This window comes from Paenibacillus wenxiniae (assembly GCF_039822605.1).
GTDB lineage: Bacteria > Bacillota > Bacilli > Paenibacillales > Paenibacillaceae > Saccharibacillus > Saccharibacillus wenxiniae.
In genome coordinates this window covers 1-57,671 of the sequence record NZ_JBCGUH010000006.1, presented here as the reverse complement: position 1 = coordinate 57,671, position 57,671 = coordinate 1, and the positions used below count along the sequence as shown (strand labels likewise).

Genomic DNA, 57,671 nt, shown 5'->3' with positions numbered 1-57,671 from the left:
CGCCTGCTATCGCCAGATACACCTCTGCCCATTTGATATGTCCATCCTGATCGCGATCGAGCAGCGTCTTGATAAATGACCGAATACGCCCTTTCTTCTTTTCCATCGTACACCTCAATCTTATGGCAGCCTGCCCTTATCCATGTTATCGCTCACGATAGGCAGGCATTGCGTTCTAAAATGGTTCACCTTCTCTATAGATTACCCACAGCTCACCTGTACTTTATCTATGCAGTGGCGTATGATGTAAAGTAATTTTATGGCCTTTGCTACATAAGAAGCAAATTCATACGGAAAGGAACGATAACGATGCATATTTTCGATCTTCATTGTGATGCACTATACAAAATCGCGGACGCCAAAGGAACGCTCAGCTATACGGATGCACCAGAGCTGGATACGAACTATACTCGTCTGCAAGAAGGCGACGTTCGGATGCAAGGCTTTGCCATTTTCGTCGACCCGGAGCTACCTGATCCACTGCGCTTCCAAAATGCACTTGATCAGGTTCATTATTTCTATGACGAAGTGCTGGGCAAACACCCGAATATGATACATATTACCGATTGGTCAGACATTGCCGCACTACAGCCCGGACAGATTGGAGCACTGCTAACATTAGAAGGCGTTGATCCGATCGGTAACGATCTGAAAAAGATGAATATTTTGTATCGGCTCGGTGTACGTTCGGTCGGGCTAACGTGGAACTTCGCCAATCTAGCAGCAGATGGCGCACTGGAAGAACGTGGAGCGGGGCTGACTGCGTTCGGACGTGAGCTGGTAGCGATGTTTAACCGCAATCGGATATTGACCGATGTGAGCCATCTGTGCGAGCGCTCGTTCTGGGATGTGCTGGAAGTAGCACAGTATCCATTCGCTTCGCATTCCAATGCACGCGCAATTTTCGATCATCCGCGTAACCTGACAGACGAACAGGCAAAAGCGATGTTTCAGCGAGATGCGATGATTCATGTCGTATACTGTCCGTATTTTATTAGTGAATCCGAACCGGTAAGTATTGCTGATCTGTTGCGGCATATCGATCACTTCTGCTCACTCGGCGGTGTGCAGCATATTGGACTTGGCTCTGATTTTGACGGAATTGCCTATCATGTGCAGGGTCTGGAGCATGCCGGACAATCGCAACATGTAATCAATGAGCTGCTCAAGCATTATAGCGAGGAACAGGTGCGTGGATTTGCGCATGGTAATTTTTTGCGGCATTTGCCACGGTAGGAATGAACTTATTGCGGTAAAAATAATTTCATATCGATGTTACTGTCGTCTATAAAAAGTTCATATAAAAAGTTCATATAAAAACTCATGTAAACGTCCATATAAAAGCCCTACATCCGCCTTTTAACTCAACTGGTGTAGGGCTTTGGCATTTCATGGTATGCCACACTAAATTTTCAAAACATCGTTCTTATTGCTGTACACCTTCCCAATGTTTAAACTTCCCTCCTTTTTGGATCACATCTTCATTGGGGAAAATTTGAACCCACTGCCCTACACCACGATCGGTATACGTATATGTTCGATCAGGCTCATCTTGAAACGTGACATACATCGGAAATGTCGGTAATTTTCCTATGTGCGTATCTATATTTAAAATGTCTGAAGCAGCCACTTTTTGCTGATGAACCAGATAATCTCTTAAACCTTCTTTTAAATGGTGTATCTTAAACTGTACACCCGCAAACAAAATGACCATGATACCTACACATATCATAAGTGCCCACCAGCGTTTTTTCACACCGATTCTCCTCAAAAAGCAAATTGTATTTTTAAATAGATTGACGTTGTAGATCCATGTCAACTTCCAATGATATGTAGCCTAAAAATTAAAACGAACCTTACTAACTCCTATCGAATTAGCAAGGTTCGTTTGGACGATCTACTGTTCTATCCTAACGATTTAAAACTCAAGCGCCAAACTGTGCTGCATGTAAGCGTGCATAAGCACCACCTGCTCCAATCAACTCATCATGTGCGCCCTGCTCGGCAATGCCTTCCGGTGTAACGACGATAATACGGTCGGCATTTTTGATCGTCGCCAAACGGTGGGCAATGATCAGCGTCGTGCGTCCGACCGCCAACTCGTTAAGCGATTGCTGAATCGCTGCTTCTGTTTCGGTATCGAGCGCAGATGTCGCTTCATCCAAAATGAGAATCGGCGGATTTTTCAAAAACATACGTGCAATCGATAGACGCTGCTTCTGCCCACCGGACAGTTTCACTCCGCGTTCGCCGATAATCGTATCCAGTCCTTCTGGATACGACTGGATTAGTGTTTCCAGTTGTGCGCGGCGTGCCGCCTGCCAGACTTCATCCTCGGTCGCATCCAGCTTACCATAGGAGATATTTTCGCGAATCGTTCCGTCAAACAGGAACACATCCTGCTGCACGATCCCGATCTGTGTACGTAACGACGATAAGGTCATCTGGCGCACATCCATGCCATCGATGCTAATCTCTCCGCTCTGAATATCATAGAAGCGCGGCAGCAGGCTACACAATGTCGTTTTACCCGCACCAGACGGCCCAACTAGTGCGACCGTCTCGCCTGCCCGAATATCCAGATCGATATCATTTAAAATAGGCTCTTTACCTTCATAGCCGAATGTTACGCCACGGTAACGAATCGCTCCTTTGAGCGGAGGTGCAGGCACCGCACCTGGCAGATCGTGAATCTCGGTATCGGTATTTAGCAATTCCTCATAACGGCGAAAGCCAGCGATGCCTTTTGGATACGTTTCAATGACAGCGTTCAATTGCTTGATCGGCGTCAGGAATACATTCGACAGTAAGACAAAGGCAATAAAGTCACCATACGTCATGCCACGCTCCAGTACGAACCATGTACCACATACGAGCGAGAACAACGATACAAATTTGATCAAAATATAGCTAATCGACGAGTTCCACGCCATAATACGGTACGCCATCAGCTTTGTGCGACGAAAACTACCGTTATCGGTAGCGAATTGAGCAATCTCATGATCTTCATTCGCAAAGGCTTGTACAACACGCATACCGCTCACATTGTTCTCCACACGCGCATTAAAGTTCGCGATATCACCAAACAATTTGTTGAAAGCACGCGACATTTTGCTACCAAAGAAGATCGACAAATAAATCATCAATGGAATAATAATAAATGTGAGAATCGCCAACTCCATATTCAGATTAGCCATCAAAATAAACGCACCGATCAGCGTCATAATCGCAATAAACAAATCCTCTGGTCCGTGGTGAGCAATCTCGCCGATATCCATCAGATCGCTCGTCATACGCGAAACGAGATGCCCTGTTTTCGCATTATCGAAAAAGCGAAACGGCAACCGCTGAATGTGATCAAACAGCTTTTTGCGCATATCGGTTTCGATATTAATGCCTAGCTTATGCCCCCAGTACGTCACAATATATTGCAAAATCGAGCTAAGCAAAAAAATACCGAACAAGCCTGCACATGCCCATAAAATAATCGACCAGTCTCCACCGGGCAGCAAATCATCGATCACTCGCTGCACCGCAATCGGAAAAGCTAACTCCAACAGCGCCGCAACAACCGCACAGCCAAAATCCAGTATAAACAGTCCTTTATACGGCCTGTAATACGCAAAAAAACGACGTAGCATATGTATTTCCCCCTCTTTTACCGCCATATTTCATAAGCTTATTGTAGACGGTGATCCAGCTGCTTGATCCGATCCTACAATCGGACTCAGGCGCAAGGCGGCGCTGAATGAACAGTCGATGATAGCATGGACTGTTCATTCAGCGCCGCTTCTGTACGGGAATAGTATAGCATCTTTATTTTAAAATGAGAACGATTATCAATTAAATAATTCCCATATATTATGGATCGCTTGCACAGTTCGTGTTAGCTGTCGTGTTATCCCTTCATATCGTGCGCCTATAGTGTTGCAGTACAGCCCTGTCAAACTTTTATGGCACGCTTACATAAATGCACGAATAAAATAAATGACCGGCACAGCTACAACGTAAAACATCGTAAACGAAATGCGCTGTGTGCGTGGCAAGGTCAGCAGCCCGATAACGATCCCAGCTGTTAATAACACCATACCAGACAATACCGCTCCTCTCGTATGAAACAGAACGTACACCGCTACCGCCGTCATAACAAGCAGCCAGCTTACCCATTTGTACATCGTATTGTTTACCAATGTCATGTCGATACACCTCGCTTGGAATAATCGATTATCGTCTGCTGAATGGAATGACTGCCCTGACTTAAACGATCTGCATGTTTCGCATGCTCATTGGACAGTGTCCGCTTAACATGCAGCAGTTTGTAAAATTAGGTTAGAGCAATGTTAAGCCACGCAGAGTCTACTATGTATATCAACCGATTTAGGTGAGGTGTATCAAAGAATGTACATATTATTTGAAATTTTTTTGTGTGTAAAAATAGGAGTGGTGATCCAGGAAACGGTAGTGGCATGTAGCAACTGTTCATGCAAGTAATACGATGAATAAGGAAATAATCTGAAGTGGGGCATATGAATCTACAAATGAGAACGTGAAGGTAGATTTCCAGGCGCCAAGATTTCTTACCGCAGCTGTAGTGGACTATACACAAAAGCAGCCTGCTGATAGCAGACTGCTTCGTTTGAACGGGTTGTGTGATATGCCATGATATCACTTCATAGCGTCACTTCATTTCATATTATTCCCACGAATATTTAAAGCCCCATTGTTCGCGTAGCTGGTCGAGAATACGCATAATCGCCAGCGATTCATCCAGTGGCATCATATCGCTTTCCAGTTTGCCCTCCAAAATAAGGCGGCCGGCTTCTTCAGCTTCAAAAGCATAGCCTTCACACTCGCGGTCATCGGTGAATGTTTCGACTTTTTCGCCTTCTACGTATAGGGAAGCTTCGCGGCTGAATAGGAATTGCGGGATATGGATATAGCCTTCGCTGCCGTGAATATAAGCTTCATTCGGTAGCAAAATGCGGATCGAACCGTTTAATGTGGCAGTGCGTCCGCCAGAGTAGCCGAGAATGATCGAAAATTGCTCGTCTACGCCAGTTTTGCCCATATGAGCAGTGCTTAGAATCTGTTCCGGTTGTGCACCGAAGATCATCGAAGCGAATGATACCGGATAGATCCCCGTATCCAGTAAGGCGCCGCCGCCCAGTTCAGGATTGAGCAAGCGATGTTCCGGTTCCCAGGGCATACGGAAGCCAAATTCCGCCTTCGTTAATAAAACTTCACCGATCCGTCCATCATGAATCCATTCCTGCACTTTGCGCAGTGGGGGCAGGAAGCGCGTCCACATGCCTTCCATCAGGAATAGCTTTTTTTCACGAGCAAGCGCGATCATTTCCTCCAGCTCACCCGCATTGATCGTAAATGGCTTTTCACACAGTACATGCTTGCCTGCATGCAACGCTTTGAGCACATTGTCTTTATGTAACGGATGCGGCGTACCGACATAAACTGCATCTAGTTCAGGGTCTGCCAGCATGTTGTCGTAATCATCATAGGCGCGGCTCATCTTGTATTTTTGTACAAAAGCTTCCGCACTTTCCATACTGCGCGAGCTAGCTGCATAAGCGATACCATTACTCGTAAACGGTAAATCTGCGATAAATTTGTTGGAAATACCGCCGGTGCCGACGACTCCCCAGTTTAGCTTACGTTCATTCGGTTGAGACATATTGCATAACCTCCTGTCGAAATTCATCTCATGTAACTATTCACCATTATACCCACCTATCAAGCGTAAAGGTTTGAATTGCACGTGTATAGCACAATTCTGATCGGTTATATCATATATTTGCGCTCCACAGGCAAACAGGCGGATCACATGCTCATAATCGAGCAATGGATACGCCTGTTAGTTAGGAATGGTTATAACTTTTACTGGGATGGAAATCAACCATTTACCGTGGAGCATGAGTTTCTATTTATGCTGTAGGTCTATTTCTATCTATGGTTTGTATCTATACTGTCAGTCAATAATATAGAGCGTATACTGCAATATTGCATCGAATCGCGCTCAGCACCAAATCGTGTGCAGGTTGGATTCCATTTTAAAATGATTTTGATCCCAATTAGCAATTGTGTACGCCCATCCATATCACTTCTGAATTTTCTCGCGTTCTTTACCTTTGTCGGCTTCCCCTGCGTTGCGGCTTGCAGCCTCACGGTCTTGCTGCATTTCTTCGACTGTTTTCACATGTTGGCGCGTAGTGCTTGTGTATTCACGAGCTGGCAGCAGTGGCCCTTCCTGCAAACGCTGCTTCGCGGCTGCAATCGCATCAGCATATTGTGGCAGCCACTCTTCACCTGCGACCAGCATCTCATCGACCATTTGCCAAATTTCCGGTGGATTGCATACAGCGCCAACGAGCGGATCCATCATGAACGCCTGGCGCAGCAATTTATCGTCGCCATGCACAGCAGCTTCAACCGCCAGACGCTGAACCGAAATGCTCACATTACAGACCGCAGCCGGACCGAGCGGAAGCGCGCCCACATGTGGCATCGAAATACCGTTACGATCCACATAACCCGGTGCTTCAATCACGGCATCATCCGGCAGATTACTAATGATACCGCGATTGATCGTATTAAAGTGTCCACGGTATACGCGCCCTGTTTCCAGTGCCTCGATAATGTACGAACCATGCTCCTCGCTACGCTCCTCTGCGGCAAAGCGCTTTGGCTCTTCTTTCATCCAGTTTGGGAAATCGGTCTCAAACCAGTTGCGACCTTCGGTACACACACGCAAGTAGCCGCCTGTCTCCCCATTAATCCAGCTATTCGTATCGATCCAATCTGCAACCTCTTCCGGACGCTTACGATACCACGGTACGTATTCACTCAGATGACCATTCGATTCTGTACTGTAATAACCAAACCGTCGTAGCATATCAATGCGTACCTTTTCCGTGCGACTGTATTCGGGATGCTGCTGAAATGCGTCCAGCAGTCCCTCGGTCAGATCGCGCCCTTTATGCGAAGCTTTGATATACCATGTCTGATGGTTAATGCCTGCACAAACGATATCTACATCCTGTTTGTCCAGACCGTATACGTCCGCAATCTGATGATGACCATGCTGCACACCATGACAGAGTCCTACCGTCCGCACGCCTCCATACGTATTGCACGCCCATGTCAGCATCGCCATCGGGTTCGAATAATTAAGCAGCAGCACATCCGGCGCAGCCACTTCACGAATATCACGGCAAACGTTTAGCGCCTCCGCAATGCCGCGCTGACCGTACATAATGCCGCCAGCTGACAATGTATCGCCTACACATTGATCCACTCCATACTTAAGCGGAATATCGATATCGGTCGCAAACGCTTCCAGACCCCCTACCCGAAACGTACAAATAACATACCGAGCATCCTGAAGCGCCGCCCGTCGATCGGTTGTCGATTGAATCGTAATATTCAGTCCATTTTCCGTAATATCGCGCTGGCATAACTGTGTAACCATATCTAAATTATGCTGAGAAATATCGTTAAAAGCGATCTCAATACTGGCAAACTCCGGCACAGCGAGTAAATCCCGTAATAGTCCACGTGTAAAACCGATACTTCCTGCTCCAATAAATGCTACTTTAAATGACATCGTGAGCACCCTCCATCACTAGTTATTATTTTGAGACTTCGTACAATATGCTCAACTCAGGTTTGTAGAGATCAATAATAATCGATCGATTGCCTGCCGCTTTCTTTGCTCCATCCATTTTGTTTTAAATCGACGATATCGAACAAATCAAGCTGTATATCAAGCATATTAAGTAATAACTTAACTACTTTTATTGTAAAGGAGATCAAAAATAAAGCGTTATCAATATCATCACCAGTTCACATTATAGTTGTACAAAATCCTAACCTGAATGATCGAAAGTTATAGATGCTTTACACATTACAAATATCAAAAAAGCACCGCTGCATGCTTATTCGGTGCTTACTCAGTACTTATTCAGTGCTTGTTCAGTGCTTACTCAGTGCTTACTCAGTACTTGTTCAGTGCTTACTCAGTGCTTACTCAGTGCTTGTTCAGTGCTTACTCAGTGCTCGCTCAGTAGTGATTCAGTGCTTATTCGAGCTATTCCATGCTTGCTCATCACTTATCCCCTGTATATTCATATTTCTTTAACTACTGCTTTATCGCTTGTTCAATTTACCTTCAGTCCTCCGTATTGGTTTCACTGCTACTCCATACTTATTCTGTCATGACCAGGCAATGCAATAACGACTATGATCACGGTTCAGACAGCTCGTCCGACACATGATCCCATTGGGTCCGTTCCATCGCTGTTCGATAATCCGCAGGGGTCTGTGACGTATGCTTTTTGAATAACAGGTGAAAATATTGCCGACTCGATACGCCGACATAATCGGCAATTTCGGCAATCGGGATATCAGTGCTACCCAGCAGCATCATAGCCTTTTCCATACGTAATGTGTTTAAATAATCGGTCGGTGTCGTCTCCATATGTTTGCGGAATACGCGGTGCAGATAACCTGGATGCACATTCACTGCGGCAGCGATCTGCTCCATGCGGATGCTACGATCATAATTTTGCCGCATAAATTCGATACTGTGCCGCACATAGCGTTCGCTTTGTGACAGACGACTTTGCTCATGTTCATGCCATAGTCTGGCGATACGTACAAGTAACTGGGCAAACAACAGCTCACTTAGCATCGAGTTCATACTACGCTGATCCAGCTCCAGCACGAGCGACTTGAGCGTGTAATACACCTCTTCTGGGTCGGAGAGTACCATATACTGCTGCGGTTGACCGATCCAGGCTGCTAGATCCGTCTCCTGACGAGCAAGCTGCTGGAGGATCGTCGTGTCTGACGGATGGATTGACTCATGTGGTGGAACGTGAAGCTGTAAGCCAAACTCCAGATTAAGCATTCGGCAGGGCTGTTCACCTACGATCAAGCGATGGGGCACCCCTGCATCGATAACGATAAATTGCCCACGTTGCAGCTCCACCACATCCGTCTGTACTTCATCATGCCGTCTGTCACCTAAAGCGATGGGCAAAGTTGACCGTAACAGCTCAATCCGGCAGGCACCCGCAATCATATACATAATCTCAGTCGAATGATGCTGATGATAGTCCATTTCATACTGTTGCCACTGCTTATAATAATAGGCGTAAAATTGAGGACGATAGCCGCTATCTGCCAGCTGACTGCTATACAAACTCGCACTGATCACTGGTGAGTCTACTTTCCCCCCTGGAGAAGAACGCTGTAAATGATCATGGGCAGCCGTTAATCCAGACTGGTCTGAGCGCCGACTGGCAGAGTGGGTATCGACCGGTTCGGTTTGCAGCCTCGCATGAATATCAGTAGGTTGCGATCGTTTGATATTCATATCGGTTCCTCCCTCTATCTTCCATAATTTGCAACCTTTTAAACGTTATTTCGTCCATACTCATGCAAGCTGTACAAAAATATAGACATATCCTAACGACTTTTAGAAAAGAAGGTGTTTTTATTCGTGTTTAAGAAATCAGCAGCTTCCATCCTACTATCTACAGCCTTATTATGTTCACCACTCGCTACATATCACACCTACGCGGCTGCCAAAAGCGATTATCATTACGAACTTAGCATTGTTGGCGAACCCGCGCCTTATGTGCAACAAGACGATGTGTATATGCATGGTGGCACATTATATGTACAGCTTAATGCGCTGGCAGACCGTTACTGGGTTCAACCTAGCTTCGATGCTACGGGTACACGCGCCGGGTTCAACGGCTGGTTAAAAAAGTTCGCCGTGCGCGATGGCAGTAAAACCGCAATTGTGGACGGCAAGGTCGTAACGATGTCCAAACCAGCCTATTTTAAAAAAGAAAAAGATAACAAGCAGCCTGTCGTCTATGTTCCGTTTCCTTTTGCAATCGAAGCTTTAGGCGGTACATACACAGGATACAATGCCCAAACGAAAACAGTTACCGCTAAAAATATGCAAACTCCCCACGTTATCTATACGACGCATCATGGCATCATGTACGGTGTCGATCAAAACGGTGGTGATGTATTCACATGGGACGGCAAAGGTAAACCCGTGCATATTCTATCTCTTCATCATGATCTGGATTCATGTGGTATCGATGTGGAGACGACGCCGGGCGGATTGTTGCTGATTACGATCGGCAATTCCTATGGTGAGCCGCATCTTAATAGTGAAGTGTATCAGTTCCTATACAAAAACGGAGCACTTATTCGTCAAAATCATGCAGATTACCGCCCTGGTCATACCGATCTGCTGGACAACTATAAAGGCAAAATCATGATGAACGATAGCCACATCTTACGCTTGATCGAAGATGGTAGCGGCAATGTCGTGCAAACGATCGATCTCACCAGGCTTGGCAACAAAGGGACGGATCAGCAATATAGCATTGAAGCGATGGATGACGATATGATGCTGATTCGCAATGCACATGATTTTGAGCTTAGTGTAGCTAATCTTCACACCGGACATAGCGCTGTGCTCTACAAGCAAATTTTATCAGCAAATGAGAAAAAAGATGTGGAATGGTCACTTTCCGGCGCAGATCGCTTTATGGGTGCCGATCGTCTAACGTTCCAAAAACGTGTGGGCAACACACTCTATTTTACATTCGACCCACCAAATGGCGATGCCTCACGAACCGTAACGTATGATCTCAACCAGCTTCGGTAGATATTTTTTCAGTAAATACTCTATTTCAGTAAATACTCTATTTCAGTACATTCTATCTTTTCGTAAATACTCTATTTTAGTTCATACTATACCATTTTATGCGAAAGGATTTGATCCTATTGTTCCATAAGAAATCTTGCACCGCACTACTACTTTCTGCCGCCTTACTATGCACACCGCTAGCAGCCCAGCCGGCTCAGGCAGCTTCGGATAGTAATTACCAGTTTCAGATTATTACAAAAACCAATCAATACTCCAGCGTATATCAAGATGCTGTTTATATGCGTAATGGCACACTGTATGTGCAGCTCAATGATCTGGTTAGTCATTATGGACTTCAAGTTAGCTTTGATTCTACAGGCAAGCGCGCCGGATTCAACGGCTGGTTGAAAAAAATAGGCATACGCGATGGCAGTAAAACAGCAGTGGTAGATGGCAAAATCGTCACGATGAGCCAGCCCGCTTATTTTAAAAAAGAGAAAGATAGCACCGAGCCTGTCGTGTATGTTCCATTCAAATTCGCCGTAGAAGCACTGGGTGGCACCTATGTTGGCTATAATGTCAAAACAAAAGTCGTTACCGCAAAAAATCTGCAAAATTACGATGTTGTCTCTACTTCTTATGACGGTATGACCTATGCGATTGAGAAAAGCGGTGGCCAGGTATTTTCATGGGACGGTAAAGGTAAGCCTGTGAAAATCGCTACTCTTCAAGGTGATCTCGATTGGGTAGACTTTAAAATCCGTATGACGCCAAAAGGGTTGCTGCTCTTTAGCATAAGCAATTCATACGGTGAACCCCATATTAATAGCGAGACGTATCAGCTGCTATTCAAAGATAATAAGCTTATTCGCCAAAATCATGCCGATTTCGGCTGGGGCAGACCCGATCTGATCGATACATACAACGGTCAGATCCTCATGAACGATAGCAAAAAGCTGCGCTTGATTGAAGATGGCACCGGCAATGTCGTGGAAACCATCGATTTGACCAAGCTGGGTAACAAGGGCGCTGATCAGCAATACAATGTGGAGGAAATGGATGCCGATATGATGCTGATCCGTAACAATCATGACTACCAGCTCGCTGTCGTTGATCGCAGTAGCGGTCGGAGTGTTACACTATACAAACAGCTGCTATCCGTTGCTGAACAAAAAGAGATTGAACTGGACAATGGTGGACCAATGGGTAACGGCGACGGACTGACTTATGAGAAACGTGTCGGTAACACGCTGTATTTTACGTTCAATCCGCTATTCACTTCTGGTAAACGCACCGTAACGTATAATCTTGACAAGCTAAGTGGCAGTTAAGTACGTGATCGTCAAGCAAATGATAATAAACTTTTTGATAGACGTGTAGATATTGTGCGGTAAGCGGATTTATTCTGGCATATACTCCGTCAACATCACGCTGGCTTCTTGCTGCAAATCCTATATTACCTAATGTGTCCAATACGCCTATTTCATTCGTACTGCTATTCATACTTCTATGCAATGAATACTCTTACCGCATACGTAACGAATAATAGCCCTTACTTGCTGTTGAACAACAAGTAGGGGCTATTTTGTATCATCTATGATGCATGATCATCATGATTATATACGCTTAACGAAACTCCGGCGGTGTACGACGTGCGACGCCTGTTTTGATCGCCGCTTCGATGACACCACGGCGCACTTCCTGTACGACCTGCTCGTTAAACACACCGGGGATGATGTATAGCTCATTCAGCTCATCTTCTTTAACAACCGATGCGATCGCACGAGCGGCAGCGACTTTCATCTCTTCGTTGATCGTCGATGCACGGCAATCGAGTGCACCACGGAAAATACCCGGGAAGCACAGTACATTGTTAATCTGGTTCGGATAATCACTGCGTCCGGTTGCAAGCACACGTACATGCGGCTCCGCCACTTCCGGATCGATCTCAGGATCAGGATTCGCCATCGCAAATACGATCCGATCATCTGCCATCGTATGCAGATGCTCTACCGTAAGCAGACCCGGACGGGATACGCCCACGAATACGTCCGCATCACGGATCACATCGCTCAGGCTACCACGTTCCTGCTGCGGGTTACTATGAGCCGCAATCCAGTTCCACATCTCATGTGCATATTCCTCATCGCGCACCAGTGCGCCTTCTTTATCGACAGCGATTAGATTTTGCGCACCTGCGGATAGCAGCATTCGCACACAGGCTGCACCGGCTGCACCAATACCGAGCACGACAATCTTCGCCGTTTCCAGCTGTTTGCCGACGATACGCAGTGCATTCAGCAAACCTGCCAGCACAACAACAGCGGTTCCGTGCTGATCATCGTGAAATACCGGAATGTCCAATTCTTCACTCAATCTGCGCTCAATCTCAAAGCAGCGTGGTGAACTAATATCTTCCAGATTAATGCCGCCAAACGCAGGCGCCATCCATTTTACGGCTTGAATAATCTCTTCCGTATCTTTCGTATTCAGGCAGATCGGAAAAGCATCTACTTCGCCAAACTGCTTAAACAGCATCGCTTTACCTTCCATAACCGGCATCGCTGCTTCAGGCCCGATATCGCCAAGTCCGAGCACAGCCGTACCATCGGATACGACCGCAACCATATTGCGTTTAACGGTCAGTGAAAATGCTTTTTGCCGATCCTCATGAATCGCCATGCACACTTTGGCTACGCCTGGCGTGTATACATGTGACAGATCCTCACGGTTTTTTACGGGAGACTTGGGCTGAACTTCGATCTTACCACCCAGATGCGCCAGAAACGTGCGATCGGATACGTTGACAACTTTGACTCCTGATAGTGCTCCGACAGCCTGTAACATGCTCTCGCGTACATTTTCCGGCAAATTGATTGTAAGGTCGCGTGTTGTGCTTTCTGGACTGGCATGGATAACGTCAATCGCGACCACATCGCCGCCTGCTTGACCGATTGCACCTGCCACTTCACCAAAACTCACCTGTGCTTTGTCCATTTGTAAACGCATAATCATGCTTGTTCCAAGAGCCATCGTTATACCTCCTGCAAAATACATTTTTGATTAACAGATCACCTGCACAACCGCTACTATGTATCCTGATGCCTACGGCAGGTCATCCTTACATGCTTTTTAAAATAACGCTTACATTGGAAGACGGACTTTATTATAACATAGTTTGTGACCAAATAAACGCAGTCGAACAGTCGGAAATGGAAGATTGGGATTGGCTCTATTCGTTATATAGATCATTCAATGATAAAAAATAATTCAGCTAACCTCTATTACATCCTCTGTACTTGTTTTTCTAGGTTTATGGGTTTATGGGTTTATGGGTTTATGGGTTTATGGGTTTATGGGTTTATGGGTTTATGGGTTTATGGGTTTCTATGTCTGTGAGTCTGTAAGTCTGTAAGTCTGTGAGTTTCTATGTCTTCGTGATCTCAGCGTGAAACCGATCTCTATCTCTAACAATATTATCCCTACCTGTTAATCAGGCTTTACCCATGCTTCTACATATTGCAAAAAACGCCGGGTTGCTGGAGATGCCTTTGACATCGATTGTACCGCAAGCCCTAGCGAACGAAAAGCAGGCTGTTCCAGCTCCAGCATACCCGCGTTATGATCGCGTCCCTGTAGTACCAGCTCCGGCAAAATGCTAATACCAAGTCCATTTTCGACCATCGCGATAATCGCATAATCATCACCCAGCACAAAATGTACATCTGGCGTAATACCATTATGCTCCAGCACACGCCTTACATCATAGTCCGAGCCTTCACGTGGCATAATGAATGCTTCTTCTGCAATGCGTGCTAATGGAAAATGTGCCTCATGCCGTAATGGATGATCCGGTGGCACAATGACGAGCATTCGATCCTGTCGTAACGGCAAAATGTCAAAGCTGCTTTTCGCCGGCAACGTCATAAAGCCGCAATCAATCTCACCAGCCGCAAGCCAATCCTCGATCTCCTCATAATCGCCTTCCATGAGCCGAAAACCAATGCCTGGATAATCGCGCTGAAAATCTTTGATCATTCCCGGCAACCAGTGTACAGACACGCTTGTAAATGTACCGATGCGAATCACGCCGGCAGTTAAGCCGTGAATCGATGATACAACCTGTTTGAGCTGTTCGTTCCAGTTGACCGTTTCACGCATCGGTGGCAGCACTTGTTCTCCATTCGTCGTCAACCGAACACCAGAGCGATCACGCAGTAATAACGGGAACCCGAATTCCCGTTCCAGACCATGAATAATATGACTAACCCCGGATTGCGTGAAGCCTAGCTCCTCCGCTGCACGGGTCAGACTTCCCAGCTCGACCACTTTGAGCAATACTTCATATTTATGAATACTCAACCATTGCACGCTCCTTCGTATACTTTCAACCTTGCCGTACCGTTCCAACCTTACACCGCACTTTTACACCTATACTGTAATTCCACACTGGCACTGCCCTTCTAACCTGCACTATAGTTCCACACTTGCACTGCGCTTCTACACCTGCACTATAATTCCACACTTGCACCGCACTTTTACACCTGCACTATAATTCCACACTGGCACTGCCCTTCTACACCTGCACTATAGTTCCACACTGACACCGCACTTTTACACCTGCACTATAATCCCACACTGGCACTGTCCTTCTACACCTGCACTATAGTTCCACACTGACACCGCACCTTTACACCTGCACTATAATTCCACACTTGCACCGCACTTTTCTACTTCATATTGCACTTCCTTACTATCCGTACACTCAAGTATTACCATTACATTTGTTCATGTATTCCATTACAAACATTCAATATGCTTGTATCTATAATGTACTATACTGATTTCATGATTTCGTTACTAGCATGAATTCGGAACATGCCGATAGCGATAAATAAGGATACGATCGTAAAGGATGGATTGAATTATGAAACAATCACGAGCCGACCTGTTGATTTTCACGGTCACGCTCTGCTGGGGCTCGTCCTATTTATTTATGAAAATGGGCATGGACTCGCTCAGCCCATACAATCTGATCGCTTTACGCTTCGGATTGGCGTTTATTTTAACGGCGTTGATCTTCTTTCGTCAGCTACGGCATCTGGACTGGCGCACGACCGGTTATGGCGCGCTGCTTGGACTATGCCTGTTTGGTGTGTTTGCTTTTATTATGTTCGGACTGCAAACCACCTCGACATCCAACGCTGGATTTCTGGTCAGCTTAACGGTTATTTTTGTACCCATTTTGTACTGGCTGCTCTTTCGGCGCGCACTGGCTGGAAAACAGATCGCTGGCGTGCTACTTGCCGTGCTCGGCATTGGATTATTGACGCTGAACGGGCAACTTGCGATTCATTCTGGTGATGCGCTATGTATTCTGGCGGCGATTTGTTATGCTGGCTATATTTTGATTACCGGAGCGGCGGCAAGACTGACAAGAAGCACGCTCAATCTGGGGATTATGCAGCTTGGTTTTGCCGGATTGTATGGCTTAATCTTCTCGCTGATCTTCGAGACGCCTACGTTACCCCATACGGGCGATGGCTGGCTTGCGGTACTCGCATTAAGCGTCGTATGCAGTGCATTTGGCTTTGTCGTGCAGCCGATTGCTCAGAAGTATACAACGCCGACCCGCACCGGACTGATCTTCTCGCTGGAACCGGTATTTGCGGCGCTGTTCGCTTACTGGTTTCAGCATGAAATGTTGTCGGTTAAAGGCTATATCGGTGCAGGGCTTGTTCTTATCGGTGTAATAGTGTCGGAGTGGAAACTTAAACCCAAAGCTACAAAGCGCGCTACAACGCCGCAAGAAGTACCTAAAGTTTCACCGTTGTGATTGATCATGAGGTTTGGATGCAGGTGCTGTTGGCCAGGATGCCAAATCGACAACGATGGCTGCCTGAACAGCAATGATAACGATAACAGTGTATTCATTTGCCAGGTTACCAGATCGATAACGATGCCCAACTTGATGATGACATGCTATCTGTATGGGACAATCGCATACGAGTATCAGCGATTTATGTGCCGCTTCATTTAGATAGGGAGACAGCAACACAGAATATCGCTTCTATGTTCATGACAGAAGATTGAAGTATATGTATAAAATACAATCAAGCCGCTGTGTCCTTCTCCTGTAGAGATGAGGAACACAGCGGCTTTTGTGTGGTGATTTTTATTGTAGTGCAGTTGTAATCAAAGGGATGCAGCTCTGGGGATCGTAGTGTATCTGTGATTAGGGTAGCTTAGTTATGGCTGTTGTAGTGCAACTGTGGTTATTATAGTTTATCTACTATTATTGCAGTATGGCTAGCGTAACTATCGTCCAGCTATTGTTAATGCACTGCGATTAGCATAACTATCGTCCACTATTGTTAGTACACTGCGATTAACGTAACTATCGTCCACTATTGTTAGTGCACTGCGATTAGCATAACTATCGTCCACTATTGTTAGTACACTGCGATTAACGTAACTATCGTCCACTATTGTTAGTGCACTGCGATTAGCATAACTATCGTCCACTATTGTTAGTACACTGCGATTAACGTAACTATCGTCCACTATTGTTAGTGCACTGCGATTAGCATAACTATCGTCCACTATTGTTAGTACACTGCGATTAACGTAACTATCGTCCACTATTGTTAGTGCACTGCGATTAGCATAACTATCGTCCACTATTGTTAGTACACTGCGATTAACGTAACTATCGTCCAGCTAGTACTATTGTACAGATACAGTTTCGCTAAGGGCACCGATGATAACAAAACAGTAGGACAGATTCATTGGCATGATCGTTATCACTTCAAATTTTCGCTACAAACCCATCATCAAGTGTATCCATTCGCCATACTAATACATCCCCTTGCTACATGATCAGTACAATTTGCCCACTGCCTCTGCGTGAAATGGCTTCAGTTCATCCAAGCGACCGTCGCGAATTTTAGCTGCCCATTCGGGATCGGCGAGCAGGGCGCGACCAATAGCGATCAGATCGAATTCGCCGTTTTGTAATCGTTCTGTTAGAACGCTAACACTGCCCTGCTGCTCCGCATCGGCACCGGAAGCGAAAAACTCGGTAAAGTCCTGCTTTAAGCCAACCGAACCGACGGTAATGACGGCTTTGCCTGTAATTTGCTTCGCCCATCCTGCCAGACTGAGCGGCGAACCGTCAAAGGCAGGCTCCCAGAAACGACGTGTCGACGCATGGAAAATGTCTACGCCTGCCTCTGCCAGCGGCTGTAGTAATTGTGCCAGTTCTTCCACATTATGTGCCAGCTTCGCTGTATACACAGGATACTTCCATTGTGAAAACCGGAATACGATGGGGAAATCTGGACCGACCGCACGGCGACATGCTTCCACTACTTCTACTGCAAAACGAACACGGTTAGCAATACTGCCACCATACTCATCCGACCGCTGATTGGTCGTTTCCCATAAAAACTGGTCGATCAAATAACCGTGCGCACCATGCAGCTCGATCCCATCGAAGCCAAGTTGCTGCGCCTGTAGCGCGGCATCGGCAAACGCCTGCACCACATCGCGAATTTGCTGTACTGTCATCGTCTCTCCTTTTACCTCACCATACACATCGATTCCAGATGGTCCGATCGACGGAGCTGCACCTTCCGGCTGTGGAAAATTTTCACGCGCAATACCGGCATGAATGAGCTGCGGCATGATTTTACCACCGACACGATGGACTTCATTTACCACATGCTTCCAGCCAGCTCGTGCCGCAACACTGTCAAAATGCGGACTGTTTGCCGGGTCTTGATTGGCGGAAGCATGCGGAATCGATACATTTTCGGTAATAATCAGACCGACCTGCTGCTCGGCACGACGGCGGTAATAATCCGCCACTTCCGGACCAGGTACACCATCTGGCGAAAATCCACGTGCCATTGGTGCCATCACGATTCGGCTAGCCAGCTCCAGTTTGCCTAAAGTGAATGATTCAAACAATGGTGCTACATACTGTTTTTGATTTGATTGCATATTATTTTCGGTATGATTCATATTTATCGTAACCTCCGGTCATATTTTCGGTTATACTATATTCATTATCTTTGGGAAATAAATATAAAAAAGTAAGCATTAGTGTAAAACAATTCCTTCCCCGGTGCATGCTGCCGGATAGGGTATATGCCTGATTGTACAAGCGTGCCACATCCGATACAACCAACAAAATCCGGGATGTGTCGTTTAAGTTGCACATTCGATAATCTGTCATTTAAAGCGCACCTTATTTATTTCCAAATCACATTGTTCATTTCAAAATTAAATTGTTCACTTCAAACTCATTTTACAAATGGCAGTCACTACAGGAGGTATGTATCATGTCCATTTCCGTTAAACCCAATCCGCAGGACCCGCGTGTGATTCGTACCCGCCAGTTAATTCATCAGGCTTTTGTAGAACTGCTACAAACGAAAGAATTTCAAGAGATTACGGTCAGCGACCTTACACGCCATGCTACGATCAATCGAGTCACCTTTTATACTCATTACACGGACAAATATGAATTGTTAGATCATATGATCTCCACCCAGCTAATCCAGCTGCTCTACAAAGGCATCGATCCGCAACAGGCTCTAACTTCAGAAGCGTTGACTACTTTGATCTGTGCATTATGTCAATTTCACGAGTACTCTGGCACCGAGTGTCCCAAAAATATCGATTCGCTTCGTTCGCTCGTAGAAACGAATATGAAGCTTCAACTTCAGCAGTACATGTTAGAACAATTGACCATTGATCTGCCAGAGCACGATCATGCGCAATTGGTTACACTGTCTACGATGATCAGCTGGTCGCTGTATGGTGCCACATTGCAATGGAGTAACGAAAAGAAAGACACACGCGACACCCCACTTCAACTGGCAGAACGAATGACGCCGCTGCTGCGAAGCTGGATCGATATGAAGCTGACTTCGGTTGTACCTGTATGAACATGCAGCAAATGTAACCGGATGATCACTCTCTAACGGGGAATACAATACATGTTAATATCATGGCTAATCTTTTAACCTTAAACTATTTACACCCTAACGGGGACGCAACAAAAGGCTGTGCACCGGAGACACAGCCTTTTTAAACGTTTATTTAATAGGTATAGTAACCGTCTAGCTACCGAATGAGGACTACCTGTGAAATAGACTGCATCCTCAAATAACCACAACTGGATCTATGGCTTATGGCTTCACAAAATCTTTTACAGCAAAAATAGCCGAAAAGTCGTTCATATGACGGTGCATCTGATAAACTAGCTCGTCCACTTCCAGCACGATATCCAGCTTGATGCTACGGTTGATCTCCTCCATCGTTTGATACAACAGATCGATCTCAGGCGGCTCTAACCCATCCAGACGGAAGTAACATAACGACACATGGGGCAAATACATACTCCGTTCAGGTGATAACTCACGGATGCGTTCGTACAAGTCCATTAGCAGTGCATAATCCTCGGCAGCTTCCGGTGCATATTTGATACTAACCACATCACGGGTATTCGTACTGACACCGAGGGCGCGCATCGCGATATTACGACCGGCGTAGCGCTCGGCAATCTCGCGAAAAGTTTGTTCCATCTGCAATTCATAGCTGCTCCTATGCTGCCGCACGATTTCCGCACCTCCGGTTATGTTGCGTTCATTGCCCAGTGCATGAATAGTCAGATGAAATGTTTCCGGTAATAACGCTACCAGTCGATGCGAAAGCCGCTCTAGCAAGATGTGCTGCGCCTGCGCGCAACGCAGACGATCGGAATCACGGAGTGGAATAACCGTTGTATATCCGTAAAAGTCATTCATTGTTCCATCCTCTTTAATTTTGGCAGCTAGTCCATCCGATCGTTTCCATTGCTGTGGTTTATTACGCATCTGCTCCTGCCATTGACGCTCCAGTTGACTGATGAAGTGCATATAGTGAATTTGCATATTGTTCATCGTCGGTTTCCACCTTTCTTGCGTAATGCTTGATGTTATCGCTTCAGCATAACGAATCAGCACAAACTCTCTTTTAATTTCAATCGTGATTTGTGTAAAACATCGTCGTGTACAGAATCAGTACGTGGCACAGATAATGCGAAAAAACCTGCCGTACCCGAAGAGGGGCAGACAGGTTTTTGTTTTTGTGAGATTTGCGTTGTACTAGGGTAGTGCTGGACAGATCAGGCAGAGCTACAAACATATAGAGATACTGAGATACCGAGATACCGAAGTTCATAAGTTCATAAGTTCATAAGTTCATAAGTTCATAACTAATTTTAAAATGCAGGTACGGCAATATCCGCATAGTTATCTTGCAGGAATTTTTTCACTTCTGGACCTGCCAGATGCTGCTTCAATTTCTGGATTGGCTCAGCGTCTTTGTTATCTTCACGTGCAACCAGTGTAATCGCAAACGTCGAATCATCTTTTTCCGTTACAAGTGCGTCTTTAACCGGAGTCAAATTCAGCGGCTTTGCATAGGCAGGGGTCATCGCGACCAGATCTACCTCATCGTACATACGAGCAAGCATAAGCAGATCGACTTCTTTGAAACTGTAGTTTTTCGGGTTGGATGTAATATCGGCTTGCGTCGCATTCATGCCAACGCCATCTTTGAGCTTGATCATCCCTGCTTGTGCTAACATTTGCAGCGAGCGACCGATATTAGACGGATCATTGGCAATCGCAATAACAGCGCCATCTGGCAACTCATCGATGCTCTTGTACTTTTTGGAGTAAGCACCATAAATGGCATCATAGATCGGCTGAATCGCTACCAGATTGGCACCTTTACTCTGGTTGTACTGGTTCATATACGGTACATGCTGGAAGAAGTTCGCATCGACTTCTTTGTTCGCCAGCGCATCATTCGGCTGTACATTGTCTGACAGCACGACCACTTCCAGATTGATGCCATCCTTTTTCAGTAATGGTTTGACGATATCGAGCATATCAGTCATCGGTGGAATTAGACTTGCCACCTTGAGTGTCGTTTCGGTCGTCCCTGTTGCTTCGTTTGAACTTGCTGCTTCATTTGCAGTCGAGTCGGATTTGCCGCCACATGCTGCGAGCAGTAGCATCATCGCGATCAACATCATCCATAGTGCGTGTTTGTTTTTCATTTTGTTCCTCCATGAATTAAGATGTGCCGCCAGTGATCGTCCATCGCTGGCGTGCTGGATATCGTTATAATCAAATTCTTTTAAGCCGAAACGAGCATATCCTTTGCGTAAACTATACTTCGAGCCAAATATGCTTCCATGCTGTACATGATGTGTTGCGTGTTGTGCATTGTCTATGGTGTGTGGTACAGAATCAGCGTTTATCCAATATACGTGCCAGCAGGCTACCGACAAACTGAACACCCTGCACCAGTATAATCATCAGCACAATCATATAGACCATCACATCGGTCTCAAAGCGCTGATATCCATACCGAATCGCAAAGTCACCAATACCGCCACCGCCAACGATACCGACAACGGTTGAATACGAAATAAAGCTAATGGCTGACGTCGTTAATCCCAGCACAAGCCCAGAACGCGCTTCCACATATAGAAACTTAAAAACGATCTGTAGCGGTGATGCTCCCATCGCGCGTGCCGATTCCACAATGCCACGTGGTACATCCAGTAATGCCTGCTCGACCAGACGAGAGTAGTATGCAATCGCGATGATCGATAATGGCACCGATGCCGCTTCCGTACCAATCGAAGTGCCTACGACAAGTCGGGTAAATGGAATCAAAAATACGACCAGCAGTAAAAAGGGAAAGGAGCGCACGATATTGACAAAAGTGTTGAGCACACCTGCCAGTAGCGGCTGCTCATACAGCTGTCCTTTTTTCGTTACATATAGCAGTGTACCCAGTGGCAAACCAATCAATACAGCCGCAGCAAGTGAAATGCCGACCATCGTAAACGTCTCACCGATTGCACGCCATATTTCATGCTGGTAACGCTCCAGCATTTCTCCGAGTGTGCGTGATCCATTCATTTCGAATCACCACCCTGTTGCTTCGTCCCAAACGGTTGGTGTTCTTGGTGTTCTTGGTGTTCTTGGTGTTCTTGGTGTTCTTGGTGTTCTTGGTGTTCTTGGTGTTCTTGGTGTTCTTGGTGTTCTTGTGGATGTGGCTGTTCCCGATGTCGTTGCTGCTGTAGTGATGGTTGCTCCGACTGCTTCTGTTGTTGTTCCTTTGCCACTGTTAGTAAGGTATCCGTGCTCTCATGTTGATGCTCTGGAGATTGTGCTTCACCTAGCAACTGCTCCCGATACGACCGCGTATAATCCGGCGCAGGTGCAAACCCATGCTCTGCGCGCGAATAACTCTCCGTGATGCGCCCATGCTGCATAACAGAAACGGTGTGACAGATGCTTTTGATCACATCCATCTCATGAGTAACAATTACAATCGTAACGCCCAGCTCTTCATTGATCTGCTGCAACAGCTCCAAAATGCCTGCGGTTGACGCTGGATCAAGCGCTGACGTCGGCTCATCACATAACAGCACCTGCGGACGATTGGCAATCGCACGCGCAATGGCGACTCGTTGCCGTTGCCCACCACTTAACTGCGCCGGATACGCCTGTAGCCGATCGAGCAAGCCAACCTGCTCCAAACATTCATTAACGCGCAGCTTACGCTCTATGCCCCTGATACCAGCAAGTTCTAATGGTGCTGCCACATTGCCACCAGCCGTGCGATTGTGTACCAGATTAAACTGCTGAAAAATCATCCCGATCCTTTGCCGGGCTTCTCTCAGTTTGCGTTCTGGTAATGCCGTAAGCTCTATGCCCGCTACGATCACACGCCCGGCATCCGGTCGCTCCAACATATTCATCATACGCAATAGCGTCGATTTCCCTGCACCACTGCTCCCAACGATGCCATGAATGCCGCCTGCTTCAATATGCAGATCAACTTCCTGCACCGCCGCCTGACCTACACTGACCGAACCAAAATATTTACTCACGCTTTCCAGCGTAATCATCCATTCCCCTCCTCCGCCTCAACCCGGACCGATGAGGTAGGTATATTCATGCTGTACATGGTGTGTTGTGCATTATCTGTATTGCGTCTTGTGTATTGTGCATTATCTGTATTGCGTCTTGTGTATTGTCTATGGTGTGTGTTGTACATTGTCTGTGTTGTGCATTGTCTGTGTTGTGCATTGTCTGTGTTGTGCATTGTCTGTGTTGTGCATTGTCTGTGTTGTGCATTGTCTTTACTCTCTGTTGTGTGTATTGAGTGTTGTCTATGCAGTGAATTGTATTGCACAACGATAAAGTGTATTACTATTTTACCATATCTGTTATAGCCGACACTTCTGCTACATTATAAGCAAAGTAATGTACTGTGTCACTAATTTTCGGTCGTTAAGTGTGTGAAGAGATGGTGAATAGGAACTAGAATGGAGCGGAAATTAATTTGGATATTGTAAGAACGAGGTAGTTGCGGTGTTGGAATAGTTAAATACGCAAAAAAGACGTAAGCTGTTATGTCCTTTGAAAAAGGAAACAGATTACGTCTAAACTATTGCCTGTTGATGTTAACTGATAGGTTATTCCATCCACCATTTCCGGTCATTTGATCTTTATTTATTCAGCGATCATACATACCATTACAAAGCACGTATAAGCTCGTTTACATGCACCGGATTTACTTTTAAAAACAAATAATCACCCAGACTTGTATGCAAATTCCAGTATGACCTACGATCATTCACTTCGCGTCCACCATTACATTCCGATCCACACAGCTCCGTGCTCTACTTTCACCGGAAACGTCCGAACCTGACCTTCGTCAGGCGCCTGAACTATGCCAGTAGCCAGATCGATCTGCCAATCATATAACGGATCATACAAAATGTGACCGGATACGATACCTTCGGCGATAGGCCCACCTTTAGGATGCGGATTACGATTTTCGAGTGCAAATACTTCATCATTAGAAGTACGAAATACAGCAATCTCCTGTCCTGCTACGATCAGTACACGTCCGATGCGACTTAGAAATTCGTCCAGCATGCCTGCTTTGTAAAATGTTTGCGTTGCATTCATAGCATTCAGCCTCCTTTTCGTTTATAGGGTCGTCTTCGTACCGAACAGCGCAGTTCGTGTCGGTTCATCATGCAGCACTTTTTGCCACGGGTCTTCGACTTGAGCGAGTGCGATCGTCACACGTTCGATCAATTGCTTGCGGTGATCGGCATCATCCAGAATGGCTGCCTTGATCTGCTCCAGTCCCATGCGTTCGACCCATTCCGATGTACGTTCCAGGTATTTACCCGTTTCACGATAGTATTGGATAATCGCTCCGCACAGGTCGATCAGCTCCTGATCGGTTTTCACTTTGCAAAACGAATCCGCCAGGCGAGCTTTAATCCCACCGTTACCGCCGATAAAAATTTCCCAACCTCCATCGTTACCGACGATACCGATATCTTTTGTGCACGATTCAGCACAGTTACGTGGACAGCCGTTCACAGCCATTTTGAATTTGGCGGGAAAATCAAGCCGTTCAAAACGTTGCTCCAGCGATGCGCCCATGCCCATCGAATCCTGTGTACCAAAGCGGCAAAATTGCGAGCCGACACAAGTTTTGACGGTACGCAGCGATTTGGCATACGCATAGCCGGATGGCATATCCAGCTCGGCCCAGACGAGCGGCAGGTCTTCTTTTTGCACACCGATCAGGTCGATCCGCTGTCCGCCTGTCATTTTTACAGCTTTCACATTATATTTAACCGATACATCGGCGATTTTTTTCAAGTCTTCCGGCGTGGTCACCCCACCATACATGCGTGGTACAACCGTATACGTACCATCTTTCTGGATGTTGGCGTTCATACGCTCGTTCACAAAGCGCGATTCTTTTTCATCCTGATAGTCTACTGGATGAATCATACCGAGATAGTAGTTAATCGCCGGACGGCATTTCGAGCAACCTTCTGGGTTGTTCCATTCCATCACATTCATCACTTCTTTGATCGTTTTCAAACCTTTATCGCGAATCGCAGCTACGATATCGTCGCGGCTATGCGTTGTACAAGCACATATGCCCTGACTCGATGCAACGGTTGCCCCGTCCCCAAGTACGAATTGCAAAATCTGTTCGACGACCGGTTTGCAACCACCACACGAACGGGTTGCACCGGTGCATGCTTTGATCTCATCCACACTTGTTAGCCCTTTGTCTTGAATCGCACTCACGATATCGAGCTTGGTAACCCCGTTACAGCCGCAGACAATTTCGTCGTCTGCCATCGTGTCGACCGATGCTTTTTTCTTGCTATGACTACAACCACCTGTACCCATCAGCTCAGCGTACAGTTCGTCGGTCATCGGTGCACCGTCACGGATCAACTTTTGCAATTGCGCCGAATCGTTAATATCGCCGAACAGTACGGCACCGACGATGAGGTTATCCTGTAAAATGATTTTTTTGTACGTTTTCTTCCAATCATCGCGAGCGGTGATGACGGATTGCTGTTCATTTTCAATAAATACACCTGCCGAGAATACATCGACACCCGAGATTTTCAATTTAGTCGATACGGTCGAACCTACATATGGCTGTGGATCGAGTCCGCAAATATGCTTCGCCAGTACCATACCCTGCTCAAACAAAGGAGCAACCAGACCATAACAGTTACCACGGTGCTGTACACATTCGCCGACAGCGTACACACCATCCAGCGACGTTTGCAAATAATCGTTAACGAGAATACCGCGTTCCGTTTCAATGCCACTATGACGAGCTACGGCTGTATTCGGACGAATACCGGCTGCCATTACGACAAAATCAGCTTCCAATGCCGTGCCATCTTTGAACAGCAGGCGTTCTACGCGTTCACCACCTTGTAGTTCGGCAGTTTGTGCACCCATTTTGAATTTGATGCCCTGCGATTCGAGTTCCTTTTTGAGCATAGCGGCAGCAACTGCATCGAGTTGGCGCTCCATCAGATCGTCCATCAAATGTACAACTGTAACATCCATGCCGAGACTAACAAGACCTTTCGCCGCTTCCAGACCGAGCAATCCGCCGCCAATGACCGCTGCTTTTGGATACGTAGCGGCGGCTTCCATCATCTGGTGACAGTCCGCGATATCGCGGAAACCGACTACACCTTGCTTATCATGACCGGGAATAGGTAGGATGAGCGAGCTAGAACCAGTCGCGATAATGACTTTGTCATAAGGTATAGGTGCCCCCTGATCCGTTATGATGCAATGGTTGTCTGCATCAATTGCCGTTACGGTTACGCCAGTATGCAATGTGATGCCATTCTCCTCGTACCATTCACGGCTATTCAGTACGATATCATCAATCGTCTGACTGCCTTCCAGTACGTAGGACAACATGATGCGATTATAGTTCGGATGCGGTTCACTACCGATAACTGTAATATCATAGTTGCCTCCCAGCTTGATGATCTGCTCCAGTGTTGCTACTCCAGCCATACCATTACCGATCAGGACGAGTCGTTCACGTGTTGCTGTCATTGCAATTCCCCCATTGTGTTCATAGTGGTGTTGTTATTAATTTACATTGCGGCTTGTTCTGTATAGAAGGTGTCGATGCACCTGTAAATATCCCATAATCACGTTATATATTTCACAATCTTTAATATCTAAAATTGGATCTTTTATGTATTTAGTATACTGCTGTATAAGGAGCGTAGATGTGATATAAATCACCTTACTTTTCCACTTTTAGTTATTATTTCACCCTTATAATTCATATAACAACGAAAATAAAAGACAGAGGACACTTTCACCTCTGCCTCTGTATATTTTAAAATTGAACAATTCGTGAATACGCATCAGCAACTAATCACTTGTATAAATCTTACTTGCATATGTTAGTTTTTAGAAAAAGAAAAGACTTCGTTCAGGATTAGTTCGTTAGTTAATCGTTAGTTAATCATTCGTTCGTTCATTGGTTGTTGGGTTGTTGGGTTGTTGGGTTGTTGGGTTGTTGGGTTGTTGGGTTGTTGGGTTGTTGGGTTGTTGGGTTGTTGGGTTGTTGGGTTGTTGGGTTGTTGGGTTGTTAGTTCATTCGTTCATTTGTTAGTTCATTTGTTAGTTCATTCGTTCACTCGTTATTTCATTCATTTGTTAATCGTTCATCGTTCATCGTTCATCGTTCATCGTTCAGCTAGAAAATCATCGTTTCCAAATTGCTTGAACCGCCGTACTGCATTCAGCATAATACCAGACCGTACCGATCTAGTATACGTTACACTAAGCTCTTTCATTCAAGCTCTTCCTTCGTCATCATATCATCTGCATCCGCAAACTCTTCACCCGCATGTCCTCCATCCTGCTCCGGCTCATCCAATTGCTGCTCCATTCGCTGTTCATCCGCAAGGCTCTGAATATCCTCCGAACTGATGCTAATATAACGATACCCTTCCTCCTGACCTCTACGTAGCGCTTCCTGCTTGAAAAAGCGTGGGCTTCCTTCACCCGCATCCTCGTCATACACAAGAATGAGTCCATCCGTTTTGCGAAACAATAACTCATCGCGCGCTTTAAACTGCCAGATTCCTTCGTAAGGACGATTACTCACCACACCGTGAAAATCAATCTGCTTCAAAATGCCCTCATAATACTCTTTCTTATCCTCACTCCAGCGTTCCTCTGGACTGGCAAATGCCGATAAGATCGATACCCGCAACTGTGGATATTCCTTTTTAAGTTCAATCGCTTCCTCACAAGCCCACAGATCGACACCGTATTGTCCTGGTGTGATTACCCATTCTAATCCTTCTTCCAGCAGCGGAACGAGCTTGCTGCGAATCGCTTGCCGGATATAGGGGATGCCTTCATGCTTCTGATTAAAAATATTTAGCTCATGCGCCCGGTATCCGGTAACGAGTATATTTTTCATCCTATCGCGTCCTCCGCTTTCGTATTCATTGTGTACATATAGCCGCTTCGATAAGCATACCATGCTGACACAGATTGACGAATACAAAGACAAAGACCCTTTTGGCTCCAGTGAGCGCTGCAAAGGGTCTTTGTGTTCTGCCTGTGCTTATGTGTATAGCTTATCCGAATACGACATTCGGCAAACGCAGATTCGAATGAGAATCAAGTTCCCATCTTTTTGCGTTGATTGTTTACTTTTTTGGTCATCTGGCTAGTCATTTTTTTCGTACCTGTCGATTGTAGACCGCCTGCACCTTTACCCTGGTTCTGCTTCTTTTGTGCTAGCAGACGCTTAGCGGCTTCCGCCTGACTCAGCTTTTTGGACTGACTTGCTTCCTCAGTGGACGATGGTTGATTTTGTTCTGTCGTCAATGCACTCACCTCTGCATCATCATAGCATAATCACTAAAGCAACTCTATCCCCTACTGTACTTTTCAGCATACAGGACGAGCATTTTTTAGATTACTGTATTCGATTATTGCATTGGCATCCAGTCATTACGCTGGATCAAAACAGACAAAAGCTATACTGTCTTTATTGCAGCAAATACACATGCTGACGCTCCGCATTCAGTGCCGCCACTACCGCACCCTGACTGCTATCCATAAAATGAAATCGTTCGGCTCCGCCTACGATCATTGCCGTATCCAATGCATAGCGATGACGCTCTACTGTCGTTAGCCCAGCTAACACTGAACTACCTAACTGCTGTGCTTCCAATCGATCCAGCAGCCAGCGTTCTGAACGAAGTCCAGTAGCTGTTGCCTGATCACTGGTCAGCTCATTCATATGCCGAAATTGTCCGGTTCGTTGATAATGAACACGCGTGTACATATAGCTGTACACACTATGCGCGTAGGCACGAGCATCAAAGTTAGCAATGCTGGCAAGCGCCGTCTGTGCCCCTGCAACATAATCGGCTGCACTCATCCGCTCATGCATATAATATTCGCAATTGCGATCAAAATCATTCAATAACCACGCATATACATCAGACACATTCATACCGCCAAAAACAGCCGTATCGCCAAGCCAGCGATATTTACCACCATTGTACGCAAAGCCCCACATATGCGGCTCTCCGTAACGATCCGGCGCCACACAGGGTAATCCTTCGATGCCGAACAGATGAATTTGATAAGCCTGTCCATTTTGCAGATGCTCATGGGTAAACGTCACCAGCGGTAAAAAGTAGCAGGATAAGGCTGGATTGTCCAGTACGTCCTCAGGATCGGGATACCAGTGAATAGACGATTGCTTCTGCAACGAATTCATCGAATATGTTCCCGAGGTGAATGGTTGCTGAGGTAACTGAGCGGCTGACGTTACAGATTGTTGCTGGTGTTGCTGGTGTTGCTGGGCTTGTTGGGCTTGCTGGTTTTTTTGGGCTTGTTGCGACGTTGGCGAGTCTGACAAATCCAACTCTACCTTATACTCCGCATATTCCGCCATTTCAAGCTCCGTAATTCGATCGTCTGTACTCTTTGCCTGCACATCGATTTCACGCTTCATGATGATCGCACCTCCGATTTAGCCGTTTCCGCCTTGAAAGGAAGGATATTTCGTCATTCCACCATCCGCAAAGAGTGTAATACCGGTCACATAGCTTGCTTCGGACGATGCCAGCCAGGCAGCGACAGCAGCGATTTCTTCTGGCTCACCGATATAACCCATCGGAATCAGCTTGGTTACCGCTTCTTTTTTGTCCGGATCTTCGAACTTTTCGGCATTGATCGGCGTATTGATTGCACCCGGTGCGATGCCGTTAACCCGTATACCATGTGGCGCATATTCCATCGCCAGTGTCTGGGTCATCATTTTCACGCCGCCCTTACTTGCCGTGTAATGGACAAAATGCGGCCAGGGAATAATCTCGTGTACACTCGACATATTGATAATGCTGCCTTTAATATTATGCTTCAGCATATAACGAAGCGCCTCTCGACTACCGAGAAAAGCACCAGTCAGGTTCACATTGATTACTTTGTTCCAATCGTCCAATGACAGCTCATGGGAAGGCACTTCATTTTCCATGCCAGCGTTATTAATCATAATGTCCATACTGCCAAATGTATCATGCGCGGTCTGAACGATGCGCTGTGCATCCTCTTCATTCGACATATCTCCCTGCACATCGATCGCCTGACCGCCTGCTTCCTTAATCTTGGCAATCGTCTCTTCTACACCGTCATGGTTACTATGATAATTAATGACGACATTGGCTTTTTCCTGTCCAAAACGAAGCGCAATCGCCTGACCGATACCAGTCGCTGCGCCTGTAATCACTACCGTTTTGCCTGTCAGATCCGGGTACATAATGCTGCCTCCTTCATCGTTTCCAAAGTGTAGTTTCATGCTGTGCTTTGCCAGGAACCGATCATTCCTCGAAAAGCAGCTCTACCCATTGGTTACACGATTTGGCGCATTCGTAAACAAAAGCAGCTTAGCTGTCCAGCTTTATACCAAGACGCTGTACAAGTTCGGACAGATTTTGATTTTTTAGTGCGCCCTCTACCAGCGCAGGTAATAAATTCGGTGTGCAGGCAAAACTTGGCGTTCCATCACGGGTAAAACGCTTCGCTACACCTGCATCGTAAAATGGCTTCCCATCATCAGATAGCGCCAGCAAACAGAGCGTCTTCACACCGGATTCGCGCATTTCTCGCATCCGCCGTACCAGGCGATTCTGATTACCACCTTCATACAGATCAGAAATTAAAATAAACAGCGTTTTCTTCGGCTCTTCAATAAATTGCTGACAATACGCGACCGATTTGTCGATATCGGTACCGCCGCCAAGCTGAATACCAAACAACATATCGACCGGATCATTGTTACACTGCTCGGTCAGATCAACTACGGACGTATCAAAGGCAACTACCCGTGTATCAAGCGCAGGCAAACTGGCAAAAATCGCCGCCACCACCGACGCCCAGATGATCGAATCTGCCATTGAGCCACTCTGGTCAATATCGATAATGACTTTCCACTCATGACTGCGCTGTGCACGGTCAAAATAATAAAACTTCTCCGGAATGATCCGTTTATGTTCCACATCATAATGCTTCAAATTACGTTGAATTGTACGTTTCCAGTCAATGCCACTTAGTGAAGGTAAGGGAGAATGCTGGCGACGATTAAGCGCACCAGTAACCGCACGCCGCAGATTGCTCTCCATCCGCTGCTTCAAATCATCGACAACTGCTTGAATGAGCTGACGTGCCGTTTCTTTTGTGCGTTCTGGAATTTTACCTTTGAGTGCCATCAACGTGCCAACCATCGCAATATCAGGTTTCACATTCGCGAGCAGTTCAGGCTCAAACAATAGCTGCTTCCATCCTTTACGCTCCATCGCATCCTGCTGAATAATCGATACGACATCATTAGGGAAAAATGTCCGCACATCACCAAGCCAGCGTGACAGTACAGGAGCCGAAGCACCGCTGCCTGCCCCTCTGGAAGCGGTACGTCCACCGCTCTGTCCAGCATCAGCTGTACCGCCTGTCTCATCATAAATAGCCGCCAGCGCTTGATCCATCACTCGTTCATCCTCAGATAACAGACGATCGCCAGGCGATACACATTGCTGTAATCGATTCAGCTCCTCTTCTGTCGCTGCGCCAAGAATGAGCCGCCAGCGTGCAAATCGCTTGGCTGCTGTTTGTTCGGATCGTGCATGTGCTTCTTCTGTATCCATATCCGTATCGGTATTCATGTCAGCCGATGATGACCATTCCGTAGCCGAAGCTGGAGACAAAGAAGAAGACAACTGCATGGATTCATCTTTTCCTGAAGATGAAGACGACCATTGCGCCGATTCATCATGTCCTGATGCTGCTCCACCTGTTGTACCATCATCAGATGATAAGCGAGGGCTGGCACCATAGCCTCCGGCAGAGCCTGTACGATCATTTCGTTTCAAGGTATATTCAACTCCCTTCCCTCAGCGCTCATAACCATATCTCATTCACAACATTTATTTACAAATAAACATCTCTCGCGAACATCTCTCATATTCAACACATGCAATTCGCTCTTATCCCAAACCATCCTATTGTACAAGCCATCATCATTTACAAATCAGCATAGACCGGTATATTGACTGTGTTACGTATGAAGTTTGATAGTATACAGAAAAAGATAAGTTCATGACAGGATACAAGTATATTTTTTATAAAATGGAATGGATTAGACTTTTAAGTTAAGCTGAGCAAGTTAAGCTAGTCAAAGGACTAGCCATCCACACCAACTAAAAATCATCAAAATCAAAGTCATTCAGATCGTCCAGCATCTGTTCTTCCTTTTCCTCCAGTTCACCGGTCAATACCTCTGCTGCTGCCTCAGCATGAATTCCCCACACTTCACCTAGCAGCTCCGCTACCTGTGACTTTTCCGAAGCAGAAAAGCTACTAAAAGCACGACGTAAAAATACGAGTGCTCGCATAAAATGCTGGTCTTCCAGTCCATCCATATATTCACTCAGTTGCTGCCATAAGCTTAGACGAGACAATAACATATAGCGATTGCGTCCAGACAGACCTTCAAACCAACCTGCTCCTAACTCTGCCGGCACGCCTGGCGATAGTCGGCGCGCCATTTCCGCAGCGATATCATGCTGATCAATCGCCGCTCGCTCCATTAGCACTGCACAGGCGAAGCCCGACAGACGTGCATTCAGATCATCACGCCGCATCAGCTCACCCAGCTCTCGCAGCCAGAGCGCTCCGTCCACTTCCTGATCATGTTCCTGACTGATCACATTTAGCTCATGAATCGCTTCCATCATCGCTGTCGCAACTTCATCCTTACAATTACAGTTATCCGTCAAAAACAGACAGCCACGGAAAAAGAGCTGTTCCAGTAGCGGAACAAGTGGAGACGTGTCCACTCGCCGTACATCGCCATATCGAATCATACGGGATAACTCGCCTGCGGCAGATGCAATCTGTAATACATCTCGATTATCCACAGCAAGCTGCTGTAACACACGTCTGGCAGGCTCAAGCTGGGCAATCATACCGCATTGAATAGCAACCGCAATCAATTTGGACGCTTCTTCTAATGTATGGCATTCATCTAACCGTTGCTGAAAACGGTAGCCTGCGGCAACTTCAACCGTTTCACCCAGTAGTGTCGATTCGATCACCTGAATTTCGACCTCGGGTGACCACTGTAATATCCATTGCTCTGCCCATGTCGCCTGATCCTGGCGTATAGCTGTTTTTTTGGCAAAATCGATACCAAGCAGCCGTAAGCGATGCAACAAAAAGGAGCGTCGCAAATCTAAAAATGCGGATGCTTCCGAGCTAGAACGGCGATTTTCGCGTAGATCAAGCGCAAGCTCGGACGCGACAGCCGTTTTATAGCGTGTAAGCTTCAATTGTTTGAACAGTCGATTCAGATCATCCTGAATCGGCGTCTGGCTAACCCCCTCCGCCAGTTGTCCGATCGATGTGCCGATATTCAGCCTTGCCAGCGGTTCAGCGATAACAGACAATTCGCCCTGTCCGAGTAATGTGCGTGCCGCATCCTGTAGATCACCCAGCACGGGCTGTGCTCCACCACGTAGTGATGCTAGCGATTGTGCCATACGTACAGCCTCGATCACCTCAGCAGTTGAGCGATATGTCCCCATCTCGCGTAGCTCACGCGCTACACCAGCTAAATAATGATGCGGAAGCTCGTGTAGCGCTTGCTTCTGCATCATTTTCCACATCAATTCATAATAATGAGGGGCATGGTTGCCTGCACCGTAGCCAGATAAAGTAGACAATCGATAATACGAATATGGCATCAATGTGAGTCGAGTCGAGCGCTGCGGTAGTCGTTTTAGCTCTTCATCGCTCATAGGCGGTAAAGCTTCATGGATTTGAAGCGCAGACGCATGATACGAGCCGCAAATCACAACGATACGTGCAGTCTCATGCCCTGCCTCAATCGTTTCCATAATGCGACGCCGCATATACGCTTCTCTAACGGCATGATAAGCAAAAGCACGCTTGGCAAATGGACGCTCATCCTGCTCCGACCACTGGCGCAGTTCAGTTGAAAATAACTCTATTGAGCTGGCATATGAATCCGCGCCCAGCTGATGCTCATAATACCGCTCCCAGTAAGAGTCGTAATCAGGCTCGCCAGAAAGCTCTGCAATCCGCGCATACATCGCATCCAATGGATGCTCCGAATCGCCAGCTTCTTGCTCGGTTCGTATTCTTTCCGGTTCTTCTGACAGATGCTGCTCTGTCTCTGTTACCAGCTCGCCATGCACCGTTGGCTCTGTATCAGCTGGAACTGCTAGCTCTTTCTCCGCTAGCACAGTATCAGCATCAGCATCAGCATCAGCATCAGCATCAGCATCAGCATCAGCATCAGCATCAGCATCAGCATCCAAATTATCCGGTCTGTCCGATCCGTTGTCACGTTTATCCTGCTGTTCATATTGCTCATCCATCGCGATCATAATCGAGGACGGCAGATCGATAAATGCCGCTTCAGCACCATGTTTGGCCGCCCATTGCATCGCCTGATATTCAGGCGAATACGAAGCTAACGGCCACATCGCCGTGCGAACGGGCAACTCATCGGTAAATGCCAGAATCGCTACCGGTGGCTGTGTTCCTTTTGCTACCAGATGTCGAATTTCAGCAGTAGCATCTGCCGGGCCTTCAATCAATACAGCCGTAGGACGTATCCGATCTAGCGTTTGCAATACATGATAAGCGCCGCCCGGGGACAGATGGCGCACACCAAATACATGCACATCCGCTACCGTCGTCGTACTCACCCGTTCAGCTCCTTACAGGCATGATATAACCCGCGCCACTCTGCACCACGCTTTTTCATTACATGATCCAAATATTCTTGCCATACGACCCGATCCTTATCATCGTCCTTGACGATCGCCCCCTGTAGACCGGCTGCCAGATCTTCATCCGTCATTTCACCACCGCCAAAGCTTGCTGCCAGCGACATGCTGTTAGTTAGAAGCGAAATCGCCTCAGCGGTAGAAATAACGCCTGCTGGCGATTTAACTTTATCTTTACGATCCAGTGTCATGCCCTGTCGCAATTCTCTAAATATCGTCACCACTTTATGTAATGCATCATCTGTCGGCACCGCTGCTTGCAGCTCATACGCAGAAGCAATCTCAGCGACCCGCTTTTTCACAATTTCTACTTCGGTATCCAGACTGTCCGGTGCAGGCAATACGATAATATTGAAGCGACGCTTGAGCGCAGCTGACATTTCATTAACGCCACGGTCGCGTGTATTGGCGGTAGCGATGATCGAGAAACCTTTGCGCGCCTGCATTTCCTGCCCAAGCTCCGGCACAGAGATCGTTTTTTCCGACAAAATCGAGATTAAGGCATCCTGCACCTCCGATGCACAACGCGAAATCTCTTCAAAGCGAGCGATTCCGCCTGCTTCCATTGCACGCATAATCGGACTTTGCACTAGCGCTTGCTGGGTTGGGCCATTGGCAAGCAACATCGCATAGTTCCATGAGTACCGCACATGCTCCTCGCTTGTACCCGCTGTTCCTTGCACGACCAGTCCCGAATGCCCATAGATGGCTGCCGTCAAATTTTCCGATAACCATGACTTTGCTGTACCTGGCTCCCCAATTAGCAGCAACGCCCGATCGGTTACCAGCGTGGCAATCGCCATTTCTACCAGTCGACGGTTACCGATATATTTGGGTGTAATATCGATTTTGCCTGCCTTGCCTCCAGTAATGAAGGTGAGCACCGATTGCGGCGACATGCTCCAGCCAGGTGGTACATGCCCTGTGTCCGCTTTTTTCAATGCCTCTAACTCATGTGCATATAGCTGTTCTGCCGATTGTCTTAACACCTGATTCCATGCTTCTGTATTGCTCATCCCTTCATCTCCTTCATTTTGTGAATGACTGCACGTAACTGGGAAGCTGCTGTATAACGGATTTTGCCATTAGTTTTCGCATCGCTATCTGGAATGAGCTGTTCCAAACGCTCAATATCCTCTGCTGGGAATTGACTGATCAAATGAATGATAAACGGATCGATCGTGTTACTTGCGCCACCTTTTTGACTCTCCACCGTATCCCAGAACAGCTTGCGCAGTTCATTAATGGACAATCCTGAACGGTGCAATGCACGAAAATATAAACCTACATCGCGATGATGCAAATCACCACGCTCCATAATGGCTGCCTTGAGCAATTCCTGTGCCTCCTGTACGCCTGGTCTTGTCAGCGCTGCCACCAGCACCGTCTGCTGATGAGCCAGCGCAATATCTAACCAGCGCGGGTCCCATCGATCTTTCATTTCTTCCAGCGGCAACAATGTATGGAACCACAGATCATAAGCGTGCGTCTCGCCATCACTGTATAGCAGTTCAACCTCTGTATCTTCGTATTTAACAAGCTGATCTTCCATCCACTTGAATATGCGCTCACTATTAGGCGTAGCATGTCGCCCTCCGCGGCGGCTACCGCTTCCAAGTCCCTGGCTGAAATGCTCATAAAATTCCTGTGGCGAGCGATGACGATGTACAGCAGTTGCCGTAGCAATGATATAGTGCGGATATACTTGCTCCAGCTCGTACAACAGCTCTACATCATCATTATTCCCGTGATGAGAAAGCGTATAGGATGGGTCTCTCAGCAACGTTTTTTTAGTGTAGGTATCGGATATGTCCATCTTTTCGAATGACTTAGGATGCTTTAACATAAACCGGTACATCTCATACAGCGCTTCCGCATGATGTTGCTGCCATATTTGAAAATGCGCCTGTAATTCCGCAGTGTAACGTGCTATGGCTGCATCATCTGGTGAATGCGAGACTATAGCATTCAGCGCTTCCCATGCAGCAGCATGTAGGCGCTCCGCAAGTTCGGGTTGCATACATTCATATAGCGCACCGACAACTAGCTCCAGATCACGGCTGGAGTCAGAGAAATTAGTAAATAACACTTCCTGTGCTTCAGGCGCACTGAGCTGAGCGAGTGCGTGATACGCTACAGCACGCACTTCCCTTTTCTTATCCTTACTCCATTCCAGCAAATAAGGCAGATATTGCTCCAGTCCTTCCAATCCAGCAATCGCAGCAGCTTTCATATCGCCTTTAGCTGTTTCCGCCGTTTGAAAATAAAAGTCCGCATACTCCGTACCCGCAATCGCCTGAATCGCCTTCATTTTGCGTATTTCCAGTTTACCACCTTGAGGATTAAAACCTTCCATCAGATACGGCAAAATGTGCTTCCCATACCCCGGCACAATACTTTTCATCGCTAGCTCGGCAATCTCAGAATACGGATCAGCCAGCGCACGAACCGCTAACGGCAGCAGACGCAGATCGTCAAAATAGCCTTCCTTCCACGCCTGCTCCACAATCTCAAAGCGACCGCCACCTGTCGTCGTCAATGCCTGCTGTACGGGCGCGAGCTGACGATATGTTAATCGCGTACGTAATGTAATGGTCTCACTTGATAAAGGCTCTGCCTGCTCGGATGTGCTCGTTGTGCTGCCCTGTGTGCGAAGTACAGATAATACAAGCAGCGTAAGGCGTTGTAATTGGGTTGCTGAATCTACACTCTCCTGAGCAGAGGAACCTGCCAGCAAAGCTGCAACGCCATCACCAATCCGCTTGAATACAGGCGCCCGCTCACCGAGTTGCTGTAATCGCGGTAACAGCCGATTTAATCTAAAATCATCTGTTGCCAGATCACTGCCTGCGATATATAAACGTCTTGTTTCCTGATACACCTCTTGAAGTAATGCTGTACTCATAGCCTTTCCTCCTTGTGCGTACATATTTTGGTATTGTGCTCATCCATTTGATCCACCTATTTATAAAGAACAGCCTGCGCCAATTTGACATGAAAGCAGCCGTTTGTGTCCTTGTGTCCTTGTGTCCTTGTGTCCTTGTGTCCTTGTGTCCTTGTGTCCTAATATTATGCTTTCCCTGTAATTAAATAGCAGCATTCACATGGCACCCACATGGCACCCCTGCTCAACAACATTTCAGACATAATCATTCAATACAACAGGCGAATGATCTCATGTTCACCAATGATCGATAATGGCTGAAATACAAGTTGCCCTGTGTCTACACGATGCTGGAATATGCCTAACCAGACCGCATCCTGTAATCCATGCTGCGCGATATACGGCAATAATGCTGTTGTGCCAGCTATAGGGAAACTATGATCCTGTACATCGCCCAGTATTAAGGATTGATCCTGCTCATCTGTAACATACAGCTCACCGGACTCTGTCTTATAGGTTGATTTCACATACAAAAGCATCGCAGGATGAGCATCAGCGAGCGGATTTTTAAGTTGATTTTTTACCGTTTTGATGGCATCGGCATAGCTTCGTTTCGCCCCTCGACGAACGCGTTCAAGCAGCTCCGGATTTAACGCACTAGGAATTTCGCCTTCCCAGCGTATGCGCGGATTCAGATCACCTGGATAACGATACCAATTGTTGAGCTGCACACTTCCTGTATAACTATCCTCTTCGCGCAAATGCTTGACTGCACGGTAAGGGCGATAGTTAAATGTGCGCCAGATCGTATCTCCATCCGGTTCCATCCAGTAGCCCAGATCGACAAACTCCTGTCGTCCTGCATCGTCATAGCTCACAAAAGCAAGCTGCACCAGTTCAGACGCATTCTGCTTCAATCCATATTGCCCCAGCTCGGCTAGCTGCCATGTATGTCCAAGCCATTCCTCAATTGGCGATTCGATATCCAGTGCCAGCTCGGTATCTTCAAGACGTGCCTGTAAATGTGTGCGTCCTTTTTGCACTAGCGCCTGAATACGAGCCAACTGTTCGACTTCGGCGGTATAACGTTGCTCTGGGTCGGACTTGTCTGCCAGCAGCAGTGAGAGACGACGCAGCTCATTTTGGGCACCGGACAGATAATAGTTGCCCATCTGTTTCACATGATCGTTAATATTTTTAATAACCTGCTTGTCCGCTGTACCGAGACCACTTCGCACAAGCGACAGAGTTAACTTTTCCAATAGATCTAAACCGTCCAACTGTGCCTGAATTTTCTTTTTCAATGCATTTTTACTGCTCGTTTTTTTACGTGCTGATTCTGCCGGTGTTGAAGCTGTTTGCTGACGTTCTTCCTTCTTCTCTTCACGCTTTTCCATTTTTTCGCGTTTACTTGCGATATCTTCAGGAATCGGTGCTTGTTCAAACGTTTCACCGGCTACATACGCATACATAATTGCCAGCGCATGTTTACATGGAAACTGACGACTTGGGCAGGTGCAACGAGACACCGGCTTATCCTGCTGAACAAAATCAACGGAACATTGATAATTACTTTTCCCACTACCCGCACATTCGCCAAAAATCAATGTGTCATCAGCTGTACGATATAGCGCTACCAATTTCTTTTTTTGCAGCAATCCCCGGGCATTTTTTGCCGCTGCTGCGTTAGGGGCAAGACTGTCTATGTACTGGTCATCAATCGTAATTGCCATCAGATGAAGCCTCCTTTAGTTACTTGCATATGAGGCTGCCGACGAATAGGTCATACATCAGGCTAAAGTATAGATTCATGCTGTTCATTTCATATCAAGCCTGAATACGATCATCCGACAACAGCAGATGTTATACGGTATCAACATACATACGGCATATTCAGCATAAAATATACGGGGCAGATATCAAGCAAGCAACCTACCGATCGCATGATAAGTACGACTATCGTGTACTGATGACTTGTGCAATTCGTTTATCTGCCCATTCACAATATAATATATATTCATTATAGAACATTTGTTCCTATTTTTAAAGTGTATTATTTAATTCCAGCTGCGTGTAGCTGCCGACGGATATGCTCAACGAATGCGACTCCACCATCTGTACTTTGAGATGACTCATAAAATAAAGCCACTTCATTGCCATAAGCATAGTTAAAGCGGATATACCCCTCCAGCGCCCGATAAAATAACTTGCCCGTATGCACAGTCTGCATGTTCAAATCAGGCTCATACTGGTTCGCCAGTTGAGCTGCCACTGCGCGTAAATAGCTCTGCTTCCCTTCCAATGTATTTATAAAACCATTGACAGCCCAATCCTGATCCAGCACATCTTCTGCATGCAGCATCAAAAATTCATGCTGTTGCCTTCCATTCCACGGTTCAAAATAAGACTCGTGCAAAGCCGACGGATACATCTCTCCATACAAACGCTTTAGCTGTTGCTTCATAAAATCTTCCCAGACCAGATCCTGCCACGCTACAGCTACAATTTGCTCTGAGTGGCGTGGCAACCAGAAACCTCCTGTTACTTCACGGTGCAGCGCCAGCATATCACCATCGACTGTGCTAGCAATGACCACACATTCAGTCAGCTGACTCGCTGTAATGGGACTATTGTGCCCATGCTCCCACAGCCCATATTCCGCAAACTCCTGCAATCTTTCCGGATCAGGCATTTCCACATGAAACAGATCATTATACGTGCCCTGACCATATTCCAGTAAAAATTGACGGTACGCTAGCGGCAACTTGACTGCATGTTGTTGCTCCCATGTGTCCAATTCCTCGGCTGCACATCGATGTCGGTGTGAAGATACCCTATACATAAGCCAATCCCCTTTCTTATACAAATGGATGTGACCAAACTTATTGAATGGCAATGGACAATCCTTTCTTGCTAACGCTTCATAACACTTCCTTTTATTCTATTCCCGTCATTTTTATTTGTATTATACATGTCAATATAAGAAAAATCCTCCACAGCATCCATGTGGAGGATTCAGAAATAACGTTGCAATGGGATAGCACTCATTCATGACATTGAAATTAGCGCTGAAATTCAAATAGCGTGTACAACTATGGTGAGTGAGTGAGTGTAACCGGTACAGCTATATTACAACTGGTTATGCAGTAAATTCAGCACATTACGTAACTCGGACACTGGAATTTGCCCAGGAGCCGACGCACGTTTGGCAGCGCCAAATGTTAACGCTGAACCAAACAGCTCACCAGCCAGTCGGCTGATCACACCTTGCCCACCCATCGACATCGTAATCAGTGGACGTGTAGCATATTGCTCCTTCATCGTGTACGTCGCTTCCATCAGCGCGAGTACGTCAGCAGGCGATTGCGGCATCACTGCAAGCTTTAACAGATCGCCACCAAGTGCCTGTGCTTTGCGTAAACGTGCAATAATCTCCTCTTTAGGCGGTGTCGCTGCAAAATCATGATTGGAAATAATAACAGGCACATGATGTTGATGCGCCTTGTCTACAATCGCACGCACATATTCCTCTCCAATCAACAGTTCTACATCGATCAGATCGACCTGACCAGAAGCTGCCACAGATTGATTAAGCTGTACATATTCGTCGATAGCGATGTCCGTTTCTCCACCTTCACGTTTCGTGCGGAATGTGAAAATGAGCGGCACCGATGGCAAATACGCACGAATTTCCAGTAATGCTGCACGCACACGCTCAATATGATGAACATGCTCAAAAAAATCGACACGCCATTCCACGACATCCAGATCAGCCGTCTGCAAAAAGCGTGCTTCCTCCTGCAATTGCTCGGTCGTCCGGCCAACCAGCGGTACACACACTTTAGGCGCGCCTTCGCCGATGACAACGTGTTTTACGATAACAGGCTTATATTCGTTCGTCATGGGACAAGCTCCTTTTCGACAATGATTTGCAAATGAGTTCAGGCAGACCTGATGACGTTGCTTGCTTCAACAATGAATGCGACGGAGCGAGCAAAACGATACCCGATGCTCACACTGGATGTTTTCACAACGTAAGCATGACATTTTACGACGCGAACGGTAAAGAGACAGTAAAGGAGTATATGTACAGGAAAAGCAGGTCTCATTTACACTGACTCGCTGGACAGGGGCCTGGCTCATGCGTATTGAACCTAGTATACCTGTTATTACGCTGATTGAGAATGGCAGCACCTTTTTAGCACAGTCCGAATCCCTCGCATCCCTTAGTATAACAAGGACGCAAATTTCCCATATATGATATGGACATTCGCACTTCCTGCTACAATACAAGGGATCAGGAATTGAGTTATACTAGGATTTTGACAGTGAGTAGTATACGCATCCGTTTATTTTAGAGGATTGGTTTCGTATAGCTACTGCTTACTATTATTTCATTTACTATTATTGTTAGTTATCGTTATTGACGATGATCATTCCGTACTATATATTCGCTACATGTTCTCTTAGTTCCCCTGATAGCTTTATCACGTGAAAAGCATGCGCAACTAGCCTGAACAACGATAATTCATATATTTATTGCAGTTCATTAGAGCGAATACCTTTAATACTTAAATAAGTAACATCATCACAAAGTACAAATAGCTTCGCTTCCGCTGGAATCGGCTGATGAAGCTTGCGGTTAATCGTCATATCGTTGCGATCACTAATCAGCGTTGCCCCTTCAGCCAGCAATGTGTGAAATGCATCACCATATGTATGCCACTCTGGACGCAGCTCTACCTGGAACAGATCCTCGCCATACCGTCGATTAAGTAGCTGATTTATAATATCATTATTGCCTTTTTGCAGGGCTGAGCGTACAGCCAGCCGCGAGATCGCATCATGAGATAATACAAATTCATTAATATGGACATGGCGAAAATTTTGAATATGATTTTCCAGCATAATTTCAACGGTTGTATGTACCTGTGGAGCGGTACGTTCAATGCTGGAAGCGACAAGCAGCGACTTTCCATCTACAAGTGAAGCGTCATCAATACGCGCATCTGCGAAAATAATGGCGGATTGTGCGGTTGCAATACTTGCCTGCACTAGCGTTTCTTCTCTCGTTGGATCTCCATTTACATAATGCACCTGTGGATGATCATACGGATGCTTTTCCAGCTGATCAATAATCAAAATGTCCAGCTTCGGATTACTGGAAAATAGCTCATCAATTGCATACTGCGCTTTTTTGCTCCAATTAATGATGACGATATGCCCGTGACCGCTATAACTCAATTTGCCCGCATCCCTTCTACGATTGTATTCGCCCATCGAATCGATAATTTTCCCGATAATCAAGCTCAGCAAACCGATGCCAAAAATATACAAGAAAATCGTAAACACTTTACCCGGCACACTTTCCATAAAATAATCGCCATACCCAACAGTAGCCATCGTGGTGAGTACCCAGTAGAGCGCATTAAACCAGTGTCCAAATGTGTTCGGTTCTAACGTATACGCAATGACCGAGCTTAGCATAATAAAGAGCAACGCTGTAAAAGCAAGCACCGATTTGCGCATTCGTATAATTCGGCGCGACAACTGAATAATAATATGCATGATCGTATTCCTTTCCTGTATCGTTCCCTAACTGCTGCATGCAGGCTACATTCACGTTTACTTCTGCTTCCACCTATACTCTTACTTCCACCTCCACCTTTATTTTTACTTTTATTTCCACTTTCACTTTCACTTTCACTTTCACTTTCACTTTCACTTTCACTTTCACTTTCACTTTCACTTTCACTTTCGCAAATTGTCTCAAGTTCGCCCAGACTCTGCTACCTCGGCAAACGTCAAATCAGCTATAATAAGAGCAATTGAAGACGGGATGCCCTTCGTGGCAAATGCCTGAATGTTGAATGAAGGAGTACGTAAACGCATGGAGCTTTCAGTATCCGAATGGCTATCTTATATTACCGAAGACAATTTAAAACGGTGGATGAATGAATATCGGTCGATGGGACCGCTCATCAGCATCCTGATTCCGTTTCTCAAATCATTTATTCCACCGATGCCGACGATTGTTGTGCTTGGTGTGAATGCGGCTGTATATGGGCTGTGGCTAGGGTTTCTATATTCGTATATCGGCATTATGACCGGCTCACTGGCTGCTTTCTTGATCATCCGCAAGCTATCCGAGCACCGTTTACTTCAGCGTATCGTGAACAAACCACGGGTCGAACGCACTCGACTTTGGATCAGAGAGCATGGATTCACCTATGTATTTTTGCTCAGTCTGTTTCCGGTGGGACCGTTTACAATGCTCAATGTGGCGGCTGGACTTAGCGGCATTCGGTTTCGCTCGTTTTTAATCGCCATTTTGTTCGGACGCGGTGTGATGGTATTTGCCGTTTCGTTTATTGGCGCTGATCTGGCGCTCTATTGGGAACAACCGTGGTACATTGCCCTTGTGGTGCTGTTTATTGCTATATGCCTGATCATTAGCCGTAAAATCGAAGCCTTTTTCAGTCAAAAGGAGCAGACATCATGAGCTGCTTCTTTTCATTTGGCGGATACACAATCATGTAGTGAATACACGATCATCTGGTTCCTGAGCCATCAGCTTATCAACGTGTTAAATATTTATTTCCATACACGCTCCTGCTGTCATAGTAGCTACGAAAGGGTAATAGGGCTATATATTACGGAAAGGAGAACGCCGCAATGGATATGACTTTACTCGCAACGTTAACACCGACAGCAGATAACACTATGGCGGATTGGGTGGAACAATATCGCTCGTTCGGGCCGCTGGTCAGCATCGTTATGGCATTTCTGCTGTCATTCATTCCACCATTGCCTACACTTGCTGTTATCGGTGTCAATGCCGCAGCTAACGGATTATGGTATGGCTTTATCTTTTCCTGGGTCGGTGTTATGCTCGGCATTATGACCGTGTTTATTCTGGTACGCAAGTTGTCACACTGGTCTTTCATCCAGCGCATTGCCGAACGTAAAAGTATGCGCAAAAGCCTCGGTTGGATCGAAAAGAATGGTTTCTGGTACTTATTTCTGTTCAGCTTGCTTCCATTTGGTCCCTTTACCGTGATGCACGCTGCCGCTGGATTGAGCGGTATTTCGCTGCGTTCCTTTGTGATCGCCTCAGCTACTGGACGCGCTGTGATGATCTTTGCCGTTTCGTATATCGGTTCGGATCTGGATAGCTATATTGAGCATCCGTGGCTACTATTGCCTGTCATCATCTTTCTCGGTGCTGGGCTATGGCTGGCCAAACAGTTAGATAGCTGGATGAACAAGCACAGTCAGGAGGGAGCGGCTTCCTGACTGTGCTTGTTTTTAGTTTTTTGTTAATGGAGAGTACGGAAGGCGTAGCCAAGAGTATATGAAATCCACTTCCATTCGACGAGTGTACGAGCGCAACAGTCGTGCTCTTTCTTGCTTTTCTTTAAACGACGAAGAAACAGTGCTCTTTCTTGCTCTTTCTTGCTCTTTCTTGCTCTTTCTTACTCTTTCTTGCCCTTCCTTATCCCCTACTTTCTCCACTCTTCTATAACTATATTTTCCCTCCACTCTTTTCTCCACTACCACGAAGCAATAGCGCCATCTGTGCGCGATTCGGTACCGCCAATCAGCACACCATTTTCTTCATCCCGTACAATAATTTGTCCGCGTCCAAAGCCGCCGGAACTGTTCGCACGCCGAACCATATGCCCCTTACGCATTAAACTCTGGGCGAGATAGTCCGGAAAGGATGGCTCCACTTCGATCACTTTGCCCTCCAGCCACTGCCAGCGCGGAGCATCCAATGCCGCTTGCGGATTTAAGCCAAAATCGATCATATTCATAACCATTTGCACATGTCCCTGCGGCTGCATAAATCCACCCATCACACCAAATGGGCCAACCGCACGCCCCTGCTTCGTCAAAAAGCCCGGAATGATCGTATGATATGTCTTTTTGCCCGGCTCCAACCGATTATCATGAGTTGAATCCAGCGAAAAGGAATGACCCCGATTTTGCATACTAATACCTGTACCCGGAATAACGATACCGGAGCCAAACCCCATATAATTACTTTGAATATAAGACACCATATTGCCTTCGTCATCGGCAGTTGCCAGATAGACGGTTCCACCTGCCACAGGCTTGCCTGGCTCTGGCTGAAGCGCTTCGTCTCCGATCAGCGAGCGACGTTCTGACGCATACTGCTCTGATAGTAGATCAGCTGCAAGCACCGTCATTTTATCCTCTTGCGTAATATATTTTAATCCATCTGTAAAAGCGAGCTTCATCGCTTCCCATTGCCGATGATGCGTCACTACCGTATCACGCTCGGTAAACGAATAACCTTTTAATATATTTAGTGCCATTAATGCAATCAGTCCCTGACCGGCCGGTGGAATCTCCCATACATCATAGCCGTGATATTCAACTGAGATCGGTTTTACCCATTCCGGCTGAAACGCAGCCAGGTCTTGTTTGCGTAAATAACCACCGTATTGCCGGGAATGAGCATCGATCTGCTCTGCTAGTTCTCCCTTATAAAAGGAAGCTGCTCCACTCTCCGCAATACTGCGTAAAGTCGCCGCATGTCCAGGCGAGCGCCACAATTCTCCGATACGCGGTGCACGTCCATCCGGAGCAAATGTATGGAACCAGCCCTGATAAGCGTCATCTTGCAGCATCTGTTTAAATCGTTTAAACGTCAAATCCCAGTAGTAGCCCAGCGTGGGTGAGATGGGAAAGCCATACTCTGCATAATGAATCGCAGGAGCAAGCACTTCGGTTAGTGGGAGACGCCCGAATGTTCGAGATAACTCATTCCAGGCTGCTGGCGTACCGGGGACAGTAACCGGGGTCCAGCCATAGGTGGGTATTTCCTTATGACCGGCTGCCTGAACCGCTTCCACAGAGATCGATTGCGGTGCTGGTCCATTTGCATTCAAACCGTGTAGCTCATCCTTGATCCATACCAGTGCAAACGCATCGCCCCCGATTCCATTGGACGTTGGTTCGACAACGGTTAGACACGCAGCCGTAGCGATCGCCGCATCAATAGCATTGCCGCCTTTTTTCAAAATATCCAGTCCCGCCTGTGCCGCCAGCGGCTGCGAGGTCGCGACCATGCCATGACGTGCGTACACAGCATTCCGTTGAGAAGGATAAGGATAGTACAGTGGATCAAAGGTTATCATGTTATCGCCTCCAGCTTTATTGATGTGGTGAAGTGTCAGACTGTGTACGTAAACGTAAGTCATACGCAGGCACCCGTGCGGTAAACAATAAATAGCTAGGCTTCGATATCGTACAGAAACTTACAAAGTACGCGTACATTGTAAATTGCTGTAGGCAAAGGTCGCCATTTCTCCCTTATTCCCTTCGCGTAGTAAAGTGTCGTTGACATCTACACAAGTTTCTATAGACGCCATCGTCTATTTTCCGATCCATTTCGAAAATAGATCCGTATGCTGCTGTAGCCACTTATTATGTTGTACCAGCTCCTGTGCTCGCTTACGCGCACCAGGTATCCGGGGAGTATGTCCTTTCTCGTACTGCATCAGCCAGCGTAAAAAAGCAAGTCCTGTAAATGCATCCAACTGATCATTCGCCTGAGGTTGTATGTCCAGATACGTCTGGCGAAACACACGCTCATAACGCGGTGACACGTAAAACTGCAAAATAAGTAACGCCCACGCCAGATCGAGACGCGCATCCATCTGTTGCACATTCGTCCAATCGATAATCGTATACCGTGCACCATCGTATACGATATTGGCGAGATGATAATCCCCATGAATGATCGATGGTTCTCGCCACTGAATATGCCTAATAAGCTCGTCCAATGCATCCGATAGCTCGGCATACTGATCGATTCCACTGTAAAAATAACTTTTTTGCCCGTATGCAGGTATGTCTACCTCTTGCAGTTCGTCAGTAGCAAGTTTGTGTAGACCGGCAAGCTCACGTGCCAGCAAGGATACATGTGGCGTAGTGATCTTGCGAATAGGTTTTCCATCATAACTTGTAAGTAATACACCGTGATCTTGATATGTACCATATCCATACACATTGGATACAGCCAGCTTATGTTGATGTAGCATCGATAACACATTATATTGTAACTCCATATCTGGCTTCGATTCTCTATTCCACCATTTGAGCACATAGGGCTTCCCACCTGCCAGCAGTTTGAACACCTGTGCTTCAAATCCAGGCTCCAGCGTTTCGATCATACAATCGTCTGTCAGCAAAATTTCTAGCTCAGGCGAGCGCACTTGCCAGCAAATATCAGTTACATTCTCCATAGGAGTCTCCTTATCTATCTAATTATAAGCTATCATGTTTGATATACAGATGATGTCGACAGCATAGAATGAATCGATTATCGCTTTCATCCTTTTATTTGACAAGCATAGTATACGCCTTTTTGACGAATGAAGGTAATCGCTTCCACAATTGAATCGCTCTTGCTTACGACCGGATCACCTGTACTGGTATACGAGCCTTTATTCGTCTGTTACTCTACAAGAAAAGGCACAAATTCGATATCATATCGAACTTGTGCCTTTCATGTATGAGGTTGTTTACGCAAACGTATAGGCAGATGAGGCTATAGCCTCTCTTCCTATTGCTTCGCGGAGTGGTGCATGTCTCACCACCTACGTTTACATACGCTAGCTTATCAACCTACCTAATCAGTACAAAATATGTGTCGACTCAGCCCGGTACATGCAGCTTCTTTTCCGCTCTCACATTAGCTACAACGATACTAATCTGACGCAAAATCTCGTCCATCGAAGCCGGATCATTCACATCATATTCGTCGATATTCAGACGCAGGATTGGACAAGCTGTAAATTCATTGATCCATGTTGCATAACGTCCATGCATCTGCTCCCAGTACGAACGATCCGTATCGATTTCCATCTGGCGTCCGCGCAGCTGAATGCGGTTCAGAATCGATGGCAAGCTGCCTTCCAAATAGACGAGCACATCGGGATGTGGGAAGTATGGCGTCATCACCATCGCCTCAAACAGACTTGTATACGTCTCATAATCAGTGACCGACATCGTACCTTTATCGGCATGCATTTTGGCAAAAATGCCGGTATCCTCATAGATCGACCGATCCTGTACAAAGCCGCCACCCGCTTCAAAAATTTGCTTCTGCTCTTTAAAGCGTTCGGCTAGAAAATAAATTTGCAGGTGAAAACTCCAACGCTCAAAGTCATGATAAAACTTTTCCAGATACGGATTGTGATCCACTTTTTCCAGTGAAGTTTTAAAATTCAAACGCTCCGCCAGCGCTGACGTCAGTGTCGATTTACCGACACCTACCGTACCGGCAATCGTGATCAGCGCATTTTCAGGTATGTTGTATTCGTTCATGTATAAGCTCCTTTAAATCGGTAGCAATCTCATTGAACTGCTCCCTGTTTTCCACAAAATCAATCGTGTCGCCATCGATCGTAATAATCGTCGTATCCGGCTCACGCTCAGCAATCGCTGCCATCGCTTCATCGTAATCGAGAATTAATTGCTCCAAATAAGCGGTATCCATGCCCAGCTCAAAAGAACGCTGGCGTTTGGCAATCCGGCGTAGCAATGTATCCAGACTGGCACGGATATAGACGATCACATCCGGCTTCGGCAAATCATCGGTTAGCAGATGATAAATTTGGCGATATTTCTCGCGTTTAACGCCTTTTAATGTACGCTGAGCAAAAATCATATTTTTATAGATATGATAATCGGCAATAACCGGCTGATTGTTAGCAATGTACTGAATACCTGTATCTTCAAGCTGCTTATACCGATTACACAGGAAAAACATTTCTAGCTGAAAGCTCCATTCATCGATATTTTCATAAAACTTACCGAGAAACGGATTTTCCTCTACAATCTCCTTGAGAATCGGCAGCTCAAGCTCTTGCGACAGCATCGTGGACAGTGTTGTTTTACCCGCACCAATCGGGCCTTCAACGGCAATAAATGGGGGTTGATTCATAAGGTGTACGATCCTTCCTAATTCACATGGTCGTGCATAGACTTTAAGTATTGTATCACGAAAATAAGCTTTGACCAGTGTTAATTACAAACGAAATCATAGGAAATTACTTTAGATAGGTGTCTAGGACCAAATAACTGATTTTATTATCATTGCAGTTTTTATGTAAATAAAAGGGATAACATCCTAAATAAACATTCACTTTACTGTATATGTATGGTATATATGTAATGCTTTAAATAAATACATAGATTGTAGGAGGAATAGTAAGTGAGTTGGTACTTAAAAGTTTTAAAAGATTATGTTAATTTTCAAGGTAGAGCAAGACGTAAGGAATACTGGATGTACACACTGATTTCGATCCCAATCGTACTAATACTTTTGTGGCTGGAATCTCTGATTGGTCTTAACGGCGTACTGACCGGTCTGTATTCACTCGCGGTATTTCTGCCAGGACTGGGCGTAGTCGTTCGTCGTTTACATGATACCGATCGTAGTGGCTGGTGGGTTCTGATTGCGCTCGCTCCATTTGTTGGCCCGATCATTCTACTCGTATTCATGTGTCTGGAAGGCAACCCGGGAGACAACCGTTTTGGCTCCGATCCGAAGCTATTTGCTGAATAACTCGTTTGCTTAGCCATTAGCTATACGTAGCTATACGAAAAGATAACAAAAAGGCGGTGTGGAACATTCCACATCGCCTTTTGTTATCCAATGGCTCTCTCGACAACACCTTTACTCATCGATCACCCATACGTTCCACGTCATCATCTAATCAAAAATATACAAAATAATACCGTCATCTCTGTCAAAATCCCAATCCAGGTACAGCTCATGCTGAGACTTACCGATATGTTCCTGCGTGTTCAGCTTCTCTGTAATCAATCGCTTTTCCAATCGGCGTTTAGCGGTTTTGAGCACATCCAGATGACCCAGTTCGATCAACTCTAGCTCAATAAGCTTCGTAATGCCGCGACGATATACACATAGAATCGAAGGATCGACCCACCAGGAATCGATATGCTCTGGACGCTTTTGAATCTTTTCCAAAATATTTGATAATTCTCCCTCTAACGCAGCTTTACCTTCATAATGGGGAGCCTGCTCGTTTGGATGAACTTCGATCAGCCCTACGATAATACCAGAAGCATTATGTACACCCCAATCGTAGTACATATCGCTAATCGGTAGTCCCAGCTCTTGCTGAAGAAAATTCCGCAAGTCTTCCAGTACTGCGTTCATAATGAGTTCACGCGTATAACGAAATGTTTCCTCTTCGTTGTGCACAAGCAGAAAATCCTCGACCGGACTTATAAAATTGCGAAGCTGAAACACAATAGAGCGTTCAGATAGCACAATTTTGACGGACTGTGGTCCTTTCCCAAAGCGACTACGAAGCAACTTGGTTACATATGAAGTGGACTGACTAATCATTTCCTTATGTTTCAAACGAGTACACCACCATCTATAAAATAGTATCGTTTCTGTGTGTCTCATGCTGAAATAAAGGACGTGCATGGAAAGTATGGATTATAGACAGTATACCCTTCTAACAGAAGCTTGACGATATTAGGAACGATAATGGGGCAAAAGGGTTTATAATTTTACCGCGATGATGCGCTGATTTCCAACGAAAGTCATAGACCGATCCAGACGATGACGATTACCCTTCCTGTCGTATCGATTCTGTCGTCATATGGTCTTCAAAGAGATAAATGATCATGCTGTGATCTTTATCAAAATTCCAATCCACATACAGATCAGCGATTTTTTTGCCGACAATCTGCTCGATATTCGTCTGCTTGGCTAGCAGCCTTTTCTCCAGCTTGTCCTTGGTCACTCGCAACATTTGCTCATAACCAAGCGTAATAAATTCCTTTTCCAGCAAAATGGTCGTGCCGCGTCGAAAAATGAACAGCATACGTGTGTTGATCCACCAGGAATCAATATATTCAGGCGGCTTTTGCAAAGCATTGGTCGTCTGAATAATCTGTTGATGAATCGCCTGCTTCTGCTTATAGTCTACAGCCAGTGAAGTTTCTGGACCAAGCAGCGCCACAATAACACCGGAGGCGTGATGCAGTCCCCAGTCATAATACCAGTCAATGACATCCATATTCAATTGGTGCTGTAGAAAGCTTCGTAACTCAGGCAGCAAAGATTTCATAATCAGGTCGCGCGTGTAGCGAAACGCCTGCTCCTCCTCCTGACTGATCAGAAACTTTTCCACAGGGCTAATAAAATTTTTCAAATGAAATACGACGCAATTTTTGCATAAATGAATCGATACCGATTCCGGTCCTTTGCCAAAGCGATTGCGTAATAATTTCGTAGTGTAGCTAGTAGCTTGTGTGATTATACTTTTTGCATTCAATGATTTATACACTCCACGTTTTAAAGAGTTGGAATACCTGATTAATTGTTGGGGATCGCTCGGTACAAGCAGATCGTACAGAATGGTACACAGACTCTCTGCACGCTGCACCGATGATGATCATCCGTCCAGTTCTCGGCGCAGATGATGAGTAAAGCTAAGTAGATGAAGCGGCTTAGTAAAATAACGATCAAAGCCTGATCGATATGCCCGGACAATATCTTGATCCATCACGCAGCCACTCACAGCCCAGATGGGAGGCGATTCATGTTCGGATGGTTGTTTAAGCTTCTCTGGAATGGTGTATTCCTCGGTAATCGGAAGCTGGATATCAACAAGGACAAGTGCAGGCGCGTCTTCTTCTAGCCTGGACATGGCTTCGCTGCTGTTACATGCCTGAATAAGTGTGACATGCGGAAATTTTTTACTGAGCAGGTAACGAACCAGTTGGAGATTGATCGGATCCTGGCCAATATATAACATCGATTTGGATTCCATATCTTTGACCTCCTTTGTAAAAAAAATAGACCGAAGCCGGGCTATGGATGCCCAGGCTTCGGCCTAATCTCAGCGCATACGCGATGTCTGAATTATTACCGAATACAATATGATTTTATTATAAAATAATGGCTACCAGACGAGCCGCTAGAGTTTACTCAATCCAAGAGTCGTTGACGAACATTCCGCAAGGTGTCCCATCGTGATGATTTGTCCGGCAAAATACAAGGTTGCAAATGCAGCATCATGCGATTATGTTTCTTCATCTAGCCATATACTACCCGGCGTTACGGCTCTTTTTCCAGCAGTACGGTTATACCCTTTCGAAAGATAGCACAAGTTCCGGGTTTCATTGATGGCATGTTTCGGGTCAAGCTTTCATTTCCAATTGCCCATACGATCTGCTTTTCGAAAGATAGGGACCACATCTATGCTTCCATAATCAGCGAATCGTCTTGGTATTGAACATGATCGTACATGATAATCATGCCCTGAACACCAGTGTACTCTAATCCTAATATAACCGATATATGTTTAAATTTAAATGGCTACCATTCAATTCCTTCTGGTCGCTTGCTCAGCTTCAATTTACATACTTTTAACACTTCATAAGTGTACCTGATTTCATATCGATTTGTATGCAAAAAAATCAAATTGGTTCGACATCTGATAAAGAGAGGTCAAAAGATGTGCCTCGCTTCTGATACTTTCCTCCTCTATTTCTCATAAAAACAGCAATTATGACATAAATATCAGGATTTGTATAATTCTTTGTAGGTGGCGTTCTGGTAAAATAAGAACGTTAGGTTGGAAAAGGGAGATTTATTTTAAGGGGGATTTAAGAGCGCAGTGTGAGAAGGTTAATAGATCCTGATCGGCTTTAGAATGTCCCTATCAAATAGATGCAAACAGGCTGTGTAGTCTAGCAGCGATTTGGGGGCATAACGGGCTGATTTATTTTAATTTCCGAGGGTATACCTTTAGAAATCCAACATACAATGAGGAGGTTTATTATGAAAAAATGGTTACTCGCTTCGTCGCTCACTCTTGTTATTAGTGCAGGTACATTCGCATTCCCGGCTGCCCACGTACATACCGCAGAAGCCGCCGTTCCAAGTACAACTATTATGTTAGACGGCTATCCATTGCCCTTTCCTACGGCACCTGTGATCAAAAATGGAGCAACACTTGTACCCTTCCGCGCCATTTCCGAAGCGCTCGGTGTACAGGTAAGCTGGAATCAAACTGCCCAAACGATTACAGCTACAGCCACAAATCATAACAGCACTACCAACAGCACTACCAACAGCACTACCAACAGCACTACCAACAGCACTACCAGAAAAATTGTGCTTACGATGAATAGTAAAATGGCAAGCGTCGATGGAAAAAATGTATCCCTTACCATTGCTCCGCAAACGATTAACAATACGACGATGATTCCGCTTAGCTTTTTCAGCCAACAATTCGGAGCAACGGTGAACTGGAATGCTGCTACACGAACGGTCGCGATTACTTCACCGATTAAAGATTTGTACACGATGGGTTTCTACGCCATCTCTTCGTATGATGAACGCGCGCATGTACCGGATTTGGATGCAGTCGCCTATGGTTGGAGCCGGATTACAACAGATGGCGAGTTCTCTACTACCAGCACCGAATACAAATGGCCGCAAGCAGCTGGCACCGATACACCAGAATCGCTCATCCAAAATACGGCTGCCAACGGCACCGCTCCTTACCTGATGGTCTATGCCGTTGACGGTCATGGCGAATTAACCCGTAATCTGGAAAATCAAGAGCTGCAAAATCGTACCATTCAAGCGATGATCGATACCGCTACTGCCAAAGGCTTTAAAGGCATTTTGCTCGATTTTGAAGGTCTCGGCTGGAGTGGAGACAAAGCAAAAGCGCGGAGCGATTATAATGCCTTCGTTCAAAAACTATCGACTGCGGCACATAGCGCAGGCTTAAAGCTTACCCTTGCTCTGCACCCACTGAATAGCTCGTATACAGGCTATGACTATAAGCAACTGGGCTTACTTGCAGATGACTTGATTATTATGGCTTATGATTATACAGATAAGAAAAGTCCAGAACCGATGGATAAAGTGAATGATGCCATTCTGATGGCATTGCAAAACACTTCCCCTGCAAAACTCATACTTGGTATCTCCTTGAGCAGTGAAAATGCAACTAGCGTCAATGCCAAGATCGGACTGGCTAAGCGTTATCAACTAAAAGGTGTGGCTTTATGGCGCCTCGGCATTATCGGACAAAATAACTGGGCTGCTATGCAGAAGTCGATTACGTTTAAATAAGAAGGGGAATAATGAAAGTTATACTGGCAGTTGTACTAGGACGTGTAGGCAAACTCGTATACCTGTAAGCAGCACTTCACTGCGGAAAGCGACACAGGAAGCTATCCGGCGATTGGATGCTCAGGAACGTTCAATCCATACTATCGCATGGAGAGTGACTACGGATCACGAATATTTGCAATGCCTTTAGACACTTTCAATCCACACCTTCGCACGAAGAGTGACTACGGATTAGGAATACTTGCAATGCCTTTAGACACTTTCAATCCACACCCTCGCACGGAAAAGAAATAAGGGGTAAGAATAATTTCTGATGTTAGCGATTTCCTAACACGAGGTTCAATGAAAAGTGATTTTTGCAGAGCAAAATATGTTACGGCTTCAGTTCATCTGGAGATTGAGCAGCATGAAATAAGCGTAAGAAACCAAACAGTTCGTTGAGAAATGGAAGCATTTGAATAACAATAGGTGACAGTATAAGGCCGAGTAACTTTCCTGCATCAAATCAGTGTTCTAGTACCTTGACCGAGATTCATTTGAGTTTTGAAAATGGGGCGAGACTCGAAATGTAACCATTTCAACATATAATCAAAACTAGTATTTAATCTGGTTAACGTACTAGCTTTCATATCGATCAGTATCAGTGTGCTAGAATTGCGAAATTGCTGCGCCAGTTTGGGACGGTGCTGATTTCATATCGATCAGTGTGTTAGCTCTCATATTGAGTGTCTATGTGTACCATAGCATGTCTATATGGAGAGTCAGCATGCAGTAATGCTAATATGCAGTAATACTAATAAGTAGTACCAATAGGATACGCGATAATTACAAACCAGGAGCGCTAACTTACTAAACTGTAAGGTGTTTTTTAAGCTCATTCGACTAAGAAGAACCCTCTGTATTCGATATTACGCGATAATCACCAGACTACGAACGCTAGCTTACTGAACTGTAAGGTGTTTTTAAGCTCATTCGATAGGAAGAAACCTCCCTATTCGATATGCTGAACTCATGAAAAAGAACGGTCCCGACGGTGGACTGTTCGAACAATCTGAGTTTAGCCCATTATCAAATTAGGAGGTTTTTTTATGTCTACATTGCCTGTTTTAAACGGTTCATCTTTTCGTCTGAATAGCTTTCAACTGAAACTGATCGGTATGCTACTGATGGTGTTCGATCATATTCATCAATTTTTTCCAGCCGATGTGCCTGTCTGGTTTAACTGGATTGGACGGATCGTCGCCCCCATCTTTCTGTTTGCGAGTGCAGAAGGATATCATTACACACGTAGCAAATGGAAATATATGATGCATCTGTACGTTGGTTATGTGTTAATGGGCATCATTAGTATGCTACTCCAGCGTCAATTACCATCGGATAATGCACTGATGAATAATATTTTTGGTACGTTATTTTTATCTGTACTCTACATGCTGTTGATCGATTGGCTGGTAGGAGCGATCAAGGCGCGTAAATATGCTCAGATGGCAGCAGCTGTGATCGCATTGCTGTTACCCTTTATTATCAACCAGGCTGCACTTCAGCTACTCACTTCATCCGCATTGAATAATCCCTGGGTTCTTCAAGCGTTCATTTATGTAAATCTAATTATTCCCATCCCTGCATTTGTTGAAGGTGGATTTGTATTTATTATTTTAGGTGTGCTGTTCCATCTGTTACGCCAGAAACGACTATGGCAAATCGTTGTGTTAGTTGCGGTATCCACATTCGCCGCATGGGCAGGCGGTTTTGACCTTTGGGTAAACTATCAATGGATGATGGTATTCGCCGCTATTCCGATCGCTTTGTATAATGGCGCAAAGGGACGCAATATGAAGTATTTGTTTTATGTATTTTATCCTGTTCATATTTATTTCCTGTATATACTGGCGTACTGGCTTGGGAAATAAATGAAGTGGGGATCGTGCGTTGGTGTTTCCGTGAGTAAACACGGCTCTTTACATATGTATTGAGTCGAACAAATAGGCACTTTTTTTAGAAGGATCTAAGGAAAGTGCCTATTTACTTTAATGTGTTAAATCAGATAGTGCTTTTAGTGCTTTTAGTGCTTTTAGTGCTTTTAGTGCTTTTAGTGCTTTTAGTGCTTTTAGTGCTTTTAGTGCTTTTA

Annotated in this window: 44 protein-coding genes and 1 pseudogene (1 of these 45 running past the window's edge); 10 read left to right on the top strand and 35 right to left on the bottom strand. The window is 45.9% G+C overall.

Annotation, left to right across the window (positions count from 1 at the left end):
* A protein-coding gene (locus AAHF22_RS12645; protein ID WP_347325381.1) for a hypothetical protein crosses the window boundary here: on the bottom strand, window positions 1-106 show its start. It extends 542 nt beyond the left edge of the window; the window shows 106 of its 648 coding nt (coding positions 1-106); the start codon lies at window positions 104-106; the stop codon falls past the left edge of the window.
* 203 nt (window positions 107-309) lie between these two features.
* On the opposite strand from AAHF22_RS12645, the gene AAHF22_RS12640 reads away from it, so the two are divergent.
* The gene (locus AAHF22_RS12640) at window positions 310-1,236 is read left to right on the top strand and encodes a dipeptidase (RefSeq protein WP_347325380.1); all 927 of its coding nucleotides are present in this window, start codon (window positions 310-312) and stop codon (window positions 1,234-1,236) included.
* 190 nt (window positions 1,237-1,426) lie between these two features.
* Here AAHF22_RS12640 and AAHF22_RS12635 read toward each other — a convergent pair whose 3' ends face one another.
* The 6 genes from AAHF22_RS12635 to AAHF22_RS12610 form a co-directional block, all read right to left on the bottom strand.
* Entirely contained in the window at window positions 1,427-1,756 is a 330-nt protein-coding gene (locus tag AAHF22_RS12635; protein ID WP_347325379.1) for a DUF3139 domain-containing protein, read from the bottom strand.
* Between the two features lie 169 nt (window positions 1,757-1,925).
* Window positions 1,926-3,641 (bottom strand): ABC transporter ATP-binding protein, encoded by a 1,716-nt coding sequence (locus AAHF22_RS12630; RefSeq protein ID WP_347325378.1) that lies wholly within the window; start codon window positions 3,639-3,641, stop codon window positions 1,926-1,928.
* Window positions 3,642-3,962: 321 nt separating this feature from the next.
* Window positions 3,963-4,196, bottom strand: coding sequence for a hypothetical protein (locus AAHF22_RS12625; protein ID WP_347325377.1), 234 nt, complete (start codon window positions 4,194-4,196; stop codon window positions 3,963-3,965).
* 497 nt (window positions 4,197-4,693) lie between these two features.
* Entirely contained in the window at window positions 4,694-5,689 is a 996-nt protein-coding gene (locus AAHF22_RS12620) for a Gfo/Idh/MocA family protein (protein WP_347325376.1), read from the bottom strand.
* Between the two features lie 423 nt (window positions 5,690-6,112).
* Window positions 6,113-7,618, bottom strand: coding sequence for an alpha-glucosidase/alpha-galactosidase (locus AAHF22_RS12615; protein ID WP_347325375.1), 1,506 nt, complete (start codon window positions 7,616-7,618; stop codon window positions 6,113-6,115).
* A 639-nt stretch (window positions 7,619-8,257) separates the two neighbouring features.
* Complete coding sequence (locus tag AAHF22_RS12610) at window positions 8,258-9,229, bottom strand: helix-turn-helix transcriptional regulator (RefSeq protein ID WP_347325601.1); 972 nt, start codon at window positions 9,227-9,229, stop codon at window positions 8,258-8,260.
* 288 nt (window positions 9,230-9,517) lie between these two features.
* Here AAHF22_RS12610 and AAHF22_RS12605 point away from each other — a divergent pair, with 288 nt between their 5' ends.
* The gene (locus AAHF22_RS12605; protein WP_347325374.1) at window positions 9,518-10,708 is read left to right on the top strand and encodes a stalk domain-containing protein; all 1,191 of its coding nucleotides are present in this window, start codon (window positions 9,518-9,520) and stop codon (window positions 10,706-10,708) included.
* A 119-nt stretch (window positions 10,709-10,827) separates the two neighbouring features.
* A complete protein-coding gene (locus tag AAHF22_RS12600) occupies window positions 10,828-12,021 on the top strand; it encodes a stalk domain-containing protein (protein ID WP_347325373.1) in 1,194 nt (397 codons plus the stop codon).
* A 295-nt stretch (window positions 12,022-12,316) separates the two neighbouring features.
* Here the strand turns inward: AAHF22_RS12600 and AAHF22_RS12595 are convergent, their stop codons facing one another.
* Complete coding sequence (locus AAHF22_RS12595) at window positions 12,317-13,747, bottom strand: NAD-dependent malic enzyme (protein ID WP_371834062.1); 1,431 nt, start codon at window positions 13,745-13,747, stop codon at window positions 12,317-12,319.
* Between the two features lie 432 nt (window positions 13,748-14,179).
* A complete protein-coding gene (locus AAHF22_RS12590; protein ID WP_347325371.1) occupies window positions 14,180-15,052 on the bottom strand; it encodes a LysR family transcriptional regulator in 873 nt (290 codons plus the stop codon).
* A 565-nt stretch (window positions 15,053-15,617) separates the two neighbouring features.
* Here AAHF22_RS12590 and AAHF22_RS12585 point away from each other — a divergent pair.
* Complete coding sequence (locus AAHF22_RS12585) at window positions 15,618-16,526, top strand: DMT family transporter (protein WP_347325370.1); 909 nt, start codon at window positions 15,618-15,620, stop codon at window positions 16,524-16,526.
* 1,043 nt (window positions 16,527-17,569) lie between these two features.
* Here AAHF22_RS12585 and AAHF22_RS12580 read toward each other — a convergent pair.
* Entirely contained in the window at window positions 17,570-18,715 is a 1,146-nt protein-coding gene (locus tag AAHF22_RS12580; protein WP_347325369.1) for an NADH:flavin oxidoreductase, read from the bottom strand.
* A 320-nt stretch (window positions 18,716-19,035) separates the two neighbouring features.
* Here AAHF22_RS12580 and AAHF22_RS12575 point away from each other — a divergent pair, with 320 nt between their 5' ends.
* Entirely contained in the window at window positions 19,036-19,644 is a 609-nt protein-coding gene (locus AAHF22_RS12575) for a TetR/AcrR family transcriptional regulator (protein ID WP_347325368.1), read from the top strand.
* A 243-nt stretch (window positions 19,645-19,887) separates the two neighbouring features.
* Here AAHF22_RS12575 and AAHF22_RS12570 read toward each other — a convergent pair whose 3' ends face one another.
* The 18 genes and pseudogenes from AAHF22_RS12570 to AAHF22_RS12485 all read right to left on the bottom strand — a co-directional run bounded on the left by AAHF22_RS12570 (window position 19,888) and on the right by AAHF22_RS12485 (window position 43,938).
* Window positions 19,888-20,640: a hypothetical protein gene (locus tag AAHF22_RS12570; RefSeq protein ID WP_347325367.1), complete on the bottom strand. Its 753-nt coding sequence runs from the start codon at window positions 20,638-20,640 to the stop codon at window positions 19,888-19,890.
* A gap of 320 nt (window positions 20,641-20,960) precedes the next feature.
* Entirely contained in the window at window positions 20,961-21,806 is an 846-nt protein-coding gene (locus AAHF22_RS12565) for a MetQ/NlpA family ABC transporter substrate-binding protein (protein WP_347325366.1), read from the bottom strand.
* 193 nt (window positions 21,807-21,999) lie between these two features.
* The gene (locus AAHF22_RS12560) at window positions 22,000-22,680 is read right to left on the bottom strand and encodes a methionine ABC transporter permease (RefSeq protein WP_347325365.1); all 681 of its coding nucleotides are present in this window, start codon (window positions 22,678-22,680) and stop codon (window positions 22,000-22,002) included.
* Window positions 22,681-23,018: 338 nt separating this feature from the next.
* Window positions 23,019-23,675, bottom strand: a pseudogene (locus tag AAHF22_RS12555) (methionine ABC transporter ATP-binding protein); the annotation flags it as partial.
* A gap of 748 nt (window positions 23,676-24,423) precedes the next feature.
* Complete coding sequence (gene nirD / locus AAHF22_RS12550; protein WP_347325364.1) at window positions 24,424-24,744, bottom strand: nitrite reductase small subunit NirD; 321 nt, start codon at window positions 24,742-24,744, stop codon at window positions 24,424-24,426.
* Window positions 24,745-24,765: 21 nt separating this feature from the next.
* The gene (gene nirB, locus AAHF22_RS12545; protein WP_347325363.1) at window positions 24,766-27,189 is read right to left on the bottom strand and encodes a nitrite reductase large subunit NirB; all 2,424 of its coding nucleotides are present in this window, start codon (window positions 27,187-27,189) and stop codon (window positions 24,766-24,768) included.
* Window positions 27,190-27,940: 751 nt separating this feature from the next.
* Complete coding sequence (locus AAHF22_RS12540) at window positions 27,941-28,579, bottom strand: SLOG family protein (RefSeq protein ID WP_347325362.1); 639 nt, start codon at window positions 28,577-28,579, stop codon at window positions 27,941-27,943.
* Window positions 28,580-28,782: 203 nt separating this feature from the next.
* Complete coding sequence (locus AAHF22_RS12535; protein ID WP_371834061.1) at window positions 28,783-29,001, bottom strand: hypothetical protein; 219 nt, start codon at window positions 28,999-29,001, stop codon at window positions 28,783-28,785.
* 154 nt (window positions 29,002-29,155) lie between these two features.
* Complete coding sequence (locus AAHF22_RS12530) at window positions 29,156-30,133, bottom strand: hypothetical protein (protein ID WP_347325361.1); 978 nt, start codon at window positions 30,131-30,133, stop codon at window positions 29,156-29,158.
* Window positions 30,134-30,151: 18 nt separating this feature from the next.
* Window positions 30,152-30,937, bottom strand: coding sequence for a glucose-1-dehydrogenase (locus AAHF22_RS12525; RefSeq protein ID WP_347325360.1), 786 nt, complete (start codon window positions 30,935-30,937; stop codon window positions 30,152-30,154).
* 127 nt (window positions 30,938-31,064) lie between these two features.
* Window positions 31,065-32,318 (bottom strand): VWA domain-containing protein, encoded by a 1,254-nt coding sequence (locus AAHF22_RS12520; RefSeq protein ID WP_347325600.1) that lies wholly within the window; start codon window positions 32,316-32,318, stop codon window positions 31,065-31,067.
* Between the two features lie 552 nt (window positions 32,319-32,870).
* Entirely contained in the window at window positions 32,871-35,405 is a 2,535-nt protein-coding gene (locus tag AAHF22_RS12515) for a DUF5682 family protein (protein ID WP_347325359.1), read from the bottom strand.
* Complete coding sequence (locus AAHF22_RS12510) at window positions 35,402-36,502, bottom strand: ATP-binding protein (RefSeq protein ID WP_347325358.1); 1,101 nt, start codon at window positions 36,500-36,502, stop codon at window positions 35,402-35,404. Before AAHF22_RS12510 ends, AAHF22_RS12515 begins: the two co-directional genes overlap by 4 nt.
* Window positions 36,499-38,391: a HEAT repeat domain-containing protein gene (locus AAHF22_RS12505; protein ID WP_347325357.1), complete on the bottom strand. Its 1,893-nt coding sequence runs from the start codon at window positions 38,389-38,391 to the stop codon at window positions 36,499-36,501. The genes AAHF22_RS12510 and AAHF22_RS12505 overlap by 4 nt, the downstream gene beginning before the upstream one ends.
* 248 nt (window positions 38,392-38,639) lie before the next feature.
* Window positions 38,640-40,103, bottom strand: a complete 1,464-nt coding sequence (locus AAHF22_RS12500; RefSeq protein ID WP_347325356.1) for an SWIM zinc finger family protein — start codon at window positions 40,101-40,103, stop codon at window positions 38,640-38,642.
* A gap of 320 nt (window positions 40,104-40,423) precedes the next feature.
* Window positions 40,424-41,212: an SMI1/KNR4 family protein gene (locus AAHF22_RS12495; protein WP_347325355.1), complete on the bottom strand. Its 789-nt coding sequence runs from the start codon at window positions 41,210-41,212 to the stop codon at window positions 40,424-40,426.
* A 287-nt stretch (window positions 41,213-41,499) separates the two neighbouring features.
* Window positions 41,500-42,273, bottom strand: coding sequence for a type I 3-dehydroquinate dehydratase (aroD, locus tag AAHF22_RS12490; protein ID WP_347325354.1), 774 nt, complete (start codon window positions 42,271-42,273; stop codon window positions 41,500-41,502).
* A 633-nt stretch (window positions 42,274-42,906) separates the two neighbouring features.
* Window positions 42,907-43,938, bottom strand: a complete 1,032-nt coding sequence (locus tag AAHF22_RS12485) for a potassium channel family protein (RefSeq protein ID WP_347325353.1) — start codon at window positions 43,936-43,938, stop codon at window positions 42,907-42,909.
* 322 nt (window positions 43,939-44,260) lie between these two features.
* On the opposite strand from AAHF22_RS12485, the gene AAHF22_RS12480 reads away from it, so the two are divergent.
* Entirely contained in the window at window positions 44,261-44,872 is a 612-nt protein-coding gene (locus AAHF22_RS12480) for a TVP38/TMEM64 family protein (RefSeq protein ID WP_347325352.1), read from the top strand.
* A gap of 173 nt (window positions 44,873-45,045) precedes the next feature.
* Entirely contained in the window at window positions 45,046-45,666 is a 621-nt protein-coding gene (locus AAHF22_RS12475) for a TVP38/TMEM64 family protein (RefSeq protein ID WP_347325351.1), read from the top strand.
* 257 nt (window positions 45,667-45,923) lie between these two features.
* Here the strand turns inward: AAHF22_RS12475 and AAHF22_RS12470 are convergent, their stop codons facing one another.
* The 4 genes from AAHF22_RS12470 to AAHF22_RS12455 all read right to left on the bottom strand — a co-directional run bounded on the left by AAHF22_RS12470 (window position 45,924) and on the right by AAHF22_RS12455 (window position 50,350).
* A complete protein-coding gene (locus AAHF22_RS12470) occupies window positions 45,924-47,537 on the bottom strand; it encodes a gamma-glutamyltransferase family protein (protein ID WP_347325350.1) in 1,614 nt (537 codons plus the stop codon).
* 237 nt (window positions 47,538-47,774) lie between these two features.
* Entirely contained in the window at window positions 47,775-48,647 is an 873-nt protein-coding gene (locus tag AAHF22_RS12465; protein ID WP_347325349.1) for a phosphotransferase family protein, read from the bottom strand.
* A gap of 412 nt (window positions 48,648-49,059) precedes the next feature.
* The gene (locus AAHF22_RS12460; RefSeq protein WP_347325348.1) at window positions 49,060-49,731 is read right to left on the bottom strand and encodes a deoxynucleoside kinase; all 672 of its coding nucleotides are present in this window, start codon (window positions 49,729-49,731) and stop codon (window positions 49,060-49,062) included.
* Window positions 49,709-50,350, bottom strand: coding sequence for a deoxynucleoside kinase (locus AAHF22_RS12455; RefSeq protein ID WP_347325347.1), 642 nt, complete (start codon window positions 50,348-50,350; stop codon window positions 49,709-49,711). Before AAHF22_RS12455 ends, AAHF22_RS12460 begins: the two co-directional genes overlap by 23 nt.
* Window positions 50,351-50,620: 270 nt before the next feature.
* Between AAHF22_RS12455 and AAHF22_RS12450 the strand changes: the two genes are divergently transcribed.
* Window positions 50,621-50,974 (top strand): DUF805 domain-containing protein, encoded by a 354-nt coding sequence (locus AAHF22_RS12450; protein ID WP_347325346.1) that lies wholly within the window; start codon window positions 50,621-50,623, stop codon window positions 50,972-50,974.
* Window positions 50,975-51,121: 147 nt separating this feature from the next.
* Here AAHF22_RS12450 and AAHF22_RS12445 read toward each other — a convergent pair whose 3' ends face one another.
* The 3 genes from AAHF22_RS12445 to AAHF22_RS12435 all read right to left on the bottom strand — a co-directional run bounded on the left by AAHF22_RS12445 (window position 51,122) and on the right by AAHF22_RS12435 (window position 53,222).
* Window positions 51,122-51,799 (bottom strand): Na-translocating system protein MpsC family protein, encoded by a 678-nt coding sequence (locus tag AAHF22_RS12445; protein ID WP_347325345.1) that lies wholly within the window; start codon window positions 51,797-51,799, stop codon window positions 51,122-51,124.
* 214 nt (window positions 51,800-52,013) lie between these two features.
* On the bottom strand, window positions 52,014-52,724 hold the full coding sequence (locus AAHF22_RS12440; RefSeq protein WP_347325344.1) for a Na-translocating system protein MpsC family protein: 711 nt from the start codon (window positions 52,722-52,724) through the stop codon (window positions 52,014-52,016).
* Window positions 52,725-52,844: 120 nt separating this feature from the next.
* Window positions 52,845-53,222: a response regulator gene (locus AAHF22_RS12435; RefSeq protein WP_347325343.1), complete on the bottom strand. Its 378-nt coding sequence runs from the start codon at window positions 53,220-53,222 to the stop codon at window positions 52,845-52,847.
* Between the two features lie 1,013 nt (window positions 53,223-54,235).
* Here AAHF22_RS12435 and AAHF22_RS12430 point away from each other — a divergent pair.
* Window positions 54,236-55,543 carry a stalk domain-containing protein gene (locus AAHF22_RS12430; RefSeq protein WP_347325342.1) on the top strand — a complete coding sequence of 436 codons (1,308 nt, stop codon included), beginning with the start codon at window positions 54,236-54,238 and terminating at the stop codon, window positions 55,541-55,543.
* A gap of 1,088 nt (window positions 55,544-56,631) precedes the next feature.
* The gene (locus AAHF22_RS12425; RefSeq protein WP_347325341.1) at window positions 56,632-57,453 is read left to right on the top strand and encodes a TraX family protein; all 822 of its coding nucleotides are present in this window, start codon (window positions 56,632-56,634) and stop codon (window positions 57,451-57,453) included.
* The last annotated feature ends 218 nt before the right edge of the window (window positions 57,454-57,671 follow it).

What these genes read in the sequence shown, in the direction of transcription:
- AAHF22_RS12640 (WP_347325380.1), top strand. Translation starts at nt 310, where the DNA reads ATGCATATTTTCGATCTTCATTGTGATGCACTATACAAAATCGCGGAC.
- AAHF22_RS12630 (WP_347325378.1), bottom strand. Translation starts at nt 3,641, where the DNA reads ATGCTACGTCGTTTTTTTGCGTATTACAGGCCGTATAAAGGACTGTTT.
- AAHF22_RS12625 (WP_347325377.1), bottom strand. Translation starts at nt 4,196, where the DNA reads ATGACATTGGTAAACAATACGATGTACAAATGGGTAAGCTGGCTGCTT.
- AAHF22_RS12620 (WP_347325376.1), bottom strand. Translation starts at nt 5,689, where the DNA reads ATGTCTCAACCGAATGAACGTAAGCTAAACTGGGGAGTCGTCGGCACC.
- AAHF22_RS12615 (WP_347325375.1), bottom strand. Translation starts at nt 7,618, where the DNA reads ATGTCATTTAAAGTAGCATTTATTGGAGCAGGAAGTATCGGTTTTACA.
- AAHF22_RS12595 (WP_371834062.1), bottom strand. Translation starts at nt 13,747, where the DNA reads ATGTATTTTGCAGGAGGTATAACGATGGCTCTTGGAACAAGCATGATT.
- AAHF22_RS12585 (WP_347325370.1), top strand. Translation starts at nt 15,618, where the DNA reads ATGAAACAATCACGAGCCGACCTGTTGATTTTCACGGTCACGCTCTGC.
- AAHF22_RS12580 (WP_347325369.1), bottom strand. Translation starts at nt 18,715, where the DNA reads ATGAATCATACCGAAAATAATATGCAATCAAATCAAAAACAGTATGTA.
- AAHF22_RS12575 (WP_347325368.1), top strand. Translation starts at nt 19,036, where the DNA reads ATGTCCATTTCCGTTAAACCCAATCCGCAGGACCCGCGTGTGATTCGT.
- AAHF22_RS12570 (WP_347325367.1), bottom strand. Translation starts at nt 20,640, where the DNA reads ATGAACAATATGCAAATTCACTATATGCACTTCATCAGTCAACTGGAG.
- AAHF22_RS12565 (WP_347325366.1), bottom strand. Translation starts at nt 21,806, where the DNA reads ATGAAAAACAAACACGCACTATGGATGATGTTGATCGCGATGATGCTA.
- AAHF22_RS12560 (WP_347325365.1), bottom strand. Translation starts at nt 22,680, where the DNA reads ATGAATGGATCACGCACACTCGGAGAAATGCTGGAGCGTTACCAGCAT.
- nirD (WP_347325364.1), bottom strand. Translation starts at nt 24,744, where the DNA reads ATGAATGCAACGCAAACATTTTACAAAGCAGGCATGCTGGACGAATTT.
- nirB (WP_347325363.1), bottom strand. Translation starts at nt 27,189, where the DNA reads ATGACAGCAACACGTGAACGACTCGTCCTGATCGGTAATGGTATGGCT.
- AAHF22_RS12540 (WP_347325362.1), bottom strand. Translation starts at nt 28,579, where the DNA reads ATGAAAAATATACTCGTTACCGGATACCGGGCGCATGAGCTAAATATT.
- AAHF22_RS12530 (WP_347325361.1), bottom strand. Translation starts at nt 30,133, where the DNA reads ATGAAGCGTGAAATCGATGTGCAGGCAAAGAGTACAGACGATCGAATT.
- AAHF22_RS12525 (WP_347325360.1), bottom strand. Translation starts at nt 30,937, where the DNA reads ATGTACCCGGATCTGACAGGCAAAACGGTAGTGATTACAGGCGCAGCG.
- AAHF22_RS12520 (WP_347325600.1), bottom strand. Translation starts at nt 32,318, where the DNA reads ATGGATACAGAAGAAGCACATGCACGATCCGAACAAACAGCAGCCAAG.
- AAHF22_RS12510 (WP_347325358.1), bottom strand. Translation starts at nt 36,502, where the DNA reads ATGAGCAATACAGAAGCATGGAATCAGGTGTTAAGACAATCGGCAGAA.
- AAHF22_RS12505 (WP_347325357.1), bottom strand. Translation starts at nt 38,391, where the DNA reads ATGAGTACAGCATTACTTCAAGAGGTGTATCAGGAAACAAGACGTTTA.
- AAHF22_RS12500 (WP_347325356.1), bottom strand. Translation starts at nt 40,103, where the DNA reads ATGGCAATTACGATTGATGACCAGTACATAGACAGTCTTGCCCCTAAC.
- AAHF22_RS12495 (WP_347325355.1), bottom strand. Translation starts at nt 41,212, where the DNA reads ATGTATAGGGTATCTTCACACCGACATCGATGTGCAGCCGAGGAATTG.
- aroD (WP_347325354.1), bottom strand. Translation starts at nt 42,273, where the DNA reads ATGACGAACGAATATAAGCCTGTTATCGTAAAACACGTTGTCATCGGC.
- AAHF22_RS12485 (WP_347325353.1), bottom strand. Translation starts at nt 43,938, where the DNA reads ATGCATATTATTATTCAGTTGTCGCGCCGAATTATACGAATGCGCAAA.
- AAHF22_RS12480 (WP_347325352.1), top strand. Translation starts at nt 44,261, where the DNA reads ATGGAGCTTTCAGTATCCGAATGGCTATCTTATATTACCGAAGACAAT.
- AAHF22_RS12475 (WP_347325351.1), top strand. Translation starts at nt 45,046, where the DNA reads ATGGATATGACTTTACTCGCAACGTTAACACCGACAGCAGATAACACT.
- AAHF22_RS12470 (WP_347325350.1), bottom strand. Translation starts at nt 47,537, where the DNA reads ATGATAACCTTTGATCCACTGTACTATCCTTATCCTTCTCAACGGAAT.
- AAHF22_RS12465 (WP_347325349.1), bottom strand. Translation starts at nt 48,647, where the DNA reads ATGGAGAATGTAACTGATATTTGCTGGCAAGTGCGCTCGCCTGAGCTA.
- AAHF22_RS12460 (WP_347325348.1), bottom strand. Translation starts at nt 49,731, where the DNA reads ATGAACGAATACAACATACCTGAAAATGCGCTGATCACGATTGCCGGT.
- AAHF22_RS12455 (WP_347325347.1), bottom strand. Translation starts at nt 50,350, where the DNA reads ATGAATCAACCCCCATTTATTGCCGTTGAAGGCCCGATTGGTGCGGGT.
- AAHF22_RS12435 (WP_347325343.1), bottom strand. Translation starts at nt 53,222, where the DNA reads ATGGAATCCAAATCGATGTTATATATTGGCCAGGATCCGATCAATCTC.
- AAHF22_RS12430 (WP_347325342.1), top strand. Translation starts at nt 54,236, where the DNA reads ATGAAAAAATGGTTACTCGCTTCGTCGCTCACTCTTGTTATTAGTGCA.
- AAHF22_RS12425 (WP_347325341.1), top strand. Translation starts at nt 56,632, where the DNA reads ATGTCTACATTGCCTGTTTTAAACGGTTCATCTTTTCGTCTGAATAGC.